Annotated in this window: 54 protein-coding genes, 1 pseudogene and 1 riboswitch (2 of these 56 only partly in view); of the genes and pseudogenes, 12 read left to right on the forward strand and 43 right to left on the reverse strand. The window is 34.6% G+C overall.

The genetic code is table 11. The annotated features are described in order from the left end of the window. The 3 genes from BFS35_RS08805 to BFS35_RS08815 form a co-directional block, all read right to left on the reverse strand. Positions 1-942 carry the 5' portion of a DNA-binding protein gene (locus BFS35_RS08805; RefSeq protein WP_099580190.1) on the reverse strand. It extends 606 nt beyond the left edge of the window, so 942 of the gene's 1,548 nt are visible here — the first part of the coding sequence; its start codon is at positions 940-942; its stop codon lies beyond the left edge, outside the window. A gap of 76 nt (positions 943-1,018) precedes the next feature. After that, positions 1,019-1,312, reverse strand: a complete 294-nt coding sequence (locus BFS35_RS08810) for a hypothetical protein (protein WP_099580188.1) — start codon at positions 1,310-1,312, stop codon at positions 1,019-1,021. A gap of 78 nt (positions 1,313-1,390) precedes the next feature. Then, positions 1,391-2,296: a DUF5068 domain-containing protein gene (locus BFS35_RS08815; protein ID WP_099580186.1), complete on the reverse strand. Its 906-nt coding sequence runs from the start codon at positions 2,294-2,296 to the stop codon at positions 1,391-1,393. Positions 2,297-2,442: 146 nt separating this feature from the next. On the opposite strand from BFS35_RS08815, the gene BFS35_RS08820 reads away from it, so the two are divergent. Beyond that, positions 2,443-2,949 carry a cupin domain-containing protein gene (locus BFS35_RS08820; protein WP_099580185.1) on the forward strand — a complete coding sequence of 169 codons (507 nt, stop codon included), beginning with the start codon at positions 2,443-2,445 and terminating at the stop codon, positions 2,947-2,949. A 94-nt stretch (positions 2,950-3,043) separates the two neighbouring features. Here BFS35_RS08820 and BFS35_RS08825 read toward each other — a convergent pair whose 3' ends face one another. The 3 genes from BFS35_RS08825 to BFS35_RS08835 all read right to left on the reverse strand — a co-directional run bounded on the left by BFS35_RS08825 (position 3,044) and on the right by BFS35_RS08835 (position 8,217). Next, positions 3,044-6,523, reverse strand: a complete 3,480-nt coding sequence (locus tag BFS35_RS08825; protein WP_099580493.1) for an endo-alpha-N-acetylgalactosaminidase family protein — start codon at positions 6,521-6,523, stop codon at positions 3,044-3,046. A 301-nt stretch (positions 6,524-6,824) separates the two neighbouring features. Further along, positions 6,825-7,772, reverse strand: a complete 948-nt coding sequence (gene corA, locus BFS35_RS08830; protein ID WP_099580183.1) for a magnesium/cobalt transporter CorA — start codon at positions 7,770-7,772, stop codon at positions 6,825-6,827. Then, positions 7,765-8,217 carry a GNAT family N-acetyltransferase gene (locus tag BFS35_RS08835; RefSeq protein WP_099580181.1) on the reverse strand — a complete coding sequence of 151 codons (453 nt, stop codon included), beginning with the start codon at positions 8,215-8,217 and terminating at the stop codon, positions 7,765-7,767. Before BFS35_RS08835 ends, corA begins: the two co-directional genes overlap by 8 nt. A gap of 265 nt (positions 8,218-8,482) precedes the next feature. Here BFS35_RS08835 and pflB point away from each other — a divergent pair, with 265 nt between their 5' ends. After that, a complete protein-coding gene (gene pflB, locus BFS35_RS08840) occupies positions 8,483-10,732 on the forward strand; it encodes a formate C-acetyltransferase (RefSeq protein ID WP_099580179.1) in 2,250 nt (749 codons plus the stop codon). Between the two features lie 41 nt (positions 10,733-10,773). Continuing rightward, on the forward strand, positions 10,774-11,529 hold the full coding sequence (pflA, locus tag BFS35_RS08845) for a pyruvate formate-lyase-activating protein (RefSeq protein ID WP_099580177.1): 756 nt from the start codon (positions 10,774-10,776) through the stop codon (positions 11,527-11,529). Positions 11,530-11,581: 52 nt separating this feature from the next. On the opposite strand, the gene BFS35_RS08850 is transcribed toward pflA, so the two are convergent. Both BFS35_RS08850 and BFS35_RS08855 read right to left on the reverse strand, forming a co-directional pair. Beyond that, on the reverse strand, positions 11,582-13,624 hold the full coding sequence (locus BFS35_RS08850; RefSeq protein ID WP_099580175.1) for a Na+/H+ antiporter: 2,043 nt from the start codon (positions 13,622-13,624) through the stop codon (positions 11,582-11,584). Positions 13,625-13,760: 136 nt separating this feature from the next. Next, positions 13,761-14,234, reverse strand: a complete 474-nt coding sequence (locus BFS35_RS08855; RefSeq protein ID WP_099580173.1) for a DinB family protein — start codon at positions 14,232-14,234, stop codon at positions 13,761-13,763. A 285-nt stretch (positions 14,235-14,519) separates the two neighbouring features. On the opposite strand from BFS35_RS08855, the gene rsgA reads away from it, so the two are divergent. The 5 genes from rsgA (at position 14,520) to BFS35_RS08880 (ending at position 18,236) form a co-directional block, all read left to right on the forward strand. Continuing rightward, positions 14,520-15,611 (forward strand): ribosome small subunit-dependent GTPase A, encoded by a 1,092-nt coding sequence (gene rsgA / locus BFS35_RS08860; protein ID WP_099580171.1) that lies wholly within the window; start codon positions 14,520-14,522, stop codon positions 15,609-15,611. Positions 15,612-15,847: 236 nt separating this feature from the next. Further along, a complete protein-coding gene (locus BFS35_RS08865; RefSeq protein ID WP_099580169.1) occupies positions 15,848-16,171 on the forward strand; it encodes a PadR family transcriptional regulator in 324 nt (107 codons plus the stop codon). A 5-nt stretch (positions 16,172-16,176) separates the two neighbouring features. Next, positions 16,177-16,746, forward strand: a complete 570-nt coding sequence (locus tag BFS35_RS08870) for a DUF1129 family protein (RefSeq protein WP_099580167.1) — start codon at positions 16,177-16,179, stop codon at positions 16,744-16,746. 111 nt (positions 16,747-16,857) lie between these two features. After that, positions 16,858-17,520 (forward strand): DUF1129 family protein, encoded by a 663-nt coding sequence (locus BFS35_RS08875; protein ID WP_099580165.1) that lies wholly within the window; start codon positions 16,858-16,860, stop codon positions 17,518-17,520. Positions 17,521-17,531: 11 nt separating this feature from the next. Further along, complete coding sequence (locus BFS35_RS08880) at positions 17,532-18,236, forward strand: DUF1129 family protein (protein ID WP_099580163.1); 705 nt, start codon at positions 17,532-17,534, stop codon at positions 18,234-18,236. A gap of 38 nt (positions 18,237-18,274) precedes the next feature. Here the strand turns inward: BFS35_RS08880 and BFS35_RS08885 are convergent, their stop codons facing one another. The 7 genes from BFS35_RS08885 to trpS all read right to left on the reverse strand — a co-directional run bounded on the left by BFS35_RS08885 (position 18,275) and on the right by trpS (position 24,505). Continuing rightward, complete coding sequence (locus BFS35_RS08885) at positions 18,275-18,757, reverse strand: DUF456 domain-containing protein (protein WP_099580161.1); 483 nt, start codon at positions 18,755-18,757, stop codon at positions 18,275-18,277. Continuing rightward, positions 18,754-19,956, reverse strand: a complete 1,203-nt coding sequence (locus BFS35_RS08890) for a sugar efflux transporter (RefSeq protein WP_099580159.1) — start codon at positions 19,954-19,956, stop codon at positions 18,754-18,756. Before BFS35_RS08890 ends, BFS35_RS08885 begins: the two co-directional genes overlap by 4 nt. Before the next feature lie 86 nt (positions 19,957-20,042). After that, positions 20,043-20,822, reverse strand: coding sequence for a hypothetical protein (locus BFS35_RS08895; RefSeq protein WP_099580157.1), 780 nt, complete (start codon positions 20,820-20,822; stop codon positions 20,043-20,045). 44 nt (positions 20,823-20,866) lie between these two features. Next, complete coding sequence (locus BFS35_RS08900) at positions 20,867-21,523, reverse strand: GTP pyrophosphokinase (RefSeq protein ID WP_099580155.1); 657 nt, start codon at positions 21,521-21,523, stop codon at positions 20,867-20,869. A 73-nt stretch (positions 21,524-21,596) separates the two neighbouring features. Next, positions 21,597-22,487: a LysR family transcriptional regulator gene (locus BFS35_RS08905; RefSeq protein WP_099580153.1), complete on the reverse strand. Its 891-nt coding sequence runs from the start codon at positions 22,485-22,487 to the stop codon at positions 21,597-21,599. A 15-nt stretch (positions 22,488-22,502) separates the two neighbouring features. Then, positions 22,503-23,246: a TatD family hydrolase gene (locus BFS35_RS08910; protein WP_099580151.1), complete on the reverse strand. Its 744-nt coding sequence runs from the start codon at positions 23,244-23,246 to the stop codon at positions 22,503-22,505. Positions 23,247-23,506: 260 nt separating this feature from the next. Continuing rightward, positions 23,507-24,505 (reverse strand): tryptophan--tRNA ligase, encoded by a 999-nt coding sequence (gene trpS / locus BFS35_RS08915; RefSeq protein ID WP_240628423.1) that lies wholly within the window; start codon positions 24,503-24,505, stop codon positions 23,507-23,509. Between the two features lie 363 nt (positions 24,506-24,868). Between trpS and BFS35_RS08920 the strand changes: the two genes are divergently transcribed. Next, on the forward strand, positions 24,869-25,738 hold the full coding sequence (locus BFS35_RS08920) for an SDR family oxidoreductase (RefSeq protein WP_099581139.1): 870 nt from the start codon (positions 24,869-24,871) through the stop codon (positions 25,736-25,738). Between the two features lie 33 nt (positions 25,739-25,771). Here BFS35_RS08920 and BFS35_RS08925 read toward each other — a convergent pair whose 3' ends face one another. The 3 genes from BFS35_RS08925 to BFS35_RS08935 all read right to left on the reverse strand — a co-directional run bounded on the left by BFS35_RS08925 (position 25,772) and on the right by BFS35_RS08935 (position 28,824). Continuing rightward, positions 25,772-26,302 (reverse strand): ribonuclease FAU-1 family protein, encoded by a 531-nt coding sequence (locus BFS35_RS08925; RefSeq protein ID WP_099581141.1) that lies wholly within the window; start codon positions 26,300-26,302, stop codon positions 25,772-25,774. A gap of 83 nt (positions 26,303-26,385) precedes the next feature. Further along, positions 26,386-28,161 (reverse strand): DHA2 family efflux MFS transporter permease subunit, encoded by a 1,776-nt coding sequence (locus BFS35_RS08930; protein WP_099581143.1) that lies wholly within the window; start codon positions 28,159-28,161, stop codon positions 26,386-26,388. A 12-nt stretch (positions 28,162-28,173) separates the two neighbouring features. Then, a complete protein-coding gene (locus BFS35_RS08935; protein ID WP_099581145.1) occupies positions 28,174-28,824 on the reverse strand; it encodes an HlyD family secretion protein in 651 nt (216 codons plus the stop codon). A 144-nt stretch (positions 28,825-28,968) separates the two neighbouring features. On the opposite strand from BFS35_RS08935, the gene BFS35_RS08940 reads away from it, so the two are divergent. Further along, positions 28,969-29,514 (forward strand): TetR/AcrR family transcriptional regulator, encoded by a 546-nt coding sequence (locus BFS35_RS08940; protein ID WP_099581147.1) that lies wholly within the window; start codon positions 28,969-28,971, stop codon positions 29,512-29,514. A gap of 75 nt (positions 29,515-29,589) precedes the next feature. Next, on the forward strand, positions 29,590-30,957 hold the full coding sequence (locus BFS35_RS08945) for an N-acetylglucosaminidase (RefSeq protein ID WP_099581148.1): 1,368 nt from the start codon (positions 29,590-29,592) through the stop codon (positions 30,955-30,957). A 139-nt stretch (positions 30,958-31,096) separates the two neighbouring features. On the opposite strand, the pseudogene BFS35_RS08950 reads toward BFS35_RS08945, so the two are convergent. The 23 genes and pseudogenes from BFS35_RS08950 to BFS35_RS09060 all read right to left on the reverse strand — a co-directional run bounded on the left by BFS35_RS08950 (position 31,097) and on the right by BFS35_RS09060 (position 55,520). Beyond that, positions 31,097-31,935, reverse strand: a pseudogene (locus BFS35_RS08950) (MetQ/NlpA family ABC transporter substrate-binding protein). A gap of 18 nt (positions 31,936-31,953) precedes the next feature. After that, positions 31,954-32,619 (reverse strand): methionine ABC transporter permease, encoded by a 666-nt coding sequence (locus BFS35_RS08955; RefSeq protein WP_099581150.1) that lies wholly within the window; start codon positions 32,617-32,619, stop codon positions 31,954-31,956. Then, the gene (locus tag BFS35_RS08960; RefSeq protein ID WP_117946006.1) at positions 32,609-33,625 is read right to left on the reverse strand and encodes a methionine ABC transporter ATP-binding protein; all 1,017 of its coding nucleotides are present in this window, start codon (positions 33,623-33,625) and stop codon (positions 32,609-32,611) included. The genes BFS35_RS08955 and BFS35_RS08960 overlap by 11 nt, the downstream gene beginning before the upstream one ends. A 70-nt stretch (positions 33,626-33,695) precedes the next feature. Continuing rightward, a riboswitch (SAM riboswitch) is annotated at positions 33,696-33,802 on the reverse strand. Positions 33,803-33,986: 184 nt separating this feature from the next. Further along, complete coding sequence (locus tag BFS35_RS08965) at positions 33,987-35,480, reverse strand: phospholipase D family protein (RefSeq protein WP_099581154.1); 1,494 nt, start codon at positions 35,478-35,480, stop codon at positions 33,987-33,989. A gap of 50 nt (positions 35,481-35,530) precedes the next feature. Continuing rightward, positions 35,531-36,886: a hypothetical protein gene (locus BFS35_RS08970; protein WP_099581156.1), complete on the reverse strand. Its 1,356-nt coding sequence runs from the start codon at positions 36,884-36,886 to the stop codon at positions 35,531-35,533. 2 nt (positions 36,887-36,888) lie between these two features. Then, the gene (locus BFS35_RS08975) at positions 36,889-37,437 is read right to left on the reverse strand and encodes a hypothetical protein (RefSeq protein ID WP_099581158.1); all 549 of its coding nucleotides are present in this window, start codon (positions 37,435-37,437) and stop codon (positions 36,889-36,891) included. Beyond that, complete coding sequence (locus tag BFS35_RS08980) at positions 37,409-38,311, reverse strand: ABC transporter ATP-binding protein (RefSeq protein ID WP_099581160.1); 903 nt, start codon at positions 38,309-38,311, stop codon at positions 37,409-37,411. The genes BFS35_RS08975 and BFS35_RS08980 overlap by 29 nt, the downstream gene beginning before the upstream one ends. Further along, positions 38,298-38,678 (reverse strand): GntR family transcriptional regulator, encoded by a 381-nt coding sequence (locus BFS35_RS08985; protein ID WP_099581162.1) that lies wholly within the window; start codon positions 38,676-38,678, stop codon positions 38,298-38,300. The genes BFS35_RS08980 and BFS35_RS08985 overlap by 14 nt, the downstream gene beginning before the upstream one ends. A gap of 153 nt (positions 38,679-38,831) precedes the next feature. Beyond that, on the reverse strand, positions 38,832-39,611 hold the full coding sequence (locus tag BFS35_RS08990) for an SDR family NAD(P)-dependent oxidoreductase (protein WP_099581164.1): 780 nt from the start codon (positions 39,609-39,611) through the stop codon (positions 38,832-38,834). A 137-nt stretch (positions 39,612-39,748) separates the two neighbouring features. Continuing rightward, complete coding sequence (locus BFS35_RS08995) at positions 39,749-40,126, reverse strand: GNAT family N-acetyltransferase (RefSeq protein ID WP_099581166.1); 378 nt, start codon at positions 40,124-40,126, stop codon at positions 39,749-39,751. Beyond that, a complete protein-coding gene (locus BFS35_RS09000) occupies positions 40,123-42,879 on the reverse strand; it encodes an acyltransferase family protein (RefSeq protein WP_099581168.1) in 2,757 nt (918 codons plus the stop codon). Before BFS35_RS09000 ends, BFS35_RS08995 begins: the two co-directional genes overlap by 4 nt. A 65-nt stretch (positions 42,880-42,944) precedes the next feature. Then, complete coding sequence (locus BFS35_RS09005) at positions 42,945-43,658, reverse strand: YebC/PmpR family DNA-binding transcriptional regulator (RefSeq protein ID WP_099581170.1); 714 nt, start codon at positions 43,656-43,658, stop codon at positions 42,945-42,947. Positions 43,659-43,771: 113 nt separating this feature from the next. Continuing rightward, positions 43,772-44,413 (reverse strand): Bax inhibitor-1/YccA family protein, encoded by a 642-nt coding sequence (locus tag BFS35_RS09010; RefSeq protein ID WP_099581172.1) that lies wholly within the window; start codon positions 44,411-44,413, stop codon positions 43,772-43,774. Positions 44,414-44,586: 173 nt separating this feature from the next. Further along, on the reverse strand, positions 44,587-45,945 hold the full coding sequence (locus BFS35_RS09015; protein ID WP_170137309.1) for a gluconate:H+ symporter: 1,359 nt from the start codon (positions 45,943-45,945) through the stop codon (positions 44,587-44,589). A 5-nt stretch (positions 45,946-45,950) separates the two neighbouring features. Next, complete coding sequence (gntK, locus tag BFS35_RS09020; protein ID WP_099581176.1) at positions 45,951-47,498, reverse strand: gluconokinase; 1,548 nt, start codon at positions 47,496-47,498, stop codon at positions 45,951-45,953. Beyond that, positions 47,499-48,188, reverse strand: coding sequence for a GntR family transcriptional regulator (locus tag BFS35_RS09025; RefSeq protein WP_099581178.1), 690 nt, complete (start codon positions 48,186-48,188; stop codon positions 47,499-47,501). It lies immediately after the preceding gene. 143 nt (positions 48,189-48,331) lie between these two features. Next, complete coding sequence (locus tag BFS35_RS09030; RefSeq protein WP_158554290.1) at positions 48,332-48,865, reverse strand: alpha/beta hydrolase; 534 nt, start codon at positions 48,863-48,865, stop codon at positions 48,332-48,334. Between the two features lie 65 nt (positions 48,866-48,930). Then, positions 48,931-49,941 (reverse strand): inorganic phosphate transporter, encoded by a 1,011-nt coding sequence (locus tag BFS35_RS09035; RefSeq protein ID WP_099581183.1) that lies wholly within the window; start codon positions 49,939-49,941, stop codon positions 48,931-48,933. 11 nt (positions 49,942-49,952) lie between these two features. Further along, a complete protein-coding gene (locus BFS35_RS09040) occupies positions 49,953-50,570 on the reverse strand; it encodes a DUF47 domain-containing protein (RefSeq protein WP_099581185.1) in 618 nt (205 codons plus the stop codon). A gap of 224 nt (positions 50,571-50,794) precedes the next feature. Then, positions 50,795-51,712 (reverse strand): NAD-dependent epimerase/dehydratase family protein, encoded by a 918-nt coding sequence (locus BFS35_RS09045; RefSeq protein ID WP_099581187.1) that lies wholly within the window; start codon positions 51,710-51,712, stop codon positions 50,795-50,797. Positions 51,713-51,778: 66 nt separating this feature from the next. Further along, complete coding sequence (locus BFS35_RS09050) at positions 51,779-52,810, reverse strand: alpha/beta hydrolase (RefSeq protein WP_240628424.1); 1,032 nt, start codon at positions 52,808-52,810, stop codon at positions 51,779-51,781. An 86-nt stretch (positions 52,811-52,896) separates the two neighbouring features. Beyond that, a complete protein-coding gene (locus tag BFS35_RS09055) occupies positions 52,897-53,997 on the reverse strand; it encodes a YkvI family membrane protein (protein ID WP_099581188.1) in 1,101 nt (366 codons plus the stop codon). Between the two features lie 83 nt (positions 53,998-54,080). Next, entirely contained in the window at positions 54,081-55,520 is a 1,440-nt protein-coding gene (locus BFS35_RS09060) for a DHA2 family efflux MFS transporter permease subunit (RefSeq protein ID WP_099581190.1), read from the reverse strand. A gap of 228 nt (positions 55,521-55,748) precedes the next feature. Here BFS35_RS09060 and BFS35_RS09065 point away from each other — a divergent pair, with 228 nt between their 5' ends. Further along, the gene (locus BFS35_RS09065; protein WP_099581192.1) at positions 55,749-56,126 is read left to right on the forward strand and encodes a hypothetical protein; all 378 of its coding nucleotides are present in this window, start codon (positions 55,749-55,751) and stop codon (positions 56,124-56,126) included. Positions 56,127-56,285: 159 nt separating this feature from the next. On the opposite strand, the gene BFS35_RS09070 is transcribed toward BFS35_RS09065, so the two are convergent. Beyond that, complete coding sequence (locus tag BFS35_RS09070) at positions 56,286-56,789, reverse strand: hypothetical protein (protein WP_099581194.1); 504 nt, start codon at positions 56,787-56,789, stop codon at positions 56,286-56,288. 90 nt (positions 56,790-56,879) lie between these two features. Beyond that, positions 56,880-57,671: the 3' portion of a DUF418 domain-containing protein gene (locus BFS35_RS09075; protein WP_099581196.1), read on the reverse strand. It continues 351 nt past the right edge of the window; the window shows 792 of its 1,143 coding nt (coding positions 352-1,143); the start codon falls outside the window, past its right edge — the gene reads right to left on this strand; it ends in the stop codon at positions 56,880-56,882.

Consider the following 57,671-nt stretch of genomic DNA (forward strand, 5'->3'; position numbering starts at 1 on the left):
GAGATTTTCCATTAAAGCTTGATGATCCATCTCGCGAATTCCATCGTATGTCTGCTTTTGCTGACCATTATCTTCACGCACATATTTTGGTGTGCTATCTTCAACGATTGATGAATCACCGATAAATACGGCTTTACCTTTCCCTAGTTTACTAATCGCAATAAAGGCCCCCTCATCTTTAAAACCATTCGTATAGACCCCTTGATCTACCGCATGCGACCATTTATCATGTTTTGATAATTTTTCAGGGTAGATGATGCCTTTAGCGATTTCGGGATTTGTTATCATGATTGTGCTGCCGGCATGCATATTTACTTTCTCAACATCATCAAGCAAACCGAAAGCATTATCTTCATCCTTCGTTGACAATACGACATCATCTAATGCATTATATCTGAATCGTACTCCAAATGTTTCACTTAGAAAGTCGCTTGAAGTAACACCCTGCATTCTGTCAGCATTTATTTCATCCTGTGACATACCTTTTGTAATATTGTGAAATGCACCACGTCGGTATCCATTAAAAATTTCCGAAGCATCAAAGCGATTTAAATTTCTGTCGGCGTTATAATGATCTGCAATCATCATGATGCTACCACCTCTATTGACATAATCTTTAATCGCTTGTTGCTCACTTGACTTTAAAGGTATATTAGGTTCTGGCATAATAAATGCTTTATATCGTTTTAATAACTTCAGTGTAATCTCTGTCTGATAATCTGTAGAAGCAGTCGTAAAACCTAACTTATTAATGTCATCATTAAACGTAGAAAAGCCACCATCGATAACCCAATCCGCTTCACCAGCAGTCACGCCATGTGAAGCATCAAATAATATTTCGCTTGCGTCATTAGATTTAAGATTTGTTGTGTTTGATTCATTTGATGAATTACATGCAGTCAGAAATATCGTTGCTGCAAATAGTACTGTGATTTTTTTCATAAGTATCCTCATTAAAATAGTGTATTAATATATATTATGACATATACATTAACACACTACTGTAAATTTATTATTTTTATTTTGTTTTGTAAGAAATTAATCTCACTTTCACTTTGTCAGTTTGCAGATTAACGTCAGCATCTTTTGGTATTGTTACTGTTACATCCGTTAAATCATCAGATTCATTGAATTCATAAGTAACTAAATAACTTTCAAAATCCTGATCAAAGTTTGGTTTCTGTGCAACGATGCGATTGATATCTCCATAGCTATCTTTAACAGTATAACCCGTGATTGCTTCAAGTTCACGTGCTATCTCTGATAATGTAAATGATTTGCCTTCCAGCAGTACAAATTTCTCTTCATGCATATTGAACGCCTCCGTAGTCTTTTCTTCTATATTCCCGATTCTATCAGTAAAAAACATTCAAAATAGCCATCTCTTTAACTACTGAATTACATATCCTTTTGACTGCGTATTTGTTTTATCATTCATATCTTTTGATTGGGATACGCCACCATTAATAAATAGACGCGCTTTACCAGATTCAACTTTTTTATAATCTACTTTATTAATTGCGATTGATTTATAGCTTATCGTTTTTTCCTTTGGTGCATATTCACTGTAATTATTTTCACTTTTCTTCATTGAACTTTCCTGTAATTCTGGTGGTATGAAAGAAGCATTTTCTGAAAATATTTTCTTATCACCTAAATCCAGCACACCGATATTATTATAATATAACGGCTTATCTAAAGTATTCTCTGCAGTTACTTCATAAATCAGTACATAACCTTCTGTCTCACCATCAAACAGTACGACCTGATCTTTAGGCATATCTGTTACTTTAAATATTTGTATACGGTTAATTGATGTTTTCATGCCAGAATCATTAAAGTTAAGTCCTACATTGCGAATCGATTTAATCGTTTGAATTTTGCCATTTGTACTTGCTGCAATTGTATTGGGCATAGTCGCTTTATTTCTTGCCTGTGCTGTTTTCTTTTCTTTCTGTGCACGCACTTTAGCTTCCTGTTCAGCTTTTTGTTTTGCGATTAATCGATTGCGTCTATCGATAGCTTCCTGCTTTTTCTTCGCAGCTTCTTCACGCTTAATCTGTGCTTTTATTTCAGCTTCTTTTTCTTTTTTCAGCGTATCTATTTCAGACTGCTTTTCTTTAATTTCTTTATCGATCGATTTATTATCTTCCTGTAATGATTTATATTCTTTTTCTGATTTATCTTTTTGCTGCTTTAATGATTCAATATCTTTTTTAATTGCTGTTGTATCATCATTACTACAGCCCGTTAAAAATAAAGCACCTGAAATTGCTAAGTACGCAAAGTTTTTCAAGTTAATCCCACCTTCATCATTCTGTCTTTATTTTAACATAGAATATAAATTTCGTATGGAATTAACATTTGGTTAAAATCTTATCTTTTGCTTTATAAAAAGAAATAACGAACAATAAGAATATATCAATACGAGGAGGAATATTTATGAAATATAAAATTATTCATAGCCCGGTATCAAAAAGCACACCGAATCACATGATTCTACCTGTAATCGTCTATCAGGATGTTGACGGAGATTTTACTGAAATATTTAAACAGAATCAATGGACAGGTATATGGACAAATGGTGTATTTGACTATCATCATTTCCATCCTAATACACATGAAGTGCTTGGTATTGCTTCAGGTGAAGCAACTTTGATGATTGGTGGTGAATCAGGAAGTCAGTTAAAAGTAAAACAAGGTGATGCATTACTTCTACCTGCAGGCTATGGTCATAAACGTATCGAAGCAAGTGAGGATTTTAAAGTTGTGGGTGCATACCCAACAGATATTGATGTTGAAACGTTAACAAGTTATGAAGACATCCAAACAATTAACAGTACGATAAATAGTGTAATGTTACCTGAACATGATCCTATCGAAGGTGACAAAGGTATAATGTTTAAAGAATGGCACAATATTTATCATTGTAGTACTTACGTGAAATAATGATAAAAGGAGCAGAAATTTAATTCTGCTCCTTTTATATTAAAACCACTTCTTTATTCTGAAGTAGCCCTATTTAATAAATATTGTAATCTTATTATTTATCTTCATTTACAGGTTTAATCGTTAGATTGTCTATCACAAAATCTTTCATTCCTTCAAAATTGATTTGATTATTATTTTTTACATTTCTTAAATCTGGCGCTTTATTCGTTGAATATATACCAATCCAAGTATCACCATTTTCTCCACCAGTTACATTAAACGTTATACGCTTAGGTTTTGATTCATCAATCGTATTATTTAATGGTATTTTTTTGAAATCTTTATTAACATCTATACTGCCATTACCTGTTGCAAAAGCATATGTTCCATCTGAGCCTGACTCATAATCAAATGACACTTCATAAGTTACACCAGGTTTGAAATAATAATTTTGTGGAATCGTTTGTATCACCATTTTATTTTTCCCAGTTAATCCATTTACCTTTAATGACCAATCTCCACCAATTACATCATTTAACCTTTTATTATTCCAGCCTCTTTGCGTATATGGTGCATTTTTTTCAGAGAGATGCACTCTATTATCTTCTACACCTTCAGCTTCTGATACTACAAATGGGAACAACCCTTGCGGTACTTTTTCAAAATCTTGATTAAATTCACTGTTGTTCATAAGTTTACTATCATTTTTCACAATTCTTAAATCATCAAAATATGTTTCTCCCTCTCCTTTTTCTCTATGGATTGTTAAATCAATATTGCCTGATTGTGGTGCTACGAAATATACATACATGTTTTGGAAATAGCTACCTTGATTTTTTTTAGTTTCCGATTCTTTACTTGTATTATGAGCATCGGCTTTTACGTAATTTTTAGCAATCGATTGAGATGTAGATGTCGATGAAATGATTTTGTTTCCTTTTGAAACTGATATGCTCGCTTTATTTTCACTTCTATTATCTACACCAACATATAGTGCGTACTGTTGACCAGGAACTAATCCTTTAATTTTTTGTGTTAAAGAAGTATCAACTTTACTATCTTGAATTTTTAACATCTCATTACCTGAAACTGATTCAGCAATACTGATACTACCTTTATCTCCTCTTACTTTCCATTGATCAATTCTTTCGCTGTTAAATCCAGTATCATCAATAAGTGTACCTTCGCTCCAAACCATCTTTTCTTCTTTTTGTTTCGAACCATATATTACATAAGGTGTTTCACTTTCAATGTCTTTCAAAGTAATTGTGTTATTTTTTAAATCTAACTGATCAACCAGTTCTTTTCCTGTATCAGTTAATTTATATACAAAAGCTTTTTTGCTGGACCAATTATTTGGTAATTCCCAACTTGATGTGCCACCTTCAACGCTATAGTGGTATAATTTAGAATCTTTTACAGGTAGTAATTTACCATTTTGATCCCAATACCAAGGTAAGAGATATTTTTCTCCATCTAGTATTACTTTATTATTTAAAGTCATTGTTCTTGAGCGATAGTTTTTTATATCATTCTCATAATCATTCGATTTACGTTCAACAATAACCTTATCTTTATTTTCATTTTGCAATTCAACCAACATTTCTGGTGTCCAGTTAATCGTTTGACCATTTGCAGTCATTTTAACAGGTTGACCATTTTCTATACGCATCACTTTATAATGTTGTAAAAATTTTGTTGGTACGTTCGTTTTAAATATATTTTTTATATAATTTGGATAATCATTTCGACCTTGCCATCCTTCGAAATCTTTCATATCATAGCCGCCTAATAAAGGAAAATCTGCTGCACCAGAATATTGTGGATAATTACCTACCCATGAATCTTTTTGATGATTTCTTATAAATCTTGCAACCTCAGAATTTATGCCTTTATATTGATACCCACCGTATGTTAAGTCCGCAGCCCAGTGCTGGAAAGTTGAATCATACTCCATACCATGACCCCATTCAACGCCGACTCGCCATCCTAAATCAGTAATCTCTTTTGCTAGTTGATGTGAAGCCCATGCCTGATTATTTCCTGACTGGTTATTTCCCCAAACATCTACATAAATGAAATCCAGTTTATCTCCAACAACCTCTTTAAATTTTTTAAATCTTTCAGCTCTTCCATGTGTTAAATCATAATCTGCGTCGATATTGAAACCTTGGTCTAGCCAGTTCCATCCATAGCTATAAGAACCATCTGAATTCTTTCTTAATAAATCCGGATTAAAGACTTTTGATTCAGGATACGTTTCTGATGCGTTTATATGCACCCCGAACTTAGCACCATATGAAGCTCCTTTAGATAATAACGTATTTAAGTCTTCTTTGCCGCCCATCCTTTGTCCAACATTAGCATAATCTAAATGACCTGAATCGTGACCTTCACTACCATAACCTTTCAATAAAATAGATTGCCCTAGTCCATCAGTATTTAATGAGAATTTTTTAACACCATCCAAAGTCTTTAAGAAAGGATTTTGAGCTTGTGAACCAAAATTCATTGCTATTCTATAGCCTACTAAATCAGGGACTTCTTCAAATTTATAAGGATTGTTCATAATATCACGATAGCGGATTGCTCCATCTTGCCAATCAATCTTGTTATCTGCGTTCTCATCCTGTGCAATCGCTACTTTTACATGTGGTAATAAACCTTGTTCTTTTGCACTTTTATGTTGAAGTGTCGGCTGAATGATCCAAGGCGCAGCTGTTAAACCAACAGACTTAACTTTACCGTCATCATGAGCTATTGCAGAAACTCTTAGAAAATCTTGTTCCCCAGAATTTCCGACTTGTGCATTACTCCAGAGACCAGCACTATAATGGTCATTTGAAATAAATCCATACATACCATAGTCTAGAAACTCACTATTAAATGATTTATCTACTTTATATTCTTTATCTCCGCTTTTCATTGTGTTAGTTGACATTTTCGTCAGTTTCAATGTCGCATCTTTTTCACCTTCATTAACTGAAACGAGTGCATGATCATAAAATCCAAATGAACGAATATAATTCTCAGGATCGTTCGAATGATTAATATAGTCAGTCATTTGTAATTCAATATTATTTTGCATTACAGCTAAATTAAAAATAAATGTTGCATCAATTGAACCGGATTCATTTTTTACATCTAATCGATATTCACTTTTTGAATTATTGATTTTTTTATAGGTTGTTTTCGCTGGCAATAGCTCTCCATTTACAATAACTTCATTGTTTTGATATGTCTGACCATTTACTTTTGTTCCATCTTTTAAAATATATTCTTTAATCGTCGGAAAATTTTCATCTACTTTAATCGTCATAGTATCAGATTTAAGGACATCCATACTATTTTTATTTTTAATTTCAGAAGATTGTTTAATTTTTTTATTTTTAGTTATACCATCTTTACTATTTCCTTTACCATTATTATTTTGTTCAAGAAGTATCTCCGGTGTTAATTTTTTTGAATTTTCTTTAGTTTGTTCTGCTTGAGCATTTACACCTGTTCCAAACAGAATGGTTATACCCAATAATGACGATGCAACACCAGTTGAAAACTTTCTAATACTAAATTTTCTTTTTTTCCTATACATAACAAACACTCCTTTTATTTTTTAATAATTTAAATATATATTCATTAATATTTTTTGTAAACCCTTTCAACCATTGAATTAAAGCTATTTTCACTGAATTTAAAATTGGTATTATTATTTTTTTATTCGCTATTATTTTATTAAAATCTACTGCCGATTGAATTCTTCAAGACTTTACACAATATAAATAATGAAATTGAAATTTATTGGTTATATCCAATATTTTTTAGATTTATAAAAATTAATAATCAAATAAAAAAACCAATAAAGTTGAATTTCATCAACTCTATTGGTTTTTATATTAAAACCACTTCTTTATTCGGAAATAGCCTATCATTCCAACCGTAATAGCAATCATCACAATCCATACTGCCAAATATCCGTATTTCCAGTGCAATTCAGGCATGACATCAAAGTTCATCCCGTAAATTCCTGCAATTAAAGTCAGTGGCATAAAAATTACTGAATATATCGTTAAAATTTTCATGATATTATTCATTCTAAAAGAGTTCAGTGAGATATAATTATCACGAATATCCGCTGTCATCTCACGGGAAGATTCAATCATCTCTACCTGCTTAATTAAATGGTCATTAATATGATGTAAAAATATTTTCTGTTTCTTACTTAATGCCAATACTTTGCCTTCTAATAGTCGATATACTAAGTCGCGCATCGGCAATACTGTACGTCTTATCAATAATAGATCTTCTCTCAAATCAAACGTTTCATCTATTAAGTTCTCAGTTGATATATCTACTGAGTGTCTATCTTCAAACGAGAATACTTTGTCTTCTAAGTCATATACGAACGGGAAATAGTTATCGACGATGGCGTCAAGCGTTTTATACATCACTTCATTTGTCGTAACCTTTTCATTCGGTTTTTTGTTTAGCATCGTATGCCAGACTTTATCCACCTCTTCAGAAGCTTCTTTATGATAGGTCACAATGAGCGTTGAATTAATAAAGATATCAATTTCTTCGGGTTTCATCGTACGCAAGTCAATTGCATGAAAGACGAAAAATAAATAATCATCATATTCTTTATATTTCGGGCGTTGCTTAACGGTCGTTGCATCTTCAATAGATAATGGATGAAAGTGAAAAAACTGACTTAGTAGTAGATTCTCTTCTTTTGTAGGCTCACTCATATCCACCCACAACCATTTCGGCGTTACTTCTATATCATAGGGTGAATCACAAACATGCAACGTATTCATTTCATCAATATAAAGCGTTCTAATCATTTTGCACCTCTATTATTTTTATCATTCGATTACTATCCTCTTTAAATTGATAATCTAGTCTCTTATTTAACTGTTTCATCGCAAAATTTCTCGTATCAACATCACTGTATATAATACCAATGTGTTGTTCCCTTGCGATTGTTTCAACATAATACTTGAGTTGTATCGCGTATCCTTGATTACGATATTCCGGATAAACATAAGTAGATTTAATATGTATTTCATCATCTATTGCATACCAAATATATGCACAGATTTTGTTGTTTTGTTCTATGACTGTTATCTGATCATGCTTATGCTTCATCAGTAATTGAATTGATTCATATCGCAATGCTATATCAACAGGTGTTACCTTATATGATGAATCATAAGCTGATGGGATATTTTCATGTAATGCTGCAATTTCTTTTATCTTATTTGTTTCAGTTAATGATAATTTTCTCATGTTATTTCACCTTTATTATTGTACATGGATATGTTTGTTAACTCCACACTAAACTTCAATATTATTGCACGTCAAAAGCTATAAATCTTAACTGTTATATATACAAAATTCTAAAAACTAATGTGTACCATTACAGATAAAAAGCTTTAAATCAATATTTTATAAAAAATCAACCGTTTTCAAAATTAATGTGATTCTTTTCACGTAAAGTTGTTATAATAGTATTGTGAAGTAATTAACATAATGGAAATTTGGAGGGATTAATATGTTTAAAGAAGAAACTAAAAAAACACATGCCTGGGAAGGTTTTAAAACTGGTAAATGGAACAAAAGAATCGACGTTCGCGAATTTATCCAATTAAACTACACTTTATATGACGGTAAAGATGAGTTTTTAGCTGGGCCAACTGAAGCAACGAAGACATTATGGGATCAAGTTATGCAGTTAACGAAAGAAGAACGTGAACGTGGTGGTATGTGGGATATGGATACAAAAATACCTTCTACGATCACATCGCATGACGCAGGTTATTTAAATAAAGATCTTGAAACAATTGTCGGTGTTCAAACTGAAAAACCTTTCAAACGCTCTATGCAACCATTTGGTGGTATTCGTATGGCAAAAGCTGCTTGTGAAGCATATGGCTATGAATTAGATAAAGAAACTGAAAAAATATTTACAGATTACCGTAAAACACACAATGCTGGTGTATTCGATGCTTATTCAAAAGAAATGTTAGCTTGTCGAAAAGCTGGTGTCATTACAGGTCTTCCAGATGCTTACGGACGTGGACGTATTATTGGTGACTACCGCCGTGTTGCATTATATGGTGTAGATTTCTTAATGAATGAAAAACAAAAAGACTTCAATAACTTATCATCAGTAATGTCAGAAGACATTATTCGTTTACGTGAAGAAGTTTCTGAACAATATCGTGCATTAAATGAATTAAAAGTATTAGGTAATATTTATGGATTTGATATTTCTCGTCCAGCTGAAAACTTTAAAGAAGCTGTTCAATGGACTTACTTAGCATACTTAGCAGCAATTAAAGAACAAAACGGTGCTGCAATGAGTCTAGGTCGTGTATCTACATTCTTAGATATTTATGCAGAACGCGATTTAAAAGCTGGTACAATTTCAGAAATCGAAGTACAGGAAATCATCGACCACTTCATTATGAAATTACGTTTAGTTAAATTTGCGCGTACACCAGATTACAACGCATTATTCTCTGGTGACCCTACTTGGGTAACTGAATCAATCGCTGGTGTCGGTATTGATGGACGTCCATTAGTTACTAAAAACTCTTTCCGTTTCTTACATTCATTAGATAACTTAGGACCAGCACCAGAGCCAAACTTAACTGTATTATGGTCTACCCGCTTACCTGAAAATTTCAAAAAGTATTGTGCAAAAATGAGTATTAAAACAAGCTCAATCCAATATGAAAATGACGATTTAATGCGTGAAAGCTATGGCGACGACTATGGTATTGCTTGTTGTGTATCTGCAATGAAGATTGGTAAACAAATGCAATTCTTCGGTGCACGTGCAAACTTAGCAAAAACATTATTATATGCTATCAACGGTGGAGTTGACGAAGTAAGTGGCGCTCAAGTGGGACCAAACTTCGCTCCTATTACTGATGAAATTTTAGATTACGATAAAGTATACAAACAATTTGATCAAATGATGGAATGGTTAGCTGGTGTTTATATCAACTCATTAAACGTTATCCACTACATGCATGATAAATATAGCTATGAAAGAATTGAAATGGCTTTACATGACACTGAAATTATTCGTACAATGGCTACAGGTATTGCAGGGCTATCAGTTGCAGCTGATTCATTATCAGCAATCAAATACGCTAAAGTTAAAACAATTCGTAACGAAGAAGGATTAGTCGTTGACTTTGAAACTGAAGGAGAATTCCCTCAATACGGTAACAATGATGCACGTGTCGATGATATCGCTGTACAATTAGTAGAATCATTTATGAGCAAATTACGCAAACACAAAACTTACCGTGATTCAGAACATACAATGTCTGTACTTACTATCACTTCAAACGTAGTTTATGGTAAGAAAACAGGTAACACACCTGACGGCCGTAAAGAAGGAGAACCATTTGCACCAGGTGCTAACCCAATGCACGGTAGAGATAAAAACGGAGCTTTAGCTTCATTATCATCAGTTGCAAAATTACCATATGACTGCTGTAAAGATGGTATTTCTAACACATTCTCTATCGTTCCTAAGTCTTTAGGTAAAGAAGATGATTCTCAGCAACAAAACTTAGTTGGTGTGTTAGATGGATATGCAATGCAGCATGGTCACCACTTAAACATCAATGTATTTAACAGAGAAACTTTACTTGATGCGATGGAACATCCAGAAGAATACCCTCAACTTACAATCCGTGTATCAGGATATGCTGTAAACTTTATTAAATTAACAAGAGAACAACAATTAGACGTTATTTCAAGAACATTCCACGAAAAAATGTAGAATATAACAATGCACTAAGTAGTTAAAGGACGGGGATTTAAATGATTAAAGGACATATTCATTCAGTAGAAAGTTTAGGTACGGTAGACGGACCTGGTTTACGCTATATATTATTCACACAGGGTTGCCTCCTGCGTTGCCAGTTCTGTCATAACCCTGATACTTGGGAAATCGGTGCACCTTCAAGAGAAGTTACTGCTGATGAAATTTTAGAAGAAGTAGTTCCTTACATCCCCTACTTTAACGCTTCAGGTGGTGGCGTAACTGTTAGTGGTGGTGAACCGTTACTGCAGTTACCATTCCTTGAAGAGTTATTTGCAAAGTTAAAGCAGCATGGCATATCTACTTGTGTTGATACATCAGCAGGTTGCTTTAATGAAACACCAGCATTTATGCGTCACTTTGATGAAATGCAGAAGAATACTGATTTATTTCTATTAGATATTAAACATATTGATAATGAGAAACATTTGAAACTTACAGGAAAACCGAATACTCATATTTTAAGATTTGCTCAAATGCTTTCAGAAAGAAAGCAACCTGTCTGGATTAGACATGTACTTGTGCCAGGTATAACAGACAATAAAGAAGATTTAATGAAACTCGGCGAATTTATCAATCGATTAGAGAACGTTGAAAAATTTGAAATTCTTCCATATCACCAACTTGGGGTACACAAATGGGAAGCTTTAGGTATTCAATATCCTTTATCTGATGTTGAACCCCCGAGTGATGAAGATGTAAAACTGGCATATGATCTTGTAAACTTTAAAGGCAAGACACCACTAAATAATTAAAAGAAGCTTCCAGCATTTGCTGGAAGCTTCTTTCGTATTCACTATCTCTATGTTAGTCATCCTCATATGTATCGAGTAACATCATTTCATCATAGTTAATCGATTGTCTGAGTTCTACTGCTAAACTTGTCGTTATCTTTCCTCTAGCTAACAGACGATTCACTAGATCTTTCTCAGCTTTTAATACATCTAGTGCAAATAACGTTTCGTCATCTTCTAATGTCTCACTCGTTGCATTTCTTTTTAACTGGTTTACCCTATTTAAATAATTATCTGATACTAATGCAATTTCCACACGATTGTCTAAAGTCATTTCTTCACTTAAACGCTGGACGACATTGTAATGAACACGCGCAGCGACCTTTTGAATTTCATATAAATTATTCTTTATCGATAAAGAACTCGCCTGATTAATGCGATTTGCAAACTCTTTACGTTTGAGGTGCATTCTAAATAGAAACAGCATACGTCTAAAAAAGTTTGTGGAATGGAATATTTTTGAACGCTCAATATATTGAACATAGTTATTAAATGAACTTTGAGTAATTTCATTTGAATCAATCATCTCATTTAAAGTCTTCATTTCTACATTCATCGCAATCGCATGCAGGCGATCAATTTCTTTAGGACTATGATTTCTATCAGTCACTTCACTATAGAAACCAACCTGCATCGTATATTGACGAATTAAATTACCAGCAATCATACTATTTTCTTCTGTCGTATTATCATGAATATATTTAATACCATATTCTTTTAATTTAATACGTGCATCATTAAAGCTAAGCATTGATTCATCAACAGCTTCTTCAACTTTCGGCATCAATATTGGCAGGAAGATTTGTGCGACTACTAAACTGATGACAATAACACCTGCTGCGATAAATAATAAATTATCTCTGTAATTAAATACTTCTCCGTTAACAATCTCTCTTGGAATCGTCAATGCGATGGCCATAGAGATTGTACCGTGTACACCACATACAGTTGCAATTAATGCATACTTAAAGCGATTTGGTCGAACTTCTTTCTGATCAATATTCTCTCGATTTAATATACGTTCAAAACGACTTTCTCGAATATAGAACATATCATATAGGAAAAATACCCAGATAAATCTAAAGAAGTATACAAGAAGCGCAATAATAAGCATATACATTACTGTCGAAAAGATATCTTCATTACCATGTTCAACTAAAGAAGTAGTCACTTCAGGTATTAAATAACCAAGTAACGTAAAGACGAATCCATTTAGTACAGTTGATAATAATCCCCACGTATTGTTATAACCCATCTGTAAACGCGTCGTTGCCTGACTCATCCTATCACGTTCGATACCGTGTACAATACCACCAATTACAGCCGCGATTACGCCTGACACGTGAACTTGTTCCGCAATTACATAAATAATAAACGGTGTTAAAAGCTGAATTAAAATAAAGATATATTCATTAAAAAATCCTTTTCTGATTAAGAAAATTCTTAGCTGTACAAACAATAGACCGACAAATAGACCTATCAGTAAACCACCTACAGTTGCAATAAAAAACTGTGAGACAGATTCACTAACGCTGAATGCACCAGTTGTTAACGCGAGCAAAGCAATCTTAAAGCTTAAAATACCAGCAGCATCATTAAGTAATGATTCCCCTTCAAGGATAGTCATTAATCCTTTAGGAAGTTTCTTTCCTTTAGCGATTGCCTGCACTGCTACAGCATCAGTAGGACAAATGATTGCAGCGAGTGCAAAACTTGCAGCGAGTGGTAGAAATGGCATCATCCAGTGGACGATATAACCTAATCCAATCACCGTTGTAAATACCAGTCCCATTGCCATTAAGATGATCGGCTTTAAATATTTAATAAAAGTTAATCTTGATACATGATAGCCTTCTAAAAATAATAGTGGTGCGATAATGCCCATTAAGAAAAGTTCCGGTTCAAATTCTACATGTAAAGGTACTGGTGTTAAGAATATTAGCATCCCGATAATGATTTGGATAAATGCTAACGGTACCTTCGGAAAATAGTAATTAACAATCGTAGAGACAATGATTGCAAATACAAGACTTAAAATAATAATAAAACTTTCCATTTGTCACCTCTATTTATCTTTAATGATAAATAATTATACCCCTAAACGAATCAATATCACATAAAAGTTTATCAAAATTAAAAAAAGTAAGTAGTCTACAATCGACTACCTACTTTTAAATTAATCTTATAACAAATTATTGCGTATCACGAGAAGGACCATAAATTGGCGGGATTCTTAAATCAGCCTGTCTCATTAATACTGTCATTTGACCTCTATGATGTGCCTGATGAGCAATCATAGAATAAAGCAGATGACCTTTCGGCATATTTTGACCGAAGAAATCAACATCTTCAATTAAACTTTCGTCTGTTAATGAAGCATCGTAAGCTGCTAATGTATTATTATATATTTCTTCTGCTGCACTTACCATTTCAGCAACCGTTTCTGGTTTAGCAGAATTAAATGTTGCACCTTCTACTTTTAAACCAGCACGTTCGGCAAAACCTCCGACACTTGAAATGACGTGCCATGCAATCTCACCTAAAGTACGATCTAATTCTGATACCGCTTGATCTAAAGACTCATCAGTTAACTCTTTTAAACACGCGATTGTCGTATTTGCTTCCATGCGATATTGATTAATAAAATCCTGTTTAATACGAAACATTGAAATGCCTCCTTCTTAGTAATACTTTTAATATACCCTCATTCCTAATGAAATACCATTAAAACGAAAGAACCACACATTATAATTATATAATTTGTAATATTGACACAATATAATAAATTAATATATGATATTAAAAAAGGAAGGAGTGATGTTTTATGGCGAAATTTAATCTGGTAAATGCTACATTTTATTTCGTCATGGACATTACTCGCTAATTTATTGCTCGTATACCCGTGACGAATAATCGCCACGGGTATTTTTATATATAAAAGGAGCAATATAATGGAAATTTTGACTCAATTAGGATATAACGAAGAACGAAAGAAACAAGCAAACGCTATCGATGAAAAATTACTTAAAGCACGAATATCTGTTCAACATAAAGGGATGTATCGCGCAATTACTGAAGAAGGTGAATATCTTGTTCAGCTCTCCGGTAAAGATAAATTTAGCAGTCATAATCTTATAGAAGTACCGGCAGTCGGAGATTTTGTGTTGATCAAGCCATTCCCAAATGAACATAAAGGTATTATTCAGCATATCTTACCTAGGACACAGCAATTTATTAGAAATGCTGCAGGTAATCAAACGAAACCACAAATAATCGCGACGAACATCGACTATGCCTTTCTTACGATGAGTTGTAACGATAACTTTAATACCAATCGATTAGAACGCTACTTAATCGCTACATATGATTCAGGTGCAACACCAATTATCATTATGACAAAAGCTGATTTAATTACAGAACTCGATAAAGAAATTATAATTGCAGAATTGAGCAATGTAGCACCAACAGTACCAGTGTATTTTGTGCAACATGATAGTGATAATCATATAGAAGCAATTAGAGCTTATCTAAAAGAACATAAAACAGGCACTTTACTCGGTTCTAGTGGTGTAGGAAAATCTACGTTGATCAATCGTTTATTAGGAAAAGACGTTATGGATACAGGCGAAATCAGATTAACTGATGATAAAGGAAAACATACGACGACTCATCGTGAACTCCTTGTACTAGATGATGGAGGAATATTAATCGATACACCCGGTATGCGCGAATTCCAGCTTTGGAATACCGGTGAAAATATAGGATTAGTAACTGAATTCGAAGATATAGAAGATCTTATATCTCAATGTAAATTCAATGATTGTACACATACAAATGAACCAGGATGTGCAGTAAATGCTGCAATAACATCAGGTGAACTTAGTGAAGAACGATTTGAACGATATAATAAATATTTAAGAGAACTGGCATTTGTGGAACGACGTAATGATGAAGCAAAGATGAAGGCTGAACGAAATAAATGGAAGAAGCTAACCCGACAAGGAAAAGCAAATAGTAATGCGAAGATGGTAAAAAGAAAATAGTTGAATGAATTGGTGTGAGTGGGCTGAAAATGATGTTTTTAGCCCACTCACAGTTATTTTTAATAGAATTTTAACTTCGAGTGGGCTGAATACCATAAATTCAGCCCACTCAAATGATTTAAAACAATATTTGACATTCCATTCCATAAGTAATATATTATAAATAAGCTACTTGGTAATACAAAGTAGCTTTTAAAAGATTCGCTATCTTGTATTACAAAATAGAGGTGAAACATATGAGTATGCGCACTCAGTTATTGAAAGGACTGCTCGATGCATGCGTTCTTTCGATTATTAAAGAAAAAGAAGTCTATGGTTATGAACTCTCACAGAAGTTGCTCGATTCCGGACTCGGTAACATTAGTGAAGGTACAATCTATCCAGTTCTTCTTCGTTTACAAAAGAAAAATTTGATTACCAGTGAAATGCGTGCGAGTGATGTCGGACCGAAACGAAAATATTACTTTATTACGCCTGAGGGTGAAGAAGAACTTGAAAACATGGTCGAAGAATGGAATGCAATTGTAGGACCAATATCAAATTTGATTAATAAGGAGTGAATGTCATGAGCAAACTAAATAAGATGGATATAATTTATCAAAGAAAATTAAAACAACTCACTTCAAATAACAAAGAAGCATTCCTTAAAGTTAGGAATGAATTAAAAATGGATTATAAATTGCAAGAGCGTGAAGTCGATAATATCTTATCTGATATCCTAGATCATCTAATAGATGCACAAAATAATGGTTTAACCACACAAGAATTCTTTGGTAATGATACAAAACAATTCAGTAAAGACTTATTTGAAGAATTACCTAAAAATAAATTCACACATCCATTGTGGTATATCTTGTTTACGAGCACACTAACAATCGCTTCAATCTTGATACCCTTTGGATTCCTAAGCCAATTAAAGTATTGGATTACTGGCAGCTATGTATCTGTAAACTATAATTTGTCTTTACTTTCAATATCACTATTCATAGTTTTGTTAACGCTCGCTATCTTTATAACCATTTATTTAATGAAGAATAACACTTTCAGTTCAAATAGAGGAAAAACTTTGACGCTACCAATATATTTTTTAATGATATTTTTACCAATTAGTATTTATTTATTTATTTGGTTATGATAAAAACCTATCTGAACCTGCTGGATATATCCTTGTCTTATTGGGCATTACTTTTCTAATTACTTGTATATTTACTTATAAAAAGAAAATTTCCTATTAAGGAGGACTAAAATGACAAATTTAAATGAAATGAATATAGATTACGTAAGAAAAGTGAATCAACTGAAACCTCATAACAGAAAAGCATTTGATTATATCGCAAATAAGATTACTAAAGTAACACTTTCAGAAGACGAATCGGATGAATTATTATTAGAAATTTTAGATGATTTACTTATTGCACAAAGAAATGGTAAATCAGCAAATTCTTTTTTTGGCGAAGATTTAGATCAATTTGTTGATGATATTTCAATAGAATTACCTAAAAGATCTTTTAAATCAATTTTACTATTTGGTACTTTTACATTTTCTATTATGTTCAGTATATTATTTGTTATTTTCGGGTTTGCTGATTTTTTAAGTTGGATAAGTGTCGTTCGCCATATTAAAATTCCTGTACTTGCTGCTTTATTAATTGTTTTTGTTTTCTTAATCTTCAGCTTGCTAAGTATATTTTTAGACTCAAATGCACAAAATAGAACGAAGACTCAAAATATTATCCAAGCGTTATCTTTGTTTCTATCATATTCAATCACATATTTTATTTTTAACTTTGTTAAACAAGGACCTTATTTTAGTTTTCCATTTTATTTATCATTACCCTTGGCTATTGTCTTTATAGTTACAACTATCCATATCAAGAAGAAATATTTTCCGAAAAAACAATTCATTTAGGAGTGAGTGTCATGAAAACAAAAGATATTATCGAACAAAATAACTTAAAACGTGAAGAACTGACGCCAGAAAATTTAAAAGTTTACGAACAGGTATTAATGTATTTACGTTGTGATCTATCAATTTCAGAGCGCGTTACAGAAGTGACTTTAATGGATTTATTAGATCACTTACTAGAAGCTCAGATGCATGATGTAACAACCGAAGAATTCTTCGGCCATGATCCAGAACAATTTGCTAAAGATTTAGTTGCTGAGATTCCAAAAGAATCGAAGCGTAATATGTGGATGTTCGGTGCTTCAATGTTATTTCTACTATTTGCAATATTTAGAGGTATTTCAGGTATCGCTGATTTTATCATCGTAAATCTGTTACACAGAGACAATGCGATTTATCTCGGTAGTGAATTAAGTGCTAATCTTATAACTTCACTTGTTATCGGTGCAATCATTTTCGGTATCTTCAAATATTTACAACTTAGCGCTTTTAAGGAAGATGAAACAAGAGGACAAAAAATTATAATATTTTTTGTGTTATGGATTGTGATGGTTATTCCATTCCTCGTTTCGATGTTCTTACCAGATTTAATACACATCGGACCAGTTGTTCATATCCCATGGTATGTTAACATCAGTATCGGAATAGCGTTTTACCTGCTCTATAAATTATTATTTAATGCTTCCCGAAACGATAAGGAAGTTGCTTTTATAAGATAAAAAAATCATCCCAAAGTTCATGCTTTGGGATGATTTTTTTAAATGATGATATCAAATATAAACCATATAATCATAATAATTAAAATGATAAACTTAGCCACCGTGCTTGTAAGGAATCCTAATAACGATCCGATACTCGCATCCATTGCACGTTTAAAATCCTGCTGAATCAGTAGTTCTACAATGAATACTGCAACAAACGGTATGATGATAATACCGAATGGTGGGAAGAAGAAACTACCGAGTATAATACCGATTGCTGCCGTAAGCTCTCCCTCCTTACTTCCACCATACTTCTTAACAAAGCGGCTTCCTAATACATAATCACTTAGTAAAGTGATAATCGTAAGTGTCGCCATCGCTATCCAGAAGAACCATGATAGTTCATTATTGTTAATCGCGAAATGATAGATGAAAAAGCCAATCCACATCATCAGTATACCAGGTATCATCGGCATCACTAATGCTACAAATGCTGATAAAAAAGCTAATATAACTAATGTCCATAGTATGAATGTCATCCTAAATCCTCCATTTTTACAGGTTTAGTGAATATTAATAAAATAAATGCAAGCAACATGAATGATGCTGATACAAAGAAAACGTTACCTAATCCAACAATACCACTCATAACGCCGCCTAAAAGATTACCAACTAATTGCCCGACGATCATCGCGTTTGAGAACAATGTAGATGCATAACCCGGGAAGTCAGGTAGAATATCCTGAAAATAGCTAATTCCTAATCCAAGTAATATCGCCAGGAAGAACGCAAGCAATACCTGGCCGATTAACATTGCTGTTACATTATCAAATACTCCGATCGAGAAGTAATAGGCACCACCAGCAACTGCACCAATCATCAATAATGTCCTTGTCTGAAATCTACTTGCTAATATACCAAGAATAATCATAAACGGTACTTCAAGTCCTGCACACAAACTCGCTAAATATCCGACATTTGCTTCATCTTCTTTAATATACTCTGTTACGAATAATGGCATATTTAACGTATACATCCATTGTCCTACATGCAAAAATACAAATGCTAAGAAAGGTATCAATAAATACATATCTTTCAGTAAATTCGGGGCAACTGGTTCTACTCTATTTGAATTGTAGACAATCTTCTCTGGTTTTACTTCATGAAAGAATATTAGGAATGTTACAAGTACAATCCAGTATATAATCACTGTACCACCAAATATGCCTCCAAATCCAAAGTGTTTCAGTAAGACTGTGCCAACAAGTGGACCGAAAAGAAATCCAAAGCTAAACATTGATCTAAGTACGGTATTGGCGAATACTGCATTTTTGCTTGATGCCGAGGCATTAATACTCTCTCTCGCCGATGCATACATTTGAGGCATTGCTGGCGCTGCCATTCCACCAAAGAATACGTATAATGCAATAAATAGATAAGGATTTGCTACGAAATAATACATACTAAATGCAACTGATGCCATCGCTAAACTGAACATTATCATGTATTTTCTACTAAATCCTGCTCTATCAGAGAATCTGGCAACAATTGTATTAACACCAAAACCAGCAAGTGCGAATAATGCCATCATTACACCGTACAGACCACGTGTCATACCCAGTTCCTGTGTCGCATAAAGCACAAAGAATGGCACTGTAATCGCCAATGCCATACCAAGTAATGTCATATTAATAAGAAATAAGACATAATTTTTAATACTTAATAAATTTTTAAACATATATACACTTACTTTCTATTTATTATAACTACATATAACACTGTTATATTATAAAGCAAAAATAATATTTGTATAGTCACGTCTATTTATAACGTGATTAATACCGCTGCTTTATCATCATGTAATTTCACTCGTGGATAATGAATCTTCTCGATATCTTCTAATTCTTTCATAATCATATATTCGAGCATGGCATCTAAGCCATCATGAATAAGTTTCTGAACGAATTTCTGAAGACCAAGTCTTTCTATATCAAAGAAACCATCTGTTGTAATCAGAATATGTGATAAATTTGATAATTCAAATTGTCCACGATTATATGACTGATTGAAATTGACATCACCATTCATCACCGAATATCCACCTGGAATATTTGCTGTACTTTTAGCATTATCAAGGGCTTCGATCATTTCTTCCGGCAATGTATTTGATGCGTATACACCAGGATATTTTTCCTGCCAGTACTTCACGCGATCACTTTCATTCTTCTTACTATAATCAGGCACGATTTGAGTAACTTTATTTTCTTTCGTAATTGTGTAGATAACACAGTCGGCTGAACTGGAATAATCGGCCATTTTGTCATGAAGCTTTACAACTGCGTGGCAACACTGAAATCTATCTTTCGGATGATTAATAGCGATATTAAATGCTTCCATCTCTGTTTGGATGCTGGCATTTGCAAGTTCAGTCGCATTATTTAAAGTAATGCTTTTATCAACTTGCTCAAACGTAGCTTTTACAGCATCCGTAGCACGTTTTCCAGGTGTGATATTATCAATCATAATACCTTTCAAACTTGTTACTCCGTCAATAACCCCATAAATATTTGCTGCTTCATTGATGACAACAGCATCTTCATTCATTATTCCTACTCCTTGAGCCAGTACGGATGTTATCATGTTTACACCTACCCTAGTAGAATTGTATTTCGTACTTCAGTCATCTTACGATCAAGTTCACTTGAAGCATCCGCTACTGCACGTAATTCTTTACGTATATCATCACTTAATTGTCTCGTATTATATTTATACTGTAATTTATGTTCTGTTGATGCAAAGAAATCCATTGCAAGTGTTCTAATTTGAATTTCAGCAGGTATCCACTTCACACCTTCTGACAGTACAAGTTCAGTCTCTACTATAAGATGCAAACTTTTATAGCCACTTGGTTTTGGATTTTTAATGTAATCTTTTACACGTACAATCCTTAAGTCACTTCGTCCACTGAGAAGCTCACATATTTTATAAACATCCTCTTCAAATGTCGTTACAATGCGTACACCAATAATATCGAATATATTTGCTCTAATATCATCTAGTGTAATAGGAATACCTTTACGATTTAATTTATCGCGTAAAGAAAGTGGTGCTTTTATTCGTGATTTAACGTGTTCGAATGGTGAATAGCCATGTCGTGCCTGCCATTCAAGGTCAATAATTTCAATATCGCTTGTAAGTTCCAGAAGCCCCATTTCATATTCTTTAAAGAAATATTGAAATTCTTCTGCCATTTTTACAAACTCAGTCTGCTCTTCAATTTTGCTGAATATTTGATTTACGTCCATATTTACTCCCTCTCTTCTAGACTAATATACCAAATTTACACAGAAAAAAGTACGAATACACATCGTATTCGCACTATATAATAGGTACATATTTCTTTATATCAAGATATTCAGCAGTTACTTCTTTCATCAATTCAATATAAGCACTCACTTGCGGTAAACTTAACATATCCGTTTCATAACAAAGATAAGTTTCACGTAGTAAAGGATTATTTGCAACTTCTAACAGCTGAATTTCGAACTGATCATTATCTATGTCTTTCATAACGATTTCCGGCAGCACGGTCATACCTACACCATTTAATAACAATGATTTACAAGTGGAAATTTGATCGGTCTTTATTTGCGGAGCATATTCCTTATTAAACTGCTCTGTATACCAATGTTCAATTTCCTTTAGGTAAATTGGATCCGCCTGAAACTCAATCATCGGTAACTGATCGAGCTCGTGTGCTTTGTTCTTAGGATAGATAAAGTAATGCTTTTCACTCATTAACAGTTCATTGTGCAAATTCATAATCTTGCTCCCACGTATTACTGAAACGTGAAAATCATGACGATTATTTGTAATGCGTGTAGATGAACCCACTTGTAGCTGTATCTTTACATTCGGATAACGTTCTACAAATCTTCCTAAAACTATCGGTAATATTGTATGTCCAATCAAAGAAGATACACCGATTGAAAGCTTACCGTTGACCACACCGTCAGAAGAATGAATCATCTCCTTTAGATTCGTTTCTTCTTTTAACATCTTTCTGGCATGCTGAATAATCATTTCTCCATTTGTCGTAACGATTAATTTCTTTTTCGTACGAATAAAGATTTCAGTACCCCACTCTGTTTCAATAGATTTAAGACGCTGACTCACTGCAGGTTGTGAAATATATAATGTATCGGCTGCTTTACGTAACGTCTCTTCATCAGCAAGTGCAACGAGTAATCTGTAATCATCAATTTTCATATACAATCCTCAATTCTAAAGATTATAAAATCGAATCGTATTCTCTTTTATTGTTAGGTTAACAGTTTCTGTATCGATCGATTTTATATGTCCAATTTCTTCTATTATAGCAGATAACTGTGCATGAATGTGATGCGGCTCAAAATCATCATGGGGCCACGGACCATCCGTTTCAATCATTAATCTTTCAAGCGGGAATGATGAAACAATTTTTCGCGTTTTCGGATTCCACAATATATCCGGGGTAACGCTCACCATATAATCTGTAGTTAATAACCGATTGATTACATCATCACTCGCTTTAAACCAGTGGAAGTGTGCCTTTTCGATTGTGTGTTTTTCCAGTAAATCTAGTGTTACAAGTGCATCGTCGTACACAGCATGCAGTACGATCGGTAAACGATATTGTTTCGCTTTAATAATAAACTGTTCGAGTACTTCTATATAAGGTTGTACATTTAACTTTGGCTGTTCTCGTTTTAAATATTGAGGTAAACCTACCTCTCCGATAGCAGTTAATTGATTATGATAATTATCGATCAGAGATAATATCTCCTTAATTTCAGCGTGATTTAGCCGTTGTTCAGGATGAAATCCGAGCGCGATATTAACTTTTGAATGATCGACTAAATCGAGTAACTTTTGAGAACCATGATAATCCATCGCAACAGCAATCAAACCATTAATCGCTTCATTTTGAAGTATATGCTGCTGCTTAGATTCAGAATATTTATCTAAATGAATATGTGCGTCGTACATAATAGCGTTCTCCTTTATATCACGATGGAATCTTGTCCGATAACCTACTTTTATCGGACTTGTTTCGATGATTAATCGATAATTCCCACATATCTTGTCCGATATCCTACTTTTATCGGACTTGTTTTGCTGATTAATCGATAATTCCCACATATCTTGTCCGATATCCTACTTTTATCGGACTTGTTTTGCTGATTAATAGCTTACTCCAGCATTTCTTGTCCGATATCCTACTTTTATCGAACTTGTTTGATATATTCTTAATGATTCAACATTTTATTTTTAAGTTGATCAACTTTCTTTTGAGCTTGTTCACGCACGATTACTTTATTTTTCTCTAATATTGTATCAATATATTTATAGTCATCCAATAATTCGAAATATCTCACGCGTTTATCTTTCAATTCGCTATTAATTACTTCAAATAATGTCTTCTTCAAATTTCCATAGCCAACGCCCGCTTCAAATTGTCGCTTTACCTCAATCATTTCACTTTTATCCAGGAATGCTTCAAATAAAGTGTAAACAATTGAGTTATCTGTTGGGATTGGTTCTCCTAATGGAATAGATTCCGTTTTAATCTTCATAATGTTTTTATATAATTCTTTTTCGGTCGAAAATAGCGGTATCGTATTTCCATAACTCTTACTCATTTTACGACCGTCATTTCCTGGTAATAACATTGTCGTTTCGTCCACTTGAGCAATCGGTAACTTAAATATATCGCCATATTGGTGATTGATACTTTGTGCAATGTCTCGTGTTATCTCAATATGCTGTATTTGATCTTTACCAACTGGCACAATATCAGTATCCATTATTAATATATCCGAAGCCATTAATACCGGATAATTAAACAGTCCCATATTTACATTTTTATCTTGTTCAAAATTGTTTGCAATATTATCTTGTACTTTAGCTTTGTAGGCATGTGCACGATTAAGTAGACCTTTAGATGTCTCATTCATTAAATAAAACGTCATTTCAGTAATTTGTGGTATATCAGATTGTTTATAAAAAAGACATCGATCTGTATCTAAACCTAATGCAATAAATGCTGCTGCTATTTTATGAGACAATGTATTGATCGCACCTTCTTTACGAATCTGATCATTGTTTAAAGCATGTATATCTGCGATAAAATACGCATAACGATTTGCTTTATCTTGTGACAAATCGATAGCCGGTTTAATGGCTCCTAAATAATTACCTAAGTGCAACTCTCCAGTTGGTTTAATACCTGTAAGTATCGTTTTCATAATCATCACTCCTATTTTTTTATAAAAAAGAGACTCGTCCCTAAATAAGGACGAGTCTCTCGCTATACCACCTAATCGCTACTATCATAACGTACATGTTGTAACGGTCATGTTTCCGACTGGTATATGTGTTAACCAGTATTCAAACGATGAGCCCATTCACTTCTAACTTATACATGTTTCCACCAGCCACATGCTCTCTATCATAAGTCAGTAAGTTACTCTTCTCATCTGAAGAAATTCTTATTGAATTGTATATATATTAACTCAACTTAATCTAATTTTCAATTCTAATTTTGCACGTCGTTTCATAGAATGCTTTCAGGGAATAAGATAAGCATACTAACTTAGGAGGCGTTATTGATGGATAAATTCGAAAAGATCGACAAAGAGATTAAAGGTTACACTCAAGAGCATCAACCTGGTAGTGAAAAAGACATGGATCCTAAGCCAATCGCTGAAGATGAGAATTATAAAGCAAGTGGTAAATTAGAAGGTAAAGTTGCACTGATTACCGGTGGTGACTCAGGTATTGGTCGTGCTGTTGCTATTTTATATGCTAAAGAAGGTGCTGATGTGGCAATCGGGTATTTCGATGAAGCAACGGATGCTAACGATACGGTTAAGAGATTAGAAGAACTCGGCGCAAAAGCAAAAGCTTATCAACATGATTTAAAATCAGAAGATAATTGTAAACAATTGATTGATAATGTAATCAATGACTTTGGCAGCCTAAATATATTAGTTAATAACGGTGGTGTACAATTCCCACAAGATAGTCTTTTAGATATTACAGCAGATCAAATTCAGGAAACATTTGCGACAAATGTATTTGGTATGATGTATTTATCAAAAGCAGCTCTTCCTCATCTTGCTAAAGGAGATACGATCATCAATACAAGTAGTGTTACTGCTTATCGCGGTTCTAAAACTTTAATTGATTATTCAGCGACGAAAGGTGCAATCACTGCATTTACGCGCTCATTATCACAAAGTCTTGCTGATGATGGTATTCGCGTAAACTCTGTTGCTCCAGGTCCTATCTACACACCACTCATCCCGGCAACTTTCCCGGCTGAGAAAGTTGAAAAGCATGGTGGAGAAACTGCATTAGGACGTCGTGGTCAACCAAGTGAAAATGCACCGGCTTACGTCTATCTTGCAAGCAATGATTCTACGTATGTTACAGGTCAAACAATCCACATCAATGGTGGAGATTATATTTCTAGCTAACAAAATGTGCCTATCATCCTCGATAGGCACATTTTATTTTTCTATTTTTTCTTTGCAATAGAGCGCTAACTTTTCCAGATCACCAAAGTTTGTCTTTACATGCTGCATTATCTCATTTGCTGTCTGATACGCAAAATCATATTGTGCTTTCGTAATCTCTTTCTTACGTAATGCACGTTTAGCATCTTGTTCATCGACCAGTTCATATCGACCATCAGGTAATACTAATACATCTAAATAAAGATCATGCGTTCTTGCCTGACCAAGTTCAGGAAAATTTTCTTCATTTATATCGATGTAATATTGAATAGGTTGACTTTCACGATTATACATTACTGTTATACTGTAATGTTTATCTTTCGGTAATATTTGTAGCCAGCGATAGCCATCATCTGCAACGACAATGTCTTCTCCAATAATATTAACCACTAACGGTGACTTTACTTTCTCCATAATAATTTCCCCGATAATGCCTTCAAACTGTTCATCTTTGACAGCAATTTCATGATATTCTTTTCTGATTAAACGGCGCCAGCTGCGTTTATCAATATACTTGGTTTTCATACAACCCACTCCTTACCAATCATTATATAAAAATAAACAAGGATGATAAATCATTTTATCTCCTTGTTTATAAAAATATTCAATTATACTTCGTCTGTTGTATAATGATCTTTTCCTTTTAAGAAAAATGCCAGCACAAATGCAAGTAAGCTTAATGCAGTTGCAATCCAGAATGCATCATTAATACCGTTAATTGTTGCCATCTTCTGTATTTGTCCCATAACAACTTGTGTACCAAGATTACTACTACCCATCTGCTGTCCAATCTGTGACATAGAATTCACTATTGCAGGATTCGTTTTATCTAATTGGTTAGCAATGTCACCCATATGCGCAGTTGTTTGCTGTGTCATTACTGTAACTAAAATTGCTGTTCCGATAGAACCAGCTAACTGTCGAATCGTATTACTAATTGCATTACCATGAGGTATCATACGAAGTGGTAATGCGTTCATCCCTGCTGTCATAATCGGCATCATAATGAAACTCATACCAAATGAACGCAGAATATAGATACTTAATATATGTCTATAACTTGTATCCATACTTAACTTCGTAAGTTCCCATGTTGCATAGGTCATAATTGCTAGACCGAAGATTGCAATCGGCTTAATACCAATCTTATCAAGTAATTTACCTGATATTGGTCCCATCAGACCCATTAAAAGAGAGCCAGGTAATAAGAGCAATCCAGAATCAAGTGGTGAGAAGCCACGAATAGATTGTAAGTAGACAGGTAATAAAAGCATACCTCCAAATAAGCTCATCGTTACAATAATATTGATAAGTAAAGTAAATGAGAAACCACTATATTTCAAAGCACGTAAATCCATCATTGGAATCTTCATTGTCATTTCTCGATAAATAAATAACACGATGAAGATCATACCTATGATCATCGTTGAAATAACGATAGCTGAATCCCATCCTTTATTTCCTGCTTCAGAGAATCCATAAAGTAAACTACCAAATCCAAGTGTACTGAATATTACGCCGGGAATATCGAGTTTAACATCTTTAGTCGGTTGATAAATTTTAAACCAGAAGAAACCGATTAATAATGAAATTGCCCCTATAACACTCATTCCATAGAACATGACATTCCAATGATAGTTCTGAATAACCCAACCTGTTAATGTTGGACCAATCGCTGGTGCTAAAATCATTGCAATCCCCATCATCCCCATTGCAGCACCACGTTTATCAGGTGGGAATAACGTCATAAATACGTTTGTTCCGAGCGGCATTAATATCCCTGCACCTACTGCCTGAATGACACGTCCAAGCATCATTAGCGGGAAGTTGAATGAAATGGCACAAATCATTGAACCGAGCGTGAAGAATAACATCGCTGTTAAGAAAAGCTGACGATATGTGAAACGTTGAATCATATATGCACTAATCGGTACTAAAATACCGTTGACTAACATAAAACCAGTCGTTAACCACTGTGCTGTAGATGTTGAAATACTAAAATCATTGATTAATACCGGTAAAGCTACATTAATAAGCGTTTGATTAAGTATCGCTACAAACATACCGATCATTAAAGCAGTTATAACTTTACCAAGCGTTATACCTTTACCATATTCAACAAGTGCACCTTGTGGTTTTACCTGCTCATGTACAGGTTTATTAACATCCAGTTCAGTATGTTCTGCTTGTGTTGTTTCATCTGTTGACTTCGCTGTGTAAGTAGTACTTTTCACTGTTTCATTTGGTGTATCCAACTTATTTTCTGTTAACGGTGTCGTTGTTTTTAAGTTATCTTTTTTCTTCGTACTTCGCATCATGAATCTGTTTAAAGTCCAGAACACGAGTAAGCTAAATAATATATATTGAATATACATAGAGGTCATACGAAAACCTCCTTAGTTTTTATGAATGCGTACAGTTACATTCATTCCTGGAATAATGTCTAATGATTTATCTTTATCTAGTTCAATTTTTACAGGTACTACTTGTGTTACTTTTGTATAGTTCGCATTACCATTTGAAGAAGGTAGCATAGAAAAACTTGATGCTGTTGCTAAACCAATTTCTTTTACTTCACCTGTTAAATCAGTATCTTTGTATCCGTCTACATAAACATCAACATCCTGACCAACTTTAATACCATCGATTTGTGTCTCTTTAATATTTGCTGTGACAAATAAAGTGTTTAAGTCATATGCATAAGCAATCGGTGTACCTGCCCCTACAAATCCATTTTCAGTGGCTTGCGTTTTAACGATTGTTCCGTCCTGAGGCATAGTGATATCAGTTTTTGATGGTTTCCCGTCTTGACCCATACCTACAACAGTACCGATTTTATCATCTTTTGAAATTTTGTCTCCTACAGTTTTGTCTAATGCTGTCAGTTTACCTGCTGTCGGACTGGCAATGACTAATTGCGTACCATCTACTTTAGCATTGTCAGTTTTGACATAGTTTGTTGCTTCATTATAGAAATGAAACGCTGCAAATCCTCCTGCAACAAGAATGATTAAAGTTAAAATATTAATTAATACGAGTTTTTTCATAATAAATTCCTCCTTATTTTTTTCACATAACCATTATTATAATCCGATTTAACTTTCATTCAACCAACAATATTTGTTTAATTGTTGGATTTTGATTACAATGAAGTATTGATAACGCTATCATCCAAAAGAAAGAGTGAAACAATGACAGACAAAAAAACTTTAATAGAATATTCATTTCTTCAATTGATGGAACACCATCGATTTAGAGATATTACAATAAAAATGATTTGTGAAGAAAGTAATATAAACCGTTCAACATTCTATGCTTATTTTGAAGATAAATATGCTCTGTTAGACGGTATGATTGATTTTCATATTCACAATATCGAACAATTCATGACCGATAATCTAAATAATTTAAAAGACGAAGAAGACAAACGACCATATGTTGAAAAGTATTTAAAAGAAACATTTCAATATATTTACGATAATAAGCAATTCTTTAAAATCTTACTTACACTTCATCCTGCTCAAAACTTCACACAAAAATTATTAAGCAGCTGGAGAGAAAATTATTTAAATGTACTAAATAATACAATTTCATTAAACTATCCTGATTATTTCGTCAGTTATACAATCGGGGGCCAATTTGGTATTTTATATTTTTGGCTGCAAAATGACTGTCCCGAATCTCCTGAAGTCATCGGTAAAATTATTTATAATAATATCCTCAAAATTAACCGCTAAATTAAAAGTGTTTTATTTCACTCATGTCAAATATCGAGTATAATAATATAGATATTAAATAAATGGAGGCACACAATGAAGTTATATCAATCACTTACAATTGGAGCATTAGCGACTGCTTCACTTTTTGCACTACCTCACATTGCTAAAGCTGATAGTCTTAAAGTCGGTAAGATTAAAGACGAAAATGCAATCATCATTACAAATAAAACAGCGATGTCAAAGAAAGTTGCCGGCGACTTTGCACAGTACACGTTATATATTAACGATCAACATACGATTAACGGTGAGAAATATTATCGCGTTCAGACAACGGATGATATCAATAATGCGATTGGTTATGTGAAAGCAAGTGACCTTAAAATCAATACAACGAAAATTGTCCCTACAAAAATGAAGACATATACGATTAAAGCCACTTCTACAAAACTCTTCGAAGTGCCAAATGGCAGTTCAAGACAAGTGATTGATAGAATCAGTAAGAATGAAGTGATCAAAGTTGAAAAGACCATTCGTGTTAACGCTTCAACTTATATTTACGGAACATTACCAAGCGGTATGAAAGGCTGGATTAACATTACGAATGATGTTGGGCGAAAACCGGTGAAGCGTAATCCTATCCAGCAGAAAGCTAAACCGCAAGTTAAACCTGAAGATAAAAAGTCAATCGATGCTGAACCAGAAGAAACTTTAGTAGATATCGCGTCACAGCCAAGACCTGTAGGTGAAGGCATCAACCATATCGAATTACCAATCTCAATAAAAGATGCCTTAAAAATTCAAATGTCACTACATCCAAAACCTCAAAGCTCAAACGGCATCAAATGGAAGAATGCACAGCGTAAAGATGTACTAAATGCGATGAATCCAGAAGATGCAATGGTTGATCCTGTACAAAAATATCAATTTCTAGTACTAAATGAACCACAACATCTCACTGCGGATCAGCTTAATATTTTATTACAAGGTAAAGGCATTTTAGAAGGTCATGGAGAAGCTTTTAGACAGGCGAGTATAAAGTATAATATTAATGAAATCTATCTCATCAGTCATGCCTTTTTAGAAACTGCAGAAGGTACAAGTACATTAGCTAAAGGTGTTAAAGTTGAAGGTGAAGATAAGAACAAACGTTTCTATAATATGTATGGAGTTGGTGCGTACGACAAAGATGCAGTGAAATATGGCGCAAAATATGCAGCAAATGTCGGTTGGGATACACCAAATGAAGCAATTATTGGCGGTGCAGAATTTATTTCAAAAGGGTTCGTTTCTGAAAATCAAAACACATTATATGCAATGCGCTGGAATCCATTTGCTCCAGGAGATAGCCAATATGCTACAGATATATTATGGGCACGCGCAAATGCAAACTACATACATGCATACTATCAAAAGTTAGGCATTGCAGGTGGAAAGTTCAATTTCGTACATTATGCAAAATAATATATTCATGTAATTCATTCATCACAAAACCCCTTATCAGCTGGATAAGGGGTTTTGTTTGGGATGGGTATGGAGTTAAAGGGGGTTTGTTCACTTAGAGTCTCACTAAGTGAACATTAATTGCCGAGGAGCAACCTGTCTATTTCAAACCCTCTTCAATCTTATTGATTTCATCTTGTGATAAGTTTTTCGCAATTTCTCCGTCTTTCGTATCTTCTTTTAATGCCTCTTTAGCTAAATCAGAGTGATATAATTCAACGATTTTCTTGTATGTTTTATTATCTTTGTCCTCTGTTTTCGCTGCAATAACATTGATATATGGGGCTACATCTTTATTATCCGCATCTTCCAGATAAATCGGATCATCTTTAGGATTTAAACCTGCACGCGCTGCAACACCATTATTGATGATAGAAACTGCTACATCTTCTAATACACGTGGTGTTTGTTGTGCATCGATCGGTTTGATTTTTAAATCAAGTTTATTTTCTTCAATTTTGTCTGGTCCACCAAATAAACCGAAGTCGCTAGATAATTTAATTAATCCAGCCTGCTCTAATAATTTTAATGCACGTGCTGGTTTGTTACGTCATCAGGAATTGCAATTGTATCGCCTTTTTTAACATCTTTAATGTCTTTAATCTTTTTAGAATATGCCCCAAGTGGTGCAAATACTGTTGTACCTACTACAGATAATTTTAATTTATGGTCTTTTTTAAACTGATCCAGGAAAGCGAAATGCTGGAATGCATTTAAATCAATTTCACCTTCTGCAAGCGCATTGTTTGGTGCTGTGTAATCCTGGAATTCAACAAATTCAATTTTTATGCCATCTTTCTCTGCTTCTTTCTTAACAACTTCCCAGACTTTAGAGTCTACGCCAGTTACACCGATCTTAACTGTCTTTTCATCTTCTTTACTACCACATGCTGCTAGCACTACGATTAAACTTAAAAATAATACGAATAACTTTTTCATCTTTTCATTCTCCTTTTTTTATAAACGACTTGTATATATGCTTGCTACTTTGTTACCGATAAATTGTGTGATTTGTACTAAGACAATCAAAATTAAAACTGTAATAAACATGACTGCAACGTCAAAACGCTGGTAGCCATATGTAAAAGCGAGATATCCTATACCACCAGCACCAACTAGACCTGCTACTGCAGAGAACTCGATGAGTGATACGGTAGTAAATGTTAAACCTAGAATGAGTGCTCCTGCTGCTTCCGGAATTAATACTTTGAATAAAATATCAAATTTACTTGATCCCATAGATTGTGCCGCTTCAATTACCCCTCGATCTACTGAAACGATATTGTTTTCCACAACACGTGCAATAGATAATGATGCAGCTAACGTCATCGGAAATATCGCTGCCCAGATTCCAATAGATGTACCTACTAAAAATCTTGTAATCGGAATCAGTGCTACGAGGAAAATAATAAATGGAATCGGTCGAATCGTATTGATGATTGCATTCAAAATTGTATTTAACACTTTATTTTCTAAAATATTGCCCTTACCAGTTGCATAGAGCAGTATGCCTAACGGTAAACCAATCAGTGTGGCCAACACTAAAGTAATTGCTACCATGATGAGTGTACTGATTGTGTGCTCTAAAATTACCGGCCAGAATGTACTTAAATCAGTTTTCAAATCCTTCTACCTCCCTTACTTCTATGCCATGCTGTGTGATTTCTGATAAGGCACTTTGAATATTTTGAACATCCCCAACTGCTTCAATTAATAAATTACCAAATAATCTATCAGTTAACTCGGTTATACCGCCATACAAAATATTAAAATCAACATGATTTGCTCTACCAATCATACTCAATACCGGTTCAAGAATTTGTTCATGATTAAAGATAAAGCGATATAGTTTACGATTTGTAACATTAATATCTTTAGGAATGTCATCATTTAGTACACTATGCACAAAACGCTTTGTTGTTGGATGAACTGGTGTAGTAAATAGTTCAAATACTTTGTTACTCTCAACCACTCTGCCCTTTTCCATTACAGCCACTTCATCACAAATTGATTTCACAACTTCCATCTCATGGGTGATGATCACTATCGTGATATTAAGCTTTTCATTGATATCTTTTAACAGGTTTAATATTTCATCTGTCGTTTCAGGATCCAGCGCACTTGTTGCTTCATCACAAAGTAATATATCAGGATTTGTTGCTAACGCTCTTGCAATACCTACACGCTGCTTCTGTCCACCGGATAATTGATTTGGGTAATCGTCTTTCTTATCAGCAAGACCGACAAATGCCAGTAATTCGTCTACACGCTGCTCGATTTCAGCTTTAGTATATTGTTTCGTTAGCTTCAAAGGATATCGAATATTATCACTGATAGTCTTTGCTTTAAATAAATTAAACTGCTGAAATATCATGCCGATATTTTGACGCTGTTTACGTAAATCCTTCTCTTTTAATCCGACAATATCTCTACCTTCGACATAAACATGACCAGAAGATGGTGCTTCAAGTCGATTAATTAACCTGAGTAAAGTAGATTTCCCAGCACCTGAATATCCAACAATACCGTAGATTTGACCCTTCTCGATTGAAAGCGATACATCATCTAGCGCATTAATCAGACCTTTCTTTGTTTGATACGTTTTAGTAACGTGATCAATTTCAATGATTCCCATTTTTTCTCCTCCCAAAATAAAAAACGTGCACTCAGCTGGTAGCTAAATGCACGTTACACGTCCGAATTTATCTGCCAAGCGTGAGCTTGATGGAATTAGCACAGTGCTCTAAATTAGAGTCCGCTGCTGAGACTTCATCGGGCCATATCCCTCTGTCTCTCTTGATAAAATATTTATTAAGTTGTTTTACATGTTACAGTGAATCAAATTACCTGTCAACACAATTTTAAAAAAAATTTGAGATGGGTGTTTTTTGGCCGATAAATGCTGTTTGTCGGCCATCATTTTTGATTCCCCTCTAATTTTGTGGATTCTTGGCCGATAAATGCTGTTTGTCGGCCATCAAATACTATTATTAAAAACTTGATAATCCACTAAACTCCTGAATGCGATATATTACGGATTTCAAGAATGAAGGATCCTTTTTTACATCATAATGATCTGTCACATGCGCATATGTATTATCCCATTTCGCATCAAAATCCTGATCAATCTTAGTAAATACCGGTAAGCTCGATTGTCCAGAAATCATAACATCCGTCTCAAGATTTAAGTCACCGATATTACGTCTTGTTAAATTCGCACTACCTAAAATTAAAGTCGATTCATGCTTATCTTTATCCTGAAGCAATGTAAATTTCGCATGATACTGTTCACCATGACTCACTGCCCATTTAATCTTGATGTTATCATCTGACTTTGCAATTAATTCATGCGCTACAGGTTTATTCGGAATGCCCGGTTTCTCTTTACCGAATGCTTCTTTGTTCACATCTAGAATCAATTGCACATCAACACCACGTTTACTTGCATTGATTAAAGATTTTACAATATCACGGTCAGATATATAGAACATACCCATCTTAATAGAATCTCCATCGCTCATTCGATCAATCTCTTCTAGCAGCGCAGCTTTAATCTTTCCTTCAGTAACTAGTGTTGTCGTATAATCCATTTGATTATTGAAAGCACGTGACTTAATTTTAAAGTCATTAACATTTAATTTAGCACCGCTCATATTCATTGCATGAATTTCACTGTTTATTAAATCTTCCTGAATCTGACCACTTACTTTTAATGCAACATTTTGATGATGACCACTCGGATCATGTGGGTTACTTGAAGCAATAATTGCAGTTTTCTCCGTTACTAACGTTTTACGGTGATTGGCTTTCATATTGAGCAATCTACCAAATCCACGAACTGTTACATTCGGTTCATCTTTTGAAAATATATTGGTGATCAAACCATTCTCATTATTCCCAAACCAACGTAATGTCGGACGCCAAAAACCTGAATAAACTGGATTAGAGTCTCTTAGAGCTACTAAATTCGTCTCGTATAGGTTAATACCATTTGCACGCAACTTTTTATAATGCTCAGGTGTATAACTGCCGTAGAATGAATTGATCGGATCAGTTAACATATAAATTCTAATATTCGGTTGTGCTTTCTTTTTAGCCACTAAAGCTTCCGTTAACTGTTCTGTTAATTTTGGAAATTTAATTTCACCATCATAAGCATTATTAAACAAAAACATATCCAGAATAATAAAATCCTGTGCATCGCGAATTGCCTGTAATTGATTTTTAAAAATTTCATGATCATAATGCATCACTTTATTCTTCTCATATGTGTTATCGATTAACACTTCAGCATTGTTCGTCTTACTATAATCAAACCATTTTGACACGCCACCTGGTAATGGTTTATTGGCACCATATATCGCGCAAACAATATATGCACCAAAGCAGATTAAAGCAATCTTCTTGAAACCAAATTTCTTTTTCCTACGTTTATGTTTAGGTTTAGGCTTAGATTGAGTTACTTGTTTCGTTTTTTTCGTCATATCACACCTCCATATATAAAATTATAACAAAAAGCAGGGAAATTCCCTGCTTATTTCATAAATATAAATGATTTTTCCGGGCTATCTATAACGAAGATTCTTTGCCCTTTTGAATCTATCTGCTGTGCGTTTACCATACGTTTAAATTCTTTTCTGTCTATTTTTTTCGCACCTTTAACGTCTTTTATTGATTCAATATTTCTGACATGCTCAAAAGATGTTTTGCTCGGAAGTTCATATACGTTACCATCTTTTAGTACATCACTTGGCTCTGAGATGATTTCCTCATCAATTAGAAATTGTATTAACTTCGTATCGTATATCGAAATCGGAACGTCATAACTTCCAGATTCTGTAACTATTCCATTTGATTTAATATATTCATAATCGAAAGTAATGCTATACTTTGTTTTTCCTGCATCAAGATTAGAACTAAATCCTCTTTCCTTAATACTTGTTTCCAGAACTTTAACAAGCTTTTCCTTTTGTTTGTTATTCATACTGTCACTCGTTAATGAATCGTTATTCACTTCATGGGTGATAGAAATTTCATCTTTTTTGTGCTTACTAAGATCAAGTGCTGAAACTAGCGCTTTCATATTGTCTTTTGTATTGACGCGCTTAATATAGTTATCATAATCTTTTTCAAATACTTCATAATTCCTATCTATTACTCGACCATTATTCATCGTGTACTGAATATGAATCGTACGCACTGCTACATCATCGTTATATATTCCTTTTTTTACGTTATTTAATCTTTTATGTGCATCCACAACGCTATCAATAAATGCCTGATTGCTTACTTTCGTATCATTCAGCAAACTTTGACCCATGTACATTTGATTCGCATCTTCAATTGTTGTTGCAACAGATGAGATTTCATTTTTCTCAGGTATAAATTGTTCACGCATATATCCTGATATGATGACTAACATTAAAGCCAATGCAACAATCCCAAATGAATTAATATAAAGTCGCTTATCAAATGTGATTCGCACAGACTTTTGTGAAATCATTTCCATCAGCATGAAAGCAACAGTAAATGCGATTGCATATATGATTAACGATACAATCTTCATTTCACTAAATAACGAACTAAAAATTAACCCGCCAAGCAGTGTCGCAATAAGTAGCATAATAAAATATATGATTAAATGGATAAACTGATTCGCATATGGTTCATTGATTCGTTCATTTTTTCGTCGCGTATATACAAAATAAGAAAGTGCGATTATAACGATAGATATGATAAGCATCACAATCAAATACATAAAGTTGTAGCGATCGGTTATTACATACTCAGTAAACTTCAATGGTATCGTAATATCATTAAGAAATATTTCGGGATATTCTGAAAGACCTTTGAATAACACCATATGTGTTGTATAGATTAACGTTCCCATGATTACCGGGGAAATAAGAGTGCAATTGTTCCAACAGTATGACTTAAATAATTATTGATTAATAAGCCTAACAATACAGTAATACTAAAGATAAACAGATGAATCAACAAGCTTAATAGCATCCAGATAAGCACTTTTTCAATATTGATTCCATAAAATTTTATGCCTAATAATAATGTGATAATGCCGTTTATCAATAAATTGATAAGCACGTGCGTAAAGTACGTCATGTATACTGTATTTAAAATACGATGACGTTTAATCGGCAAGCTATGAATAAAATCAGATGCAGCTTGTCCCTTTAAAAAATAAGTGATAAAAATACCACATAAACCTGCATAGAGCATTGTGCCAAAGAAATATAAGCCTGCTGTATTTAATGAGCCGATAATATACTTACTAATATTATTCGTACCTTCGACATCCATCATAAAATAGGAGAACGGTACTAATATAAATGAACAGATGATATTTATCACAGTTAAAAACATGATGTTGCGTGATAAATTTTTGAATAGTGATTTATTCCACAATGATGTTTTCGATTGCATAACCGTATCCTCCTAATTCATAAGTAAAGATTTCTTCTAATGTGAGAGGCAATATATCATAGAGCAGTGGATCTGCTTTTGTAATATATTCTTCTACTCTGTCCAGGTTGTCTTTTACGATACAAGTCACAACACGTCCTTTTATCGATTTATCAATCACATTCATCCCTTTATAGAATGATTCATCAGGTAACGAACTGAAAGCCATCTGTATTTTAGCTACATTTCCTTTTAAGTCATCGAGGTCACGTGTCATCAGCACACGTCCTTCATGCATCAGCGTCACTGCATCACAAAAGTCTTCCATCTCACGTAAGTTATGACTGGATACAAACAATGCCATAGCGTGATTACTCACGTCCTGAATGAGAATATTTTTAATCGTATGTCTGACAATCGGATCGAGCCCGTCAAACGGTTCATCGAGTAACATCACTTCAGGACGCGCTGCAATGGCTAATATAAATGCGCATTGACGCTGCATCCCTTTTGAAAGTTTAGATAGCTTTTTCTTTGGATTCATCTTAAGTAATTCAGATAACTGATTAAATCGTTCTACACTGAAGTTTGGATATAATTTGTGATAAAAGTCGGCCATCTCTTCTAAGTTCGCATGTCCAAAAAAGTAAGGTATGTCAGAAATAAAAATCATCTTAGATTTGTAATCTTCGTTCTCAAAGATATCTTGTTCATTAAATGCAATGCTGCCTTTATCAGCTTTATAAATCCCTGCAATCATCTTAAGTAATGTCGTCTTTCCTGCACCATTACTACCAAGTAATCCTTGAATACTCCCTGGTTCAATTGTTAAAGTGGCATCAATTACCGCAGTGAAATGTCCGAACTTCTTCGTTACATCATTAATTTGAATCATCTTCAGCACCCCTCATCGACTGAATCTTTTCTATAATCTCTTCCTTCGTTAAGCCTAAGAACAACAACTCCTGAACGATTTTCTCTAATGATTCAGATAACATATCAATTCGCTCCTTTTGCATCGTATCTTCTACTTTATTGACAAAACTTCCTTTACCAGGTACTGAATAAGTATAGCCTAATCGTTCCAATTCTCGATATGCTTTCTGTATGGTATTAGGATTGATCGTTAGTTCCTGTGCCAATTGACGAACAGAAGGCAATTGATCATCTGCTTGTAATACACCATTCATGATCTGTAGTTTAAATCCATTGACAAGTTGTTCATATATTGGGATTCGGCTACGATTATCGATTGAAATCATATAACCCCTCCATTTCTACTGTATTAACTGTACTACTTATTATAATACACCTAGAACGGATAATTGCAAGCAGAATTTGTAAAAATTATAAAAGATAAAAAAAAAGAACACACGTGAGTGTGTTCAAGGATAATCATATATATGCAGTTAAGATTATAAACTCGATGATTTCCCGCCATCGATATTGACTGCTACACCTGTCACATAACTTGCCGCTTCGCTTACTAAGAATGAAATAACATTCGCCGCTTCACGTGTGTCACCAATACGTCCTAATGGAATATCAAACTTCGGATCTCTTGCATATTCTTCCCACGTTAATTCCGGTGCTTCTTCCTGCCAGCGTTTCTCAATTTGTCCGCTACGAATTAAGCCGATACATACAGCATTCACTCGAATATTGTATTGTGCTAAATCTTTGCTAAGTGTCTTTGTTAATGCCAATCCTGCTGCACGCGTAACAGACGTTGGTGTTGTGTTTGCAGGTGGATTCTTACCTGCTACAGCTGTTAGATTAACGATTGCCCCACCATTTTTCTTTAATTCAGGCAGTGCGGCATGCAACATATGCAATGCGCCAAATAGTTTAAGATCTAAATCATCCTGCCAATCATTCAGAGAAACTTCTTCAAAATTTTTAGCAAATGCACTACCTGCATTATTGATTAATATATCAAGCTTGCCATAAGTATCAATTGCCTTTTGTACGAATGCTTTACAATCTGTTTCTTTTGTTACGTCACATACTTGATATGTGACATCTTTGCCTGTTTTCTCTTTAATTTCTTTTACTACTTCTATCAGTTCATCTTCATGACGGCTGGCGATAACAACATTTACGCCTTCTTCAGCCAGAACTGTTGCTGTTTCTTTCCCGATACCTTTACTAGAACCTGTGATAACTGCGACTTTACCTTGTAAACCTAAATCCATTTTATCAGCTCCTTTTACCTAAAATATATCAAAAATCATGCTATGATAGTAGGTATTAACTTTTTGATAGATTAAAATAAAAAATTCATCTTTTCCGGATACTCTAACTATCCGGAAAAGATGCACAATTTCAATCGTTATTCACCAAATGTCCTTCTAAAACCATAAAATGGTCTGAAACTTTTTTCATAATAGCCTTTAGAGTCGCTTGTTGCCAGCAATTCCATACGTGTGGTCGGATATAACTGGTGAATGTGTTCAACCAATGCCTTTGCAATACCGCGGCCTCTATAATCACGATGTGTAATTAACTCACAAAGATAGAGACTAACATGTCCATCCGTAATAGCTCTGGCACAACCAACAACCTGTTCATCTTCAATATAGACGTAACTCTCACTATTTAACCATGCAGCAAGTGTCTGTTCATGACGTGCAACTAAATTGTCCCAGCCCTCTGCAGCATTCATCTTCTGAATAGTATCAATGTCATTTTCTTCAAACTTTCTAATCATATTTTATCCTCTTTATTTGATTTCGTCTTTTTAAGTAAAGGCATTAAATCTGATTCTATATGTGGTGCTAAAGTTTTAACAAAACTTTGTGTCATATGACCTTTATCTGAATACGCTATGACACCATCAATAACTGGTTCGCATCGCTCTTTTGGACAAATATATTGAGTATAATCATAGTAATGTACATTCGAAGGTTTTTCTTTAAGTTTTGACCAGTCTGTCGTTTTTGGTACGACTTGATTTTTCGGTACAGTACATTTGATATTTTTTGCACCATTTTGAGCGACACATTCAGGTACACTATTTCTAAAGTAAGGTGTATCTCTTACACCAAATATTTCAATGCCTGCGCTCTGTAATTTATAAAACTGTTTAATATACCCTGGTGGTACAGTAGTGATATTAAAATAAGACTTCTCAGCAGTTGTAAAGACGAGATCAGGATTCAACGCTTTTATCTTATCAATAATCGAATTATTCCACGCTTTACAGTCTGGACGTGCAACCGCTTTATCTTCAAGACTGCAGCCACTTTTCGTCATATTAATGATACGTATAGGATGCTTTTTTGATATTGTTTGCAGTGCCCCTAACCAATGCGCTGAGTGCGAATCTCCAACGAGTGCTACTGTATATTTATAGTTATCTTTCTTACCATATATGCAGCTTTTAACTGTTTTCGATTTATCCTGAATATGACAACCATCTTTATAACTTGCCGGTATATCTTTTTTAGCTGACAAGACATTCTCACGTTTAGCTTTTATATCTTTTAATATTGGCATCATATCTTTTTCAACGTAAGGTGTTAGTGTTGATACAAATGTTTTTGTCATATGCGATTTATCAAAGTAGGCGACAACATTTCCTACAACAGGTTCACAATATTCATCCGGACATATTTTATCGGTATAATCTACAAAATGAACACCTTCAGGTTTTACAGCAAGCTTTGACCAATCTGTTGTTTCTGGCACAACGCGTGCTTTCTCAATCTTACAAAGCGCACTATCTCTCCCATTTGCCTGAATACATTCAGGTACATCTTTTTTGAAATAAGGTGTGTCACGCACTGCAAATATTTCAATACCACGCTCTGTAAAAGCATTAAACTGTTCGATGTAACCTTGCGGAACTTCAGTCACGTCGAAATACGAAATTTCGGCCATGGCTAACACAAGATCTGGTTGCTTCGCGCTCACTTTATCAACTACTTGTTCATTCCATTTGTCACAAGATGGAACTCCTTTTTTATCTGTTGATAATCGACAACCACTCTTTGTAACGTTTAATACACGAATATTATGCTTCTTAGCAATATCATTAACTGCTGTAAACCAATGTGTGGAGTGACTGCCACCAACAACTGCTACCGTATAATCATACGCTTTAGTAACACCATATTCACAAATTTTCACTTCTGATACATCGCTTGTAACGTGACAACCATCTTTATAAGGCTGTGCCTGATCTTCTTTAATATTAGCATCACGTGGAATATAAGGCTTTTCTTTAAAATCATTCATTTCAAAGACTTTTGCACCAGGATATTGATTAGATTTAGCAAGTGATTTACTTTTTTCTATTTCCTGATGCATATGGCTTTGCCATAATGAATTTAATCCAAGGACAGGTGCTAAGCAAAGCAATATCACTAACAATACTGGCCATGAATTATTACGAGCTTTAAGTAAACGAATCGGACGCTCAATTAAGTGTGTTACTAATACTGATAATAAAAGTGACGAAGCCATAATTAGCAGACCATGCAAAATAGACACGTGTTCATTGTTAAAGATTACATGGTAAAACGTCAGCAATACCCAATGCCATAAATAAAAGCCATATGAATAGCCGCCAAGTTTAACCATCCATTTTGAACCAAGTAATCGTTCTACACCAAATTTTGTATCATTCTCTCCTGCGAGTAATATTAATACAGCAGATAACGTCGGCCATAATGCAATATAACCGGGGAACATCGTGGAAACTTCAAGTAAAATACCACAAAGTATCAACATAATTAATCCAAACCAGCCAGCTACTACAGACAAAAATGACGGCAACTTAATGCGCTGTATCATTAGACAGAGTATGCCACCTAAACTAAACTCCCATACACGTGTACGTGTATCAAAATATGCCCATGGCTGATTAACTTGTGTAAGATAAATAGAGTAGCCAAGCGATATACTAAACAATATTACGAGTAGTACAAACAAAGATTTTTGAATCTGTTGTTTAAATAAACGTGATAGTAAAATAGCGCACCATATAACAAAGAACCAAATCAAATAAAATTGTCCCTGTATACTCATCGCCCAGAAATGCTGTACAGGACTCTTCTCATTACCTGCATCTAAATAATCCACCGAAGTAAATGCCAGTTGCCAGTTCTCATAATACAATGCAGAAGCAAATACTTCTTTTATCGTCTGCATCCATCTTGCACCTGGCAAATAGAAATAACTTAATATAATCACAGTAAACAAGACAAAGAATGCATGAGGCATCAACCTTTTTAACAGTCCCATTATAAACTCAAAGAAATTTACTGTGCCTGTCCTACGAAATTTAGAAAGTAGACTCGTCGTAATTAAAAAACCACTTACGACAAAGAACACATCAACTCCACCAGAAACTTTACCTAACCATATATGATAGATTGCAACAAGCAGTGCAGCAACTGCACGAAGACCTTCTATTTCTGGTCTAAACTTCTTTTTTGATACCGATTGGTCCTGAGTCATTTTATCACCTGTACGATTTTATTTTGCATAAAAATAAGTCAGGATTCATCCTGACTTTAAATCAATTATAATTCTACATTGTGATGCACTGTTTGTACATCTTCTAAATCTTCGATTGCATCGACTAGTTTCTCAAATACTTCTAAGTCCGCATCTGATAACTGTAATTCGTTTTGTGCAAGCATAGAAAGCTCTGCTACTGTAAACTCTTCAACGCCTGCTTCTTTTAAAGCATTTTGTACAGCTGCAAATTGATCAGGTTCAGCATAAACGATTACGTGTCCATCTTCTTCTAACACGTCACGGACATCGATATCGGCTTCCATTAATAATTCTAATGTTTCGTCAGCTGTCTTACCATCAAAACCAAATACTGCAGTGTTTTCGAACATATAGCTTACTGAACCAGAAACACCCATGTTACCGCCATTCTTACCGAAAGCTGCACGCACATCACTTGCTGTACGGTTAACGTTATTCGTTAACGCATCAACGATTAACATTGATCCACCTGGCCCGAATCCTTCATAGCGTAATTCATCGAAATCCTCTTCGCCGCCACCTTTAGCTTTTTCAATGGCACGATCGATGATATGTTTTGGCACAGAATATGTTTTGGCACGTTCAAGTACGAATTTTAAATTTTGGTTTGATTCTGGATCTGGTTCACCAGATTTTGCAGCAACATAAATCTCACGCCCAAATTTTGCATAAATACGACTTGTATTTTTATCTTTTGCTGCTTTCTTATCTTTAATATTATTCCACTTACGACCCATTATATACACGCTTCTTTCAAATTAATATGTCATTATTATACACTTATATTTTCAATAGCACAAAACAAAAAAAAGGAAACACGACAAACGTGTATCCTCAAAATTCTTTAATACTAATCTTTTAAAATACTTGCTAAACGTAAAATATCCATGATGATATTTAATAAGTTAATAAATAAGTTAAAGCCCATTTCACGTGGTGAAAATTGACCACGTTTCATTCTGTTAAAATCATAGATTGTATATAGTAAGAAAATCGCAAGACCCGCAATCGTAATCACGAGATGAAACATCGGAATCTGAATGAAGATTCCAGCAAAACTTGCTAATACTAATACAATAAGCGCCGGGAATAATAGACGTCCTAAGTTTGTTGCATCACCAACAACAAAGTAACCCATTGCACCGAATGCTAAGAACGCACCAATTGCTAACCCTACGTTCTGATAGAATACAGTTGGCCCAAGCGTGCCGATATAATACATAAATGAAGCATAACTTACTACGCCAAGTGCAAATGCCATTACGTTTGAAATGACTGCGCCAAATTTTCTTGAAGCTTTAACAAATAAAGAAATGAATACTAAAGCGAATATTAAGACTGAAACCATCATACGCATACCTGGTGGCACGAACTGTCCGACAAACGTTCCAGCTGCAAAAATCACCCAGTAATACATGAAATAAAGCCATGCATTTCTTATTGCAGAGCCATGTGACATTTGTCGTGGAGCCTGATAACTATAATTATTCATTAAATCCCTCATTCTTTTAAAAATTATTATTTTTGTATATATCATTGTACTTTGTTTCGTCATATTACACAAATATTGTGGACTTTATAGTTAAACTCAATACTATAAGGATGGGCAATCAATATATTAAATTAATACTCATAGTAAAAAAGACAACCCGAAGGCTGTCTTATCTAAACAAACATACTAAATATTAAGATAAAGATGAGTCCACTCACTGAAATAATTGTTTCAAGCAATGTCCATGTTAACACTGTTTCTTTCACAGTTAATCCAAAGTACTCTTTAAACATCCAGAATCCTGCATCATTGACATGAGAGGCAATAACACTACCTGCACCTGTTGCCAGTACAACGAGCGCTAAATTCACATCACTTGATTCAAGGATTGGAATAACGATACCTGTCGTTGATATCGCAGCAACTGTCGCTGACCCTAAAGCGATACGTAATATTGCTGCAACCAGCCATGCTAGTAATATTGGAGAGAAGTCTGAATGCGTAAATAAAGTTTCAACATGTTTACCGACACCGCCATCAATCAAGACTTGTTTGAAAGCGCCACCTGCACCGATAATCAAGATCATCATCCCGATTGGATAGATGGCATCTGTCACTGACTGCATTACATCTTTCATTTGTCTGCCGCGATTTAATCCCATCGTAAATATCGCTAATATAATTGAAATCAACATTGCTGTTGATGCATCACCAATTAAGTAGATGGTTTTCATCAATGCATTTGGTGCTACGCCACCCGCTTCAACAATCAATTTCACTACTGTAGCAATTAACATTAAGATAACCGGGAATAAAGCAGTTAATGTACTGATAAAAAATCCTGGTGTGTCTTCAATTTTAAAATGTACATTTTTACCGAGTGATGAAATATCACCTTCACGTGTATAAGCAGTCGGTGCAATTTTCTGAGCAATTTTATTGAAGATTGGTCCCGCAATTATTGCAACCGGTATTCCGATAATAAAACCATATAATAATACTTCACCTAAATTTGCACCATATTCTTTGGCGATCATAACCGGCCCTGGATGGGGCGGTAAGAATCCGTGTGTTACTGATAATGCTGCCGCCATTGGAATACCTAAATAAAGTGCTGGTAATTTCGTTTCTTTTGCGATTGTATAGACGATTGGAATAAGCAAAACTAATCCAACTTCAAAGAATAATGCGATACCAATAATAAATGATGCAACGACAACAGCCCACTGAATATGTTTTAAACCAAACTTGTCGATCAATGTGTGCGCGATACGCGTTGCACCACCACCATCAGCAAGTAATTTCCCGAGCATCGCACCAAGTCCAAAGATAAGTGCGATATGTCCAAGCGTTCCTCCCATACCTGCCTCTATTGTTGCCACTACTTTATCTAGCGGCATCCCTAATAACAATGCTGTCGTAAATGCTGTAACAATTAATGAGATAAAGGTATTTAACTTCAGTCCCATAATAAGAAATAACAGTAGAAGTATTGCGATAAATACCGTGATTAGCGGCCATTGTGCTGTCATAAAATTCATTCTGTTTCATTCCCTTCATGATTTCTCTGGAAGTTTGCCATATCTAGATAAACATCCATCAATTGATTCGTTACTTTCATATAAATCGGTAATATTTCACGGTAGATCACTACATGCTCGTGAATCGGTTTGTGTGGTTTTGTTACGCCCACCATATCACTGATATGACTGAAATCCGGTTTAATACCAAGTGCCACTTGTCCAAGTGTAACTGCGCCTAAACAAGAACTTTCAACACTTTCCGGTACAATCACTTCATGTTCAAATATATCAGCCATCATTTGTCGCCAGAGTGCACTTTTCGCAAAACCACCTGTTGCTTTCAACGTCTTTACTTCCCCATCCATCAATACACCTAATGCGATAAATACAGTATATAGATTAAAGATAACACCTTCTAAAGCTGCACGTATCATATGCTCTTTTTTATGTGATAATGTCAGGCCGAAGAATGAACCGCGTACATTGGCATTCCAGTAAGGTGCACGTTCTCCGGCTAAAAATGGATGGAAGATCAACCCATTACTCGCTGGTGGTACACGTTCAGCAATCTTTGTAAGCACTTCATAGCTATCTATACCTAGACGTTTTGCAGTTTCTACTTCACTGGATGCAAATTCATCACGAATCCAGCGTAACACGACGCCACCATTATTCACCGGTCCGCCAATAACCCACTTATCTTTCGTTAAGGCATAGCAAAATAATCTGCCGTGTGCATCTGTCTTCGGTGCATCTATAACAGTACGAATGGCCCCACTCGTACCGATTGTTACAGCAACTTCTCCAGGTTTGAAGGCATCAACACCTAAATTACTTAATACACCGTCACTTGCTCCAATGACAAATGGCGTATCAGGGCTAATCCCCATTTGTTTAGCATATTCAACATTAAGTCCGGTAATGACTTCTGTTGTATCTACCGCTTCTGAGAAATTGTCTTTTGTAAGTCCCAGGAGCTCAAGCACGGCTTCATCATAGTCTAACGTATTGATATTAAATAATCCTGTCGCAGTTAATATCGAATAATCTTCTACATAACGATTAAATAATTTGAAGAACACATATCCTTTAATGCCGATAAATTTATTCGCAGCACGAAATGTATTTACATCTTCATGTTTAAACCACATCAGTTTACTTAATGGACTCATTGGGTGAATCGGTGTACCTGTGCGCTGATAAATAGATAGACCATCATATTTTCGATTGAGTAGTTCGCTGTATTTATAGCTACGATTATCGGCCCATGTAATACTATTCGTCAGTGGTTGATGTGCCTCATCCATTAATATCAGACTATGCATCGCACTCGAAAAACTTACAAAAGCTATTTCACCTTCTTTAGCTTTACTTATCTTTACAACGTGAGCAATCGTCTCTATCACCGCGTCAAATATTTGCTGGACATCTTGCTCAGCTATATCACTATGTGGGGTAAGTAAGGGATATTCTTTATGATGGACTGCAACGATTTCTCCACGCATGTTATAAAGTACACTCTTCGTACTTGTCGTACCGATATCAACACCGATCATATACATTTAAATATCCTCCTTTGTTTGAGAGTAGAATAAATCATCCACCTCATCATTTAAATCATCAAAATTAATATGCAGCACTTTCTTATATAACTTTCTGTCCTGAGTACGTACTGCTTTAATATACATCTCATGATTATTAAATATTCGTTCAAAATCTGCTTTATCTTCATTCATTCGTTGCTGCATTGAAATGAGATTAAGGATTAACATATTGGGTTTAATCGCATGCCATAGTTTTTCTAACTGCTGATGATGAATGGATTCAATCATCGTCTGATGAAATAAAATATCCTGCATCGCAAATTCTGCAGCATCATTAAATTTAACTGCAACACGCATCATCTCAAGTTTCTTTTCAAGTTCGAGCACTAATGTATCGATTGTTGTCTGCTCAATTTTCTCAAATGCAAATCCTTCAATCATAATACGCATATCGTACAGTTCCTGAATATCTTTATCCGATAAAGCGCATACTACAGCACCCATACGTTCTAATCGAATCAGGTGATCATTTGCGAGAATCTTTAATGCATCACGTATAGGTGACCGACTCACATCATATAATGTGGCTAATTGATTCTCAGAAAGTTTTTCGTTACCTTTTAACTCACCTGAAATAATCTTATGTCTTAAATGAAAAGCGATACGTTCGCCTGACGATAAATTTTCTATCCACTGTTTCGGTAGCATTCTTTCCACCTCGTCTACTTGTATACAAGTATATTACTTTAAAGTTTTATTTTTGTAAACGGTTACTTTGAAGCGTTTACAAAATTGTCACTAAAAAAGATATAAAAAATACACGGTTTAAACATTAAACCGTGTAAATATTTCTATTTTAAAAGTTGATTGAGGGCTTGAATACCATCATGGAATTCATGTTTGCCACTTTGTTCTGTAATCAACTGAATTTCCGGGAACTTTTCTTGCCAGCATTTCTGATGACTGATATTTACGCGGTCATCATCTTCTGACTGTATATGATATAAGGGGGCTGCTACTTTTAATTCACCAGTTATGATATTTTGTGGATCACTAAATTTCTCATCGCAGCCGAAATATGGTGAACCAATCATGATTACTTTTTCGATGTTGTGCTGTACTGTGTTTTCGGTTAAATATTTTGTAATAACCGTGCCACCAAACGAATGACCAATTAATATAACCGGTTCATCCATCGGTACTTCAGCTAAACTCTGTATGAATACTTTCACCCAGTTATCATAAATTTGTCCGATGTCTCTTGGATAATCACTTGCATGCCAGGTGTATTCCGGTATCTCTTCTTTCGTCTTTCTGATGAGCGGATTACTACCACTCGTTACCGACTGTACGCCGGCACTATGCACAAATACAATGTGTTTCATCTTCATCCCTCCATAAAAAAATTCGGATAAACTAATATTAGTTTACCCGAATATGTATCATTTAATTAAAAGATATGTGTAACAAAATTAGCGATATAAAAAACAATTGCTGCAAGTAAAGCTGAAATTGGCATCGTAATTACCCAAGTAATGATCATACGTTGTGCTGTTGTCCATTTTACACCTTTCACACGGTGACTTGACCCGACACCTAAAATTGATGACGAAACAACGTGTGTCGTCGAAACTGGTAAATGTGTATAAGTAGCGCTAAAGATAATAAAAGCTGATGATAAATCTGCCGCAACACCGTTTGCTGGTCTGATCTTCATAATGTTACCACCAACAGTTTTAATAATCTTCCATCCACCAACTGCTGTACCAAGTCCCATTGCTGCAGCACATGATAACTGTACCCACCATTGTGGTTCAGTACTACCTGTTTGCATACCCGCAGAGATTAATGCCATCGTAATAATCCCCATCGCTTTTTGTGCATCATTGGAACCATGTGCGAAAGCTTGCGCTGCTGCTGTAAAGATTTGTACAACTCTGAAACTACGATTTGTTTTAGTCAGATTCGCATTTTTAAATACTGTTTTAATAATCGTATACATAATATATCCGACAATAAATGCAAGTAGTGGTGAAATAATTAATCCGACAACAATTTTCGTAAATCCAGCATATTCTAATATGCCAAATCCACCAGAGGCAACTGCAGCACCTGCAATTGATCCGATTAATGTATGAGATGATGAACTTGGAATTCCATAATACCAAGTAAGTAAGTTCCAAGTGATTGCACTAATTAATGCTGCAAGGATAACAACTTGACCATTTTGTAACGTAAACGGGTCAACGATATCTTTTGTTACTGTTTTTGCAACTCCGTGGAACAGAATCGCACCAACAAAATTCAGCACTGCTGCCATAAAGATTGCATGACGAGGCTTTAACGCTTTAGTAGATACTGCTGTTGCAATTGCATTTGCCGTATCGTGGAAACCATTGATAAAGTCAAAGGCTAACGCGAAGAACACAATCGCAAACGTAAAAATAATAATCGGTTCCATAAAAATGCTCCTTAACTATTTTTCATAATAATTGATTCAAGTATATTTGCTACTGCCTGACATTTATCAGCGATATCTTCTAAAGACTGATAGATGTCTTTAACTTTCATCACAGTTAAAGGATCTGTTTCTACAGATAAGATATGTTTAATTGATTGTCTTAAAATACCATCACAGTTTGTTTCATGCTCTTTAATATTAATAGAGTGTACACGCACATGAGATAACTTCTTCTCAGCAACAAGTGTCACTGCTGTTTTAATTTCCTTTGTACAACCTTGAATGTTCTGAACAAATTCAGCCATATACTCATCTGAATATTCGATAGAATACATTTCAAACATCGCTGACGTTTCTTCCATCCCATCCATAACATCATCGATGGCATTAGATAATGCCAGAATATCTTCACGTTCAATCGGTGTAATAAATGTTTGATTTAAGTCTGAAATCATCTGGTGCATTAACTCATCACCATTTTTTTCGAACGCCTTAATATTGTCTGCATATTTTTTCAGATCAAACGCATTATGAAACGTCATCTCACCAAATGCAATCGCTGCACGATCCAGATTTTCTGCCATCGCTTCTAATTGCACTGCAAACTTATCTTTCTTTCTGTTAAACATTTTAAATCCTCCCATTAATAAAAAACATTTTTTATGACTACAACGATATTCTATAGGAAAAAACAGTGAAAGCATAGTGTTTTGTAAAAATAAAGTAAACTATTTATAGTAAACGTTTACTATATTACAGTATTGTAAATTTAGTGTTTCAGTATTGTAAATTTGTCTGAAAAGTAAAAAAATAGACACCCTGATGCATAGTACATCAGGATGCCATTTTGCCTTTATTTTGTATATTTCTTCTCAATACCTTTTTCCTTTTCTTCCTGGAAACGTTCGATACGCATCTCCACATCAAATATCTTCATCGTCAAATGATGGATTGGTGCCTGCGTAAGCATATAAACAAGCCATGGTAACGTCGGCTCATAATCATGTAGCGCAATGATTAACGTATCCGTACCTTTTAGTCGTCTGAATTCCATACGTGCCCTACTATCAACGTGTGCATGATGTAATACACCGCCTGTTATATTATAGACAATGCGATTGTCATCAGATTTCTCATCATCTTTTTCAAGCGTTAATATATGCTTCTTAACACCATATATTTCAAAGCGACCGTCATTTTCTTTTACTTCTACAAAGTCCAGTGCCATGTCACTTAACCATGCAAAGTAATGTTTACTCACACGTTCAACCGTCCAGCTGGAAGGCATTAATGTACGCTGAATGCTACGGACATCATTCGATTTAGAGTTTTGGGTTTGCGCAACGATACCTTTTCGTTTAACGGGTGTCTTTGTAATTTGAACTGGTGTTTTATAGCTTTTCAGGATATTAATCGTTTCTTCATCCTCACCTGTACCACTCACGTAAATGATCGCCTTTAAGTTTGTCGCTTCTGCTGCACGTGCAAAGTTATCAGCACTGATTGCATTAATATCCTGAAACGTCGCATCATTCAGCTTGTTAGAGCGTTTTGTCGGGTCTAAAAAATATACACCAAAGTCCACTTGACCGAGTGCATCTATACAGTCATTCAATGAGAACATATCTCCTGTGACCCAATGCATATCTGCTTTGCTGTCTTCAGCAGGATATTTACTCATCGCATAAATTTCAAAATCATCTTTTAAATACTCATATAAGTTTTTACCGATATAACCTGTCGCACCTGTTAGTAGTAAACGTGGTTTCATCTTTTGACCTCCATACGGTTATTTCTTATATTGTACCCAATTTCTTATCTGCATAAAAATGATTTATTAATTTTTAGCCTGCTTCATCTTAATTTCAGGTATCTTTTCTTTTACAGTATTTGATGAATAAGGTGACTGACTTGTATGATTACCGAGAAACATCATGAGTTTACGATATGTCAGACGAGATTCTTTCAGCTCCATATGAAACTGATATTGATGGCGTAATCCATGCGTGCCATCAAAAAATGAATAGGCGTATGGTACATTGTTTGCTTTTAGCACTTTCACCAGTTCATGCGCTTGAGAATCAAATGGATCAGCATCGCCAACCGTTAGAAAGGTCGGTGGATATCGCTTCGTAATATTTGCTGTCGTACTGAGCTGCTCAATCGGTTTGAATTGCTTCTCCCAATACTTTTCACCGGTATAGCTCTCCATAAACAGTTCTATACGCGGGAACTTTGTCGCACGCACAGTCTGCATATTATATAGCCCTCCAAACAATACTACTGCTTTCAGTTGATTGGCTTTAAACACAGGCTTTTGCTGCATATCATGCATCAGTTTATTATTCGTATGCATCGCTGCAAACTGACTTGCAATTTGAGCACCAGCAGAATCACCACCGATGATAATCTGAGTAAAATCAATCGGTAATTGATGATCATTTTTCTTTAAGAATTTTGCCGCTGCTAATTCCTGCAGAATAGGTGTTGGATATTGGTTTCCCGGTGCCAATGCATAATTGATATTCGCTACAATAAATCCCTTCTCTGCAATCTGTGCAAGATACGGATTTTTATGGCGTTTATCTCCAGCAATAAATCCACCACCGTGTGTCCATATAATAAGCGGTAATTTATCACCTTTTTTGATGTTTTTCGGCATAATGATATCCATCTGTGATAACGGGGCAATATCACTATATGTAACGTTTCTTAGCATCTTTACATTTGAAGCTTCTATCGCTCGTTCATTCAGTAAAGCATTTTCTGATAATCTCGCATCATCATTAATATGCCAGCCCATCATTACACTGATTCCCATCGTTATCAACGCAATTAAAATTATGTAAATTAAATATCTTTTCTTCAATGCAACCGCCCTTTCTCATAGGTCATTATTATAGCATAACACCTAAAATGATAAAAAAATAAAATGGGGCAATCCCCATTTTATCTTTATGCGATATGATTTTTACCTTTTTTCTTTCGATCAAAATATTTCTTTGCAATACCGATACATAAAATAATACCGACATAGCCTAATAATGGATAAGCAGTTTGTACTAATTTAGAAAATCCTACAAAACTTAATAAGTATGATAGTCCCATTAAACTAAATAGCATTATTTTATATTTTTTAGAATATGGTTCAGAAAATCTTGCAATAAATGAGTACATTAATCCTGCAATCGTATTATATATTACCATCAACATAATTATACTTAAAGCAATTCCAAGAATTGGATGAATCGCTTTACCTAATATTAATGTTGGTATTGCAGAATTATTAATCTTATCTAATTCACTTAATAATCCTGAGTTCACCATCAATAATAGTATTAATAACGTAATTCCACCAATTGTTGCACCTTTTCCTGCAACTTTCATACGACTAGCGTCTCCACCTATCGCTGCGAGTATACTAAATCCACTTGCAAAAGCAAGACCTCCATAATTAAGTCCTGACCACCACCACAATGAACTTTCTGGTAAGAATGAAAGTTTAAATGGTTGTTTATCAGTATTAATATGACTTTGAATCTCTCCAAATGATATCGAACCTTTAAAGAAATAATATACAGCAATCGTAGTTACTACAATTATTAAAAAAGGTGTTACCATACCTAACGCACCAATTATTTTACTAAAATCTAATAATAAAGTAATAATAATCGCTATTACCATAATTAGTGATCCTAACCATATAGGTAGACCAAAACTTTCATGTGCTGCACTACCTGCACCAGCAATCATGATTGTAGCTAAACCATATAAGAAAAATACTAAAAGATAGTCAATCACTTTTCCAAATTTTTTACCAAATAGGTATTGAATCGTAGATTCATGATTCTCTGCATCTAAACCATAACCTAACTTTACAGTTTGGCGTCCAAAGAAAGTGAGCATCAAGCCAGCGATTAATATAGCAAGGTAACTATATATACCATAGTTCGTAAAAAATGTTAAAACTTCTTGACCTGTAGAAAAACCTGCACCTACAATAACACCTACATACGCGAAGCCAATTTTTATTGCTTCTATATTATTTTTACTCATCAAAACTCTCCTTTATCGTATTTAAAAAACATGCCTGTTAAGACAGACATGTTTGTTTACCCTGCTATTATAATAATAAAACATTATTTTGAATGTTCTTCCGGAAGTCCGAACGTTTCACCCTCAGGTGCCACAGATTTCGTAATAAATAATGCTGTGATTAAACCGATAACTGTTAAGGCAATCGCAAACCAATATGCATGATGCACGCCTGTCGTTAATGCTTCGTTAACTTGAGTCATCGTAGGGTTTGATATCCCTTCTAGCGCTTTCTTTTGACCATGCGTCATAATACTTACGAACACTGAAATACCCATTGCGCCAGCAATTGGCTGAATCATATTACCGATTGCCGTACCATGCGGGTATAGTTTCTTCGGTAACTGATTGATTGCATTCGTTTGACTCGGCATCATAATCATTGAAATGCTCACCATTAATACCATATAGACAATGATAAAGACATACACGCTGATACCAGGATGAATGGTTGAATAGAATAACATGACGAGTGCCAGAACAAACATTCCAGGAATAATCATTTTTCTTGGCCCTAGTTTATCAAAGATACGTCCCATAACCGGACTCATCGCACCATTTAATAATGCCCCGGGTAATAAAATCATACCTGCCACTTTTGCACTAAATGCCATCGGACCTTGTAAATACATCGGCATCACGATTTCTGAAGCAAACATAGCCATTACAACGACAACAAAGATGAACATCCCACGTGCGTAGTTTGCATATTTAAATACAGAAAGATCAAGTAATGGATCAGCAAGTTTACGTTGTCTTAATGCAAACAATACCATCGCTACAATTCCGACAATAATAAATGTAAGAATCATCGGATTACCAAATCCACCTTTAGCAGTACTTACTGAACTGAACCCATAAATGATACCAGCTACACCAATAGTCGATAACACGACAGATAAAATATCAATCTTCGGTTTCGTTACTTCACCGACATTTTCCAGGTAACGCATAGCAAATATAATTGAGAAGATGACAAATGGCACAACCGAGAAGAATAACCAGCGCCAGCCTAAAGTATCAACGATAACGCCTGATAACGTCGGACCAATCGCTGGTGCGAACATCATCACAAGACCAAAATTCCCCATTACTTTACCACGCTCATGCGGCGGAAATAAATTCAGCATCGCGTTCATGATTGTTGGAATAAGTAATCCTGTACCTGCAGCCTGTATCATACGACCAGCAAGAATCATTGGGAAGTTGACAGCAAAACCTGCAATCAATGTACCGATTAAAAATAAAGACATTAATCCGATAAACAACTGCCTCGTTGTAAACCATTGTATAAGTGATGCAGATAACGGCATCAATACGCCCATCACCAGCATAAATCCAGTAGCCAGCCACTGAACGGTAGGTGCATCTACATTAAATACGCGCATTAATTCCGTTAATGCGATATTCAGTAACGTTTCATTTAAGAACGTAAAGAATGCACCAATTAAAAAAGTAATCATTATAATTGTTGATTTTTTCATGTTTCCTCCAAAAAAATAATGAGCTAGCGCTCAATACTCTCCTTTTATTTGTCTATACATCTTACAACATTAAATAATACGAATCAATAACAAAACATCATGTTAGTATAAAATTACATTCTTACCACTAAATTTTACAAACTAAATAATAATTATACAATCAATAACTTTGTGAATCAGTAAAATAATATTATAATGAAGATAACTTATATTAAGGGAGCGATTAGAGTGGAATTAAACAAACAAGTTGTACATATGTTCTTGAAAGAAGCGCATGTAAGAGATTTTGAAGATATGTCACCAGAACCAACAACAATGCACCGATTAGATTATGAACAAAGTGAACAAGATCCAAGTCTTTATGAATTTAGATTAACATTTATGTTCGGACACTTTGGTACTCAAGTAGATGGCGTTATCGAAGCAGCAATCCTGATCCAAAGTGAAGATGGCAGTGAAGTTGATGTTATTTCAGAAATTAAGAAGGAAGAAGGCATGTTTGCAATTCCTTTATATGCGAAAGCGTCATCAATTATTACAAAACTATCTGAAGACCGTGGACAATTCCCGATTATCGTCCCGATTGAGTTATGGTTAGAAGAATAAAATAGGCGTTAGACAAAGCGTTCAGCCTCGAGCAGACTGGAGACAAACCTCAAAAATTGCTCTTTGATTTTTGTGAGTTTGTTGAAGTATGCCTCGAGGTTGCTTTGTAGTCGCCGTAAATAGGCGTTAGACAAAGCAAAAGCGTAATGACATCGGTCATTACGCTTTCTTTGATATTTGATTAAAGTCAACGACTACTTTATCTAACTTTTTAGCAGCTTGCTTTAACATATTTCTTGCCACCTGATTTTTAGGATCAAGCTTCAATATTTGTTTCGCTGTATCAAATGCTTCTTTATCCGTAATCACCGGCTCTGGTACAGCATATAAGAATAAGAGTTGTAACAAACTTTTCACTTCATTGCTATCCGTCATTTCAACTGAACGCATTGCATGATAATATGCACTATTAAATGCGCCGTTTACTTCACTTAAAGGATAAACTAACAGTAAGAATGCTAAATCGTGTAGTTCCACTGTTTCTGTATCTTTCATACATTCTAATATAAACGTATAATACATCACAGATTCACTATCATGACAGGCACTTACAAATGCTTCTTCAAACATCATAAAGTCAGTCGATTGCATCAATGCTTTAGCAGATTCAAAATCTCCACTTAACACGTAATATTCTATTTTTTCCTGTAATTCTACGCGCATTTGATGCACCTCCTCATGATTGAATAGCCATGTTATTGTAACATAGAAACGCGTAAATTCCTATTTTAAAAATTAATTGCAATAATGACATTATTTCAAATAGGTAATCTTGCGCCAAATCCATTCGAGAGGGCCCTGTTTAAACTTTTTGAAATAAATACTTGTAAAAATCATCTGGAACAATACGATTGCAAGTGCAACAAGATATACTTGTGCAATTGATAATTGACCATATTGTCTAAATACATAAAATACGATGAACATTAATAAACTCTGCATAATATATAATGTAAAGCTCATCTTCCCCATACGTTGAAATGGCTCAAATAATTTCTTTACTGCTGGATACTCGCACAGTAACGTGACCCATATAATGTAGCTTATAGATAACAATCCCCCACCATAATAAATAAAATCATAAGAAGCCATCGCATTGATCTCATAAGCTATCATTAAATATTTCAAAATAATGCCTACAAATGCAAAGACAAATGAAATCACGAGCATTGTAACTTTATGTTCAGTAATTTCTTTTAAAAGATTCGCACGTTTCACATACATCCCTAATAATATAAAAGGCATGATCGTTAAGAAATAACTCAATGTTGTACCAGGATTTATAATTGCAAAACCCTGGTAGAAGAAATCACTATTATATTGAACAATATTGCTTAATTTACCGCTCGACATCACTTTAATCCATTCATTTTGTGAAGTTTCAAAACTTACGAGTTCTTTACCGAAGAAATCCGGTTGCATAAATATCGCAAACATACTCGGTAATGCTCTCATCATATTTAATACAATTAATATCATTGCTGTGATGAGCGTAATAATATTTGGAAACAGTAAAAATATTATTGCAGCAAGTCCTATGACAGC

Source organism: Macrococcoides goetzii, assembly GCF_002742385.2.
Lineage (GTDB): Bacteria > Bacillota > Bacilli > Staphylococcales > Staphylococcaceae > Macrococcoides > Macrococcoides goetzii.

Excerpts from the sequence above, each read along its gene's own strand:
- BFS35_RS08945 (WP_099581148.1), top strand. The coding sequence starts at position 29,590 with ATGAAGTTATATCAATCACTTACAATTGGAGCATTAGCGACTGCTTCA.
- BFS35_RS09025 (WP_099581178.1), bottom strand. The coding sequence starts at position 48,188 with ATGCTACCGAAACAGTGGATAGAAAATTTATCGTCAGGCGAACGTATC.
- BFS35_RS08850 (WP_099580175.1), bottom strand. The coding sequence starts at position 13,624 with ATGGAAAGTTTTATTATTATTTTAAGTCTTGTATTTGCAATCATTGTC.
- BFS35_RS09040 (WP_099581185.1), bottom strand. The coding sequence starts at position 50,570 with ATGTTTAACAGAAAGAAAGATAAGTTTGCAGTGCAATTAGAAGCGATG.
- BFS35_RS09005 (WP_099581170.1), bottom strand. The coding sequence starts at position 43,658 with ATGGGTCGTAAGTGGAATAATATTAAAGATAAGAAAGCAGCAAAAGAT.
- BFS35_RS09060 (WP_099581190.1), bottom strand. The coding sequence starts at position 55,520 with ATGAAAAAATCAACAATTATAATGATTACTTTTTTAATTGGTGCATTC.
- BFS35_RS08980 (WP_099581160.1), bottom strand. The coding sequence starts at position 38,311 with ATGATTCAAATTAATGATGTAACGAAGAAGTTCGGACATTTCACTGCG.
- BFS35_RS08890 (WP_099580159.1), bottom strand. The coding sequence starts at position 19,956 with ATGTTTAAAAATTTATTAAGTATTAAAAATTATGTCTTATTTCTTATT.
- BFS35_RS08895 (WP_099580157.1), bottom strand. The coding sequence starts at position 20,822 with ATGAATGAAGATGCTGTTGTCATCAATGAAGCAGCAAATATTTATGGG.
- pflA (WP_099580177.1), top strand. The coding sequence starts at position 10,774 with ATGATTAAAGGACATATTCATTCAGTAGAAAGTTTAGGTACGGTAGAC.
- BFS35_RS08930 (WP_099581143.1), bottom strand. The coding sequence starts at position 28,161 with ATGACCTCTATGTATATTCAATATATATTATTTAGCTTACTCGTGTTC.
- BFS35_RS08925 (WP_099581141.1), bottom strand. The coding sequence starts at position 26,302 with ATGAAAACCAAGTATATTGATAAACGCAGCTGGCGCCGTTTAATCAGA.
- BFS35_RS08940 (WP_099581147.1), top strand. The coding sequence starts at position 28,969 with ATGACAGACAAAAAAACTTTAATAGAATATTCATTTCTTCAATTGATG.
- pflB (WP_099580179.1), top strand. The coding sequence starts at position 8,483 with ATGTTTAAAGAAGAAACTAAAAAAACACATGCCTGGGAAGGTTTTAAA.
- BFS35_RS09035 (WP_099581183.1), bottom strand. The coding sequence starts at position 49,941 with ATGGAACCGATTATTATTTTTACGTTTGCGATTGTGTTCTTCGCGTTA.
- BFS35_RS09015 (WP_170137309.1), bottom strand. The coding sequence starts at position 45,945 with ATGACAGCACAATGGCCGCTAATCACGGTATTTATCGCAATACTTCTA.
- BFS35_RS08870 (WP_099580167.1), top strand. The coding sequence starts at position 16,177 with ATGAGCAAACTAAATAAGATGGATATAATTTATCAAAGAAAATTAAAA.
- BFS35_RS09055 (WP_099581188.1), bottom strand. The coding sequence starts at position 53,997 with ATGAGTAAAAATAATATAGAAGCAATAAAAATTGGCTTCGCGTATGTA.
- BFS35_RS09010 (WP_099581172.1), bottom strand. The coding sequence starts at position 44,413 with ATGAATAATTATAGTTATCAGGCTCCACGACAAATGTCACATGGCTCT.
- gntK (WP_099581176.1), bottom strand. The coding sequence starts at position 47,498 with ATGTATATGATCGGTGTTGATATCGGTACGACAAGTACGAAGAGTGTA.
- BFS35_RS08985 (WP_099581162.1), bottom strand. The coding sequence starts at position 38,678 with ATGATTTCAATCGATAATCGTAGCCGAATCCCAATATATGAACAACTT.
- corA (WP_099580183.1), bottom strand. The coding sequence starts at position 7,772 with ATGATTAGAACGCTTTATATTGATGAAATGAATACGTTGCATGTTTGT.
- rsgA (WP_099580171.1), top strand. The coding sequence starts at position 14,520 with ATGGAAATTTTGACTCAATTAGGATATAACGAAGAACGAAAGAAACAA.
- BFS35_RS08825 (WP_099580493.1), bottom strand. The coding sequence starts at position 6,523 with ATGTATAGGAAAAAAAGAAAATTTAGTATTAGAAAGTTTTCAACTGGT.
- BFS35_RS08995 (WP_099581166.1), bottom strand. The coding sequence starts at position 40,126 with ATGATTAGAAAGTTTGAAGAAAATGACATTGATACTATTCAGAAGATG.
- BFS35_RS08905 (WP_099580153.1), bottom strand. The coding sequence starts at position 22,487 with ATGAAAATTGATGATTACAGATTACTCGTTGCACTTGCTGATGAAGAG.
- BFS35_RS08965 (WP_099581154.1), bottom strand. The coding sequence starts at position 35,480 with ATGACGAAAAAAACGAAACAAGTAACTCAATCTAAGCCTAAACCTAAA.
- BFS35_RS08975 (WP_099581158.1), bottom strand. The coding sequence starts at position 37,437 with ATGCAATCGAAAACATCATTGTGGAATAAATCACTATTCAAAAATTTA.
- BFS35_RS08990 (WP_099581164.1), bottom strand. The coding sequence starts at position 39,611 with ATGGATTTAGGTTTACAAGGTAAAGTCGCAGTTATCACAGGTTCTAGT.
- BFS35_RS08810 (WP_099580188.1), bottom strand. The coding sequence starts at position 1,312 with ATGCATGAAGAGAAATTTGTACTGCTGGAAGGCAAATCATTTACATTA.
- BFS35_RS08835 (WP_099580181.1), bottom strand. The coding sequence starts at position 8,217 with ATGAGAAAATTATCATTAACTGAAACAAATAAGATAAAAGAAATTGCA.
- BFS35_RS08865 (WP_099580169.1), top strand. The coding sequence starts at position 15,848 with ATGAGTATGCGCACTCAGTTATTGAAAGGACTGCTCGATGCATGCGTT.
- BFS35_RS08900 (WP_099580155.1), bottom strand. The coding sequence starts at position 21,523 with ATGGACGTAAATCAAATATTCAGCAAAATTGAAGAGCAGACTGAGTTT.
- BFS35_RS08875 (WP_099580165.1), top strand. The coding sequence starts at position 16,858 with ATGACAAATTTAAATGAAATGAATATAGATTACGTAAGAAAAGTGAAT.
- BFS35_RS08885 (WP_099580161.1), bottom strand. The coding sequence starts at position 18,757 with ATGACATTCATACTATGGACATTAGTTATATTAGCTTTTTTATCAGCA.
- BFS35_RS09000 (WP_099581168.1), bottom strand. The coding sequence starts at position 42,879 with ATGACTCAGGACCAATCGGTATCAAAAAAGAAGTTTAGACCAGAAATA.
- BFS35_RS09045 (WP_099581187.1), bottom strand. The coding sequence starts at position 51,712 with ATGAAACCACGTTTACTACTAACAGGTGCGACAGGTTATATCGGTAAA.
- BFS35_RS08880 (WP_099580163.1), top strand. The coding sequence starts at position 17,532 with ATGAAAACAAAAGATATTATCGAACAAAATAACTTAAAACGTGAAGAA.
- BFS35_RS08820 (WP_099580185.1), top strand. The coding sequence starts at position 2,443 with ATGAAATATAAAATTATTCATAGCCCGGTATCAAAAAGCACACCGAAT.
- BFS35_RS08910 (WP_099580151.1), bottom strand. The coding sequence starts at position 23,246 with ATGTACGACGCACATATTCATTTAGATAAATATTCTGAATCTAAGCAG.
- trpS (WP_240628423.1), bottom strand. The coding sequence starts at position 24,505 with ATGAAAACGATACTTACAGGTATTAAACCAACTGGAGAGTTGCACTTA.
- BFS35_RS08920 (WP_099581139.1), top strand. The coding sequence starts at position 24,869 with ATGGATAAATTCGAAAAGATCGACAAAGAGATTAAAGGTTACACTCAA.
- BFS35_RS08935 (WP_099581145.1), bottom strand. The coding sequence starts at position 28,824 with ATGAAAAAACTCGTATTAATTAATATTTTAACTTTAATCATTCTTGTT.
- BFS35_RS09070 (WP_099581194.1), bottom strand. The coding sequence starts at position 56,789 with ATGCGCGTAGAATTACAGGAAAAAATAGAATATTACGTGTTAAGTGGA.
- BFS35_RS08970 (WP_099581156.1), bottom strand. The coding sequence starts at position 36,886 with ATGGGAACGTTAATCTATACAACACATATGGTGTTATTCAAAGGTCTT.
- BFS35_RS09030 (WP_158554290.1), bottom strand. The coding sequence starts at position 48,865 with ATGAAACACATTGTATTTGTGCATAGTGCCGGCGTACAGTCGGTAACG.
- BFS35_RS08855 (WP_099580173.1), bottom strand. The coding sequence starts at position 14,234 with ATGTTTCGTATTAAACAGGATTTTATTAATCAATATCGCATGGAAGCA.